55 protein-coding genes, 2 pseudogenes and 1 riboswitch (1 of these 58 running past the window's edge) are annotated in these 56,814 nt (G+C 69.8%); of the genes and pseudogenes, 26 read left to right on the top strand and 31 right to left on the bottom strand.

Translation table 11 applies throughout. The annotated features are described in order from the left end of the window. Positions 1-396 carry the 3' portion of a trypsin-like serine protease gene (locus KF837_34105; protein MBX3232409.1) on the top strand. The gene continues 654 nt to the left of window position 1, outside the view, so only the last 396 of its 1,050 coding nucleotides appear in the window; its start codon lies off the left edge, out of view; the stop codon is at positions 394-396. Positions 397-470: 74 nt separating this feature from the next. On the opposite strand, the gene KF837_34100 is transcribed toward KF837_34105, so the two are convergent. Both KF837_34100 and KF837_34095 read right to left on the bottom strand, forming a co-directional pair. Further along, a complete protein-coding gene (locus KF837_34100; GenBank protein ID MBX3232408.1) occupies positions 471-1,427 on the bottom strand; it encodes a universal stress protein in 957 nt (318 codons plus the stop codon). Between the two features lie 95 nt (positions 1,428-1,522). Further along, the gene (locus KF837_34095; protein MBX3232407.1) at positions 1,523-2,977 is read right to left on the bottom strand and encodes a hypothetical protein; all 1,455 of its coding nucleotides are present in this window, start codon (positions 2,975-2,977) and stop codon (positions 1,523-1,525) included. A gap of 87 nt (positions 2,978-3,064) precedes the next feature. On the opposite strand from KF837_34095, the gene KF837_34090 reads away from it, so the two are divergent. The 3 genes from KF837_34090 to KF837_34080 are packed head-to-tail and all read left to right on the top strand — an operon-like array spanning position 3,065 to position 6,415. After that, entirely contained in the window at positions 3,065-4,585 is a 1,521-nt protein-coding gene (locus KF837_34090) for a BamA/TamA family outer membrane protein (protein ID MBX3232406.1), read from the top strand. Positions 4,586-4,640: 55 nt separating this feature from the next. Further along, entirely contained in the window at positions 4,641-5,066 is a 426-nt protein-coding gene (locus KF837_34085; protein ID MBX3232405.1) for a hypothetical protein, read from the top strand. Continuing rightward, the gene (locus KF837_34080; GenBank protein ID MBX3232404.1) at positions 5,063-6,415 is read left to right on the top strand and encodes a hypothetical protein; all 1,353 of its coding nucleotides are present in this window, start codon (positions 5,063-5,065) and stop codon (positions 6,413-6,415) included. The genes KF837_34085 and KF837_34080 overlap by 4 nt, the downstream gene beginning before the upstream one ends. Here KF837_34080 and KF837_34075 read toward each other — a convergent pair whose 3' ends face one another. Continuing rightward, positions 6,416-6,910: a FixH family protein gene (locus tag KF837_34075; protein MBX3232403.1), complete on the bottom strand. Its 495-nt coding sequence runs from the start codon at positions 6,908-6,910 to the stop codon at positions 6,416-6,418. It lies immediately after the preceding gene. A 71-nt stretch (positions 6,911-6,981) separates the two neighbouring features. Further along, entirely contained in the window at positions 6,982-7,266 is a 285-nt protein-coding gene (locus KF837_34070) for a hypothetical protein (GenBank protein ID MBX3232402.1), read from the bottom strand. A gap of 51 nt (positions 7,267-7,317) precedes the next feature. Between KF837_34070 and KF837_34065 the strand changes: the two genes are divergently transcribed. Continuing rightward, complete coding sequence (locus KF837_34065; GenBank protein MBX3232401.1) at positions 7,318-7,944, top strand: sulfite exporter TauE/SafE family protein; 627 nt, start codon at positions 7,318-7,320, stop codon at positions 7,942-7,944. Between the two features lie 19 nt (positions 7,945-7,963). Here KF837_34065 and KF837_34060 read toward each other — a convergent pair whose 3' ends face one another. The 4 genes from KF837_34060 to KF837_34045 all read right to left on the bottom strand — a co-directional run bounded on the left by KF837_34060 (position 7,964) and on the right by KF837_34045 (position 10,055). Further along, positions 7,964-8,515 (bottom strand): hypothetical protein, encoded by a 552-nt coding sequence (locus KF837_34060; GenBank protein ID MBX3232400.1) that lies wholly within the window; start codon positions 8,513-8,515, stop codon positions 7,964-7,966. Continuing rightward, complete coding sequence (locus KF837_34055) at positions 8,512-8,796, bottom strand: hypothetical protein (protein MBX3232399.1); 285 nt, start codon at positions 8,794-8,796, stop codon at positions 8,512-8,514. Before KF837_34055 ends, KF837_34060 begins: the two co-directional genes overlap by 4 nt. A 10-nt stretch (positions 8,797-8,806) precedes the next feature. Beyond that, positions 8,807-9,517: a DUF1775 domain-containing protein gene (locus KF837_34050; protein ID MBX3232398.1), complete on the bottom strand. Its 711-nt coding sequence runs from the start codon at positions 9,515-9,517 to the stop codon at positions 8,807-8,809. Between the two features lie 121 nt (positions 9,518-9,638). Beyond that, positions 9,639-10,055, bottom strand: a complete 417-nt coding sequence (locus KF837_34045) for a hypothetical protein (GenBank protein MBX3232397.1) — start codon at positions 10,053-10,055, stop codon at positions 9,639-9,641. Positions 10,056-10,129: 74 nt separating this feature from the next. On the opposite strand from KF837_34045, the gene KF837_34040 reads away from it, so the two are divergent. The 11 genes from KF837_34040 (at position 10,130) to KF837_33990 (ending at position 25,612) form a co-directional block, all read left to right on the top strand. Then, positions 10,130-12,481, top strand: coding sequence for a TonB-dependent receptor (locus tag KF837_34040; GenBank protein MBX3232396.1), 2,352 nt, complete (start codon positions 10,130-10,132; stop codon positions 12,479-12,481). Between the two features lie 8 nt (positions 12,482-12,489). Next, entirely contained in the window at positions 12,490-13,278 is a 789-nt protein-coding gene (locus KF837_34035; protein MBX3232395.1) for a hypothetical protein, read from the top strand. 60 nt (positions 13,279-13,338) lie between these two features. Then, a complete protein-coding gene (locus KF837_34030) occupies positions 13,339-14,268 on the top strand; it encodes a hypothetical protein (GenBank protein ID MBX3232394.1) in 930 nt (309 codons plus the stop codon). A gap of 26 nt (positions 14,269-14,294) precedes the next feature. After that, positions 14,295-14,891 (top strand): nickel-responsive transcriptional regulator NikR, encoded by a 597-nt coding sequence (gene nikR / locus KF837_34025; protein ID MBX3232393.1) that lies wholly within the window; start codon positions 14,295-14,297, stop codon positions 14,889-14,891. A gap of 102 nt (positions 14,892-14,993) precedes the next feature. Next, a complete protein-coding gene (locus KF837_34020; GenBank protein MBX3232392.1) occupies positions 14,994-16,196 on the top strand; it encodes a DUF839 domain-containing protein in 1,203 nt (400 codons plus the stop codon). A 31-nt stretch (positions 16,197-16,227) separates the two neighbouring features. Beyond that, entirely contained in the window at positions 16,228-17,085 is an 858-nt protein-coding gene (locus KF837_34015) for a hypothetical protein (GenBank protein ID MBX3232391.1), read from the top strand. Positions 17,086-17,161: 76 nt separating this feature from the next. After that, entirely contained in the window at positions 17,162-17,701 is a 540-nt protein-coding gene (locus tag KF837_34010; GenBank protein MBX3232390.1) for a hypothetical protein, read from the top strand. Positions 17,702-17,791: 90 nt separating this feature from the next. Continuing rightward, positions 17,792-18,005, top strand: a riboswitch (cobalamin riboswitch). A 169-nt stretch (positions 18,006-18,174) separates the two neighbouring features. Continuing rightward, on the top strand, positions 18,175-20,646 hold the full coding sequence (locus tag KF837_34005) for a ribonucleoside-diphosphate reductase subunit alpha (protein MBX3232389.1): 2,472 nt from the start codon (positions 18,175-18,177) through the stop codon (positions 20,644-20,646). A 38-nt stretch (positions 20,647-20,684) separates the two neighbouring features. After that, a complete protein-coding gene (locus KF837_34000) occupies positions 20,685-21,665 on the top strand; it encodes a ribonucleotide-diphosphate reductase subunit beta (protein MBX3232388.1) in 981 nt (326 codons plus the stop codon). 57 nt (positions 21,666-21,722) lie between these two features. Beyond that, positions 21,723-24,677: a PAS domain-containing protein gene (locus KF837_33995; protein ID MBX3232387.1), complete on the top strand. Its 2,955-nt coding sequence runs from the start codon at positions 21,723-21,725 to the stop codon at positions 24,675-24,677. Between the two features lie 185 nt (positions 24,678-24,862). After that, positions 24,863-25,612: a cytochrome c gene (locus tag KF837_33990; protein MBX3232386.1), complete on the top strand. Its 750-nt coding sequence runs from the start codon at positions 24,863-24,865 to the stop codon at positions 25,610-25,612. Here KF837_33990 and KF837_33985 read toward each other — a convergent pair. The 4 genes and pseudogenes from KF837_33985 to KF837_33970 form a co-directional block, all read right to left on the bottom strand. After that, complete coding sequence (locus KF837_33985; protein MBX3232385.1) at positions 25,593-25,949, bottom strand: glutathione S-transferase family protein; 357 nt, start codon at positions 25,947-25,949, stop codon at positions 25,593-25,595. The two genes, KF837_33990 and KF837_33985, sit on opposite strands and share 20 nt — an antisense overlap. Before the next feature lie 48 nt (positions 25,950-25,997). After that, positions 25,998-26,420: pseudogene (locus KF837_33980) on the bottom strand (glutathione S-transferase). A gap of 246 nt (positions 26,421-26,666) precedes the next feature. Then, positions 26,667-27,563, bottom strand: coding sequence for a hypothetical protein (locus KF837_33975; protein ID MBX3232384.1), 897 nt, complete (start codon positions 27,561-27,563; stop codon positions 26,667-26,669). Between the two features lie 446 nt (positions 27,564-28,009). Continuing rightward, a complete protein-coding gene (locus tag KF837_33970; GenBank protein ID MBX3232383.1) occupies positions 28,010-29,017 on the bottom strand; it encodes a hypothetical protein in 1,008 nt (335 codons plus the stop codon). A gap of 400 nt (positions 29,018-29,417) precedes the next feature. On the opposite strand from KF837_33970, the gene KF837_33965 reads away from it, so the two are divergent. Next, complete coding sequence (locus KF837_33965) at positions 29,418-30,014, top strand: hypothetical protein (GenBank protein ID MBX3232382.1); 597 nt, start codon at positions 29,418-29,420, stop codon at positions 30,012-30,014. 454 nt (positions 30,015-30,468) lie between these two features. Here KF837_33965 and KF837_33960 read toward each other — a convergent pair whose 3' ends face one another. From KF837_33960 to KF837_33945, 4 genes are all read right to left on the bottom strand, one after another. Further along, positions 30,469-31,476: a hypothetical protein gene (locus tag KF837_33960; protein ID MBX3232381.1), complete on the bottom strand. Its 1,008-nt coding sequence runs from the start codon at positions 31,474-31,476 to the stop codon at positions 30,469-30,471. 128 nt (positions 31,477-31,604) lie between these two features. Next, entirely contained in the window at positions 31,605-33,383 is a 1,779-nt protein-coding gene (locus KF837_33955; protein ID MBX3232380.1) for a serine/threonine protein kinase, read from the bottom strand. After that, entirely contained in the window at positions 33,380-34,516 is a 1,137-nt protein-coding gene (locus KF837_33950) for a hypothetical protein (GenBank protein ID MBX3232379.1), read from the bottom strand. Before KF837_33950 ends, KF837_33955 begins: the two co-directional genes overlap by 4 nt. Before the next feature lies 1 nt (position 34,517). Next, complete coding sequence (locus KF837_33945) at positions 34,518-35,234, bottom strand: hypothetical protein (protein MBX3232378.1); 717 nt, start codon at positions 35,232-35,234, stop codon at positions 34,518-34,520. Between the two features lie 70 nt (positions 35,235-35,304). Between KF837_33945 and KF837_33940 the strand changes: the two genes are divergently transcribed. From KF837_33940 to KF837_33930, 3 genes are all read left to right on the top strand, one after another. Beyond that, the gene (locus tag KF837_33940; GenBank protein MBX3232377.1) at positions 35,305-35,523 is read left to right on the top strand and encodes a hypothetical protein; all 219 of its coding nucleotides are present in this window, start codon (positions 35,305-35,307) and stop codon (positions 35,521-35,523) included. Then, positions 35,508-35,735, top strand: a complete 228-nt coding sequence (locus KF837_33935) for a hypothetical protein (protein ID MBX3232376.1) — start codon at positions 35,508-35,510, stop codon at positions 35,733-35,735. Before KF837_33940 ends, KF837_33935 begins: the two co-directional genes overlap by 16 nt. A gap of 227 nt (positions 35,736-35,962) precedes the next feature. Next, on the top strand, positions 35,963-37,144 hold the full coding sequence (locus KF837_33930; GenBank protein MBX3232375.1) for a hypothetical protein: 1,182 nt from the start codon (positions 35,963-35,965) through the stop codon (positions 37,142-37,144). Between the two features lie 330 nt (positions 37,145-37,474). Here KF837_33930 and KF837_33925 read toward each other — a convergent pair. Beyond that, a pseudogene (locus KF837_33925) lies at positions 37,475-39,199 on the bottom strand (hypothetical protein). A 41-nt stretch (positions 39,200-39,240) separates the two neighbouring features. On the opposite strand from KF837_33925, the gene KF837_33920 reads away from it, so the two are divergent. Genes KF837_33920 through KF837_33910 form a run of 3 tightly spaced genes read left to right on the top strand, consistent with a single transcriptional unit; the run spans position 39,241 to position 40,926 of the window. Continuing rightward, positions 39,241-39,456: a hypothetical protein gene (locus KF837_33920; protein MBX3232374.1), complete on the top strand. Its 216-nt coding sequence runs from the start codon at positions 39,241-39,243 to the stop codon at positions 39,454-39,456. Positions 39,457-39,490: 34 nt separating this feature from the next. Continuing rightward, on the top strand, positions 39,491-40,378 hold the full coding sequence (locus KF837_33915; GenBank protein MBX3232373.1) for a serine/threonine protein kinase: 888 nt from the start codon (positions 39,491-39,493) through the stop codon (positions 40,376-40,378). Then, a complete protein-coding gene (locus tag KF837_33910) occupies positions 40,375-40,926 on the top strand; it encodes a LuxR family transcriptional regulator (protein MBX3232372.1) in 552 nt (183 codons plus the stop codon). Before KF837_33915 ends, KF837_33910 begins: the two co-directional genes overlap by 4 nt. Here the strand turns inward: KF837_33910 and KF837_33905 are convergent. From KF837_33905 to yihA, 8 genes are all read right to left on the bottom strand, one after another. Continuing rightward, positions 40,816-41,580, bottom strand: a complete 765-nt coding sequence (locus tag KF837_33905; protein ID MBX3232371.1) for a hypothetical protein — start codon at positions 41,578-41,580, stop codon at positions 40,816-40,818. The two genes, KF837_33910 and KF837_33905, sit on opposite strands and share 111 nt — an antisense overlap. A gap of 523 nt (positions 41,581-42,103) precedes the next feature. Then, positions 42,104-43,084 (bottom strand): hypothetical protein, encoded by a 981-nt coding sequence (locus KF837_33900; GenBank protein MBX3232370.1) that lies wholly within the window; start codon positions 43,082-43,084, stop codon positions 42,104-42,106. After that, positions 43,072-44,064 carry a DUF2341 domain-containing protein gene (locus KF837_33895; protein ID MBX3232369.1) on the bottom strand — a complete coding sequence of 331 codons (993 nt, stop codon included), beginning with the start codon at positions 44,062-44,064 and terminating at the stop codon, positions 43,072-43,074. The genes KF837_33900 and KF837_33895 overlap by 13 nt, the downstream gene beginning before the upstream one ends. After that, the gene (locus KF837_33890; GenBank protein ID MBX3232368.1) at positions 44,058-44,852 is read right to left on the bottom strand and encodes a hypothetical protein; all 795 of its coding nucleotides are present in this window, start codon (positions 44,850-44,852) and stop codon (positions 44,058-44,060) included. Before KF837_33890 ends, KF837_33895 begins: the two co-directional genes overlap by 7 nt. Before the next feature lie 173 nt (positions 44,853-45,025). Continuing rightward, positions 45,026-45,592 (bottom strand): Uma2 family endonuclease, encoded by a 567-nt coding sequence (locus KF837_33885; GenBank protein ID MBX3232367.1) that lies wholly within the window; start codon positions 45,590-45,592, stop codon positions 45,026-45,028. Positions 45,593-45,649: 57 nt separating this feature from the next. Then, positions 45,650-47,005 carry a protein kinase gene (locus KF837_33880; GenBank protein MBX3232366.1) on the bottom strand — a complete coding sequence of 452 codons (1,356 nt, stop codon included), beginning with the start codon at positions 47,003-47,005 and terminating at the stop codon, positions 45,650-45,652. Between the two features lie 9 nt (positions 47,006-47,014). Next, the gene (locus KF837_33875; protein ID MBX3232365.1) at positions 47,015-47,929 is read right to left on the bottom strand and encodes a hypothetical protein; all 915 of its coding nucleotides are present in this window, start codon (positions 47,927-47,929) and stop codon (positions 47,015-47,017) included. Further along, on the bottom strand, positions 47,926-48,591 hold the full coding sequence (gene yihA, locus KF837_33870) for a ribosome biogenesis GTP-binding protein YihA/YsxC (protein MBX3232364.1): 666 nt from the start codon (positions 48,589-48,591) through the stop codon (positions 47,926-47,928). Before yihA ends, KF837_33875 begins: the two co-directional genes overlap by 4 nt. Before the next feature lie 34 nt (positions 48,592-48,625). On the opposite strand from yihA, the gene KF837_33865 reads away from it, so the two are divergent. The 3 genes from KF837_33865 (at position 48,626) to KF837_33855 (ending at position 51,738) form a co-directional block, all read left to right on the top strand. Further along, positions 48,626-50,419 (top strand): serine/threonine protein kinase, encoded by a 1,794-nt coding sequence (locus tag KF837_33865; protein ID MBX3232363.1) that lies wholly within the window; start codon positions 48,626-48,628, stop codon positions 50,417-50,419. 5 nt (positions 50,420-50,424) lie between these two features. Continuing rightward, positions 50,425-51,315 (top strand): hypothetical protein, encoded by an 891-nt coding sequence (locus tag KF837_33860; protein MBX3232362.1) that lies wholly within the window; start codon positions 50,425-50,427, stop codon positions 51,313-51,315. A gap of 183 nt (positions 51,316-51,498) precedes the next feature. Further along, a complete protein-coding gene (locus KF837_33855) occupies positions 51,499-51,738 on the top strand; it encodes a hypothetical protein (protein ID MBX3232361.1) in 240 nt (79 codons plus the stop codon). 11 nt (positions 51,739-51,749) lie between these two features. Here the strand turns inward: KF837_33855 and murJ are convergent, their stop codons facing one another. Genes murJ through KF837_33825 form a run of 6 tightly spaced genes read right to left on the bottom strand, consistent with a single transcriptional unit; the run spans position 51,750 to position 56,736 of the window. After that, positions 51,750-53,327, bottom strand: a complete 1,578-nt coding sequence (gene murJ / locus KF837_33850) for a murein biosynthesis integral membrane protein MurJ (GenBank protein MBX3232360.1) — start codon at positions 53,325-53,327, stop codon at positions 51,750-51,752. Between the two features lie 3 nt (positions 53,328-53,330). Then, complete coding sequence (locus KF837_33845; protein MBX3232359.1) at positions 53,331-53,690, bottom strand: DUF971 domain-containing protein; 360 nt, start codon at positions 53,688-53,690, stop codon at positions 53,331-53,333. A 3-nt stretch (positions 53,691-53,693) separates the two neighbouring features. Next, a complete protein-coding gene (locus KF837_33840) occupies positions 53,694-54,707 on the bottom strand; it encodes a hypothetical protein (protein MBX3232358.1) in 1,014 nt (337 codons plus the stop codon). 9 nt (positions 54,708-54,716) lie between these two features. Next, positions 54,717-55,418: a DNA repair protein RecO gene (gene recO, locus KF837_33835; GenBank protein ID MBX3232357.1), complete on the bottom strand. Its 702-nt coding sequence runs from the start codon at positions 55,416-55,418 to the stop codon at positions 54,717-54,719. Then, complete coding sequence (locus KF837_33830; GenBank protein MBX3232356.1) at positions 55,415-55,807, bottom strand: helix-turn-helix domain-containing protein; 393 nt, start codon at positions 55,805-55,807, stop codon at positions 55,415-55,417. The genes recO and KF837_33830 overlap by 4 nt, the downstream gene beginning before the upstream one ends. 53 nt (positions 55,808-55,860) lie before the next feature. Next, positions 55,861-56,736 carry a tetratricopeptide repeat protein gene (locus KF837_33825; GenBank protein MBX3232355.1) on the bottom strand — a complete coding sequence of 292 codons (876 nt, stop codon included), beginning with the start codon at positions 56,734-56,736 and terminating at the stop codon, positions 55,861-55,863. Positions 56,737-56,814 lie beyond the last annotated feature (78 nt).

Below are 56,814 nucleotides of genomic sequence, written 5' to 3'. Positions count from 1 at the left end.
CTCTTCGACGCCGAGGGCCGCGTCGTCGGCGTCGCCTCACGCGGCCTCGACGACCGCTGTCGCGATCGCCCGACGGTGTGGACGACCTTCGGCGGCCACGCGCAGCTGATCAAGGACGCCGCCGTCGCGGCAGGGCATCCCATCCAGGAGGAGAGCGCCTCGACCTCGACCTCCGGCTCGACCTCGGTCGCCGGCGGCCGCACGCCGACCGAGACCGAGGAGGCAAAGCGAAAGAAGTCCGAGCAAGAGACGACCGCGAAGAAAGGCACCAACGACCTCCTCGGCAGCGACGGCTGCAACGCGAGCAGCTCGTCCCCAACGACCGCCGCCCCACTCCTCGCCGCCCTCGCCTTCACCCTCCACCGCCGCCGCACCCGACGTCGCGCCAACCGCTGAGCACGCCACCGGTCAAGACGTCGCGCCGCCGATCGAAATGGCATCCGAACAGCGCCCCATCGGAGCGCCCCCGATCAGAACGGCGGCAGTGGGACCACGAGCACGGAGGAGCGCAGCGTCGAGAGGAGCGACGCGCACGTGGTGCCGCCGCGCTGGCGGGCCCCCACCACGACGATGTCGGCGTCGTGCTTTTCGCCGATCTCCGCGATGATGCCGGGGGTCGACGGCTGCACGAAGCAGTGGGCGCGCTGCACGACGTCGAGCTCGCCGAGCCGCGCGAGCGCGCGGAGCGGCCGTCGCATGTGGGCGTCGAGCGACCGCGCGTCGGTGCTCGCGTTCTCGAGGTTGTGCACGACCGTTACGCGAGCGGAACACGCATCGGCGAGCGCGGCGGCCGCGCCGACGACGGGGTAGCGCGCGTCGCGGAGGTCCGTCGCGACGAGCATCACGTCGCGACGCCGCGGCGGCCGCGCGACCAGGAGCGGACACGGCAGCACCCGCGCGAGGGTCACCGCCGTCCCCGCATCGACGATCGCGAGCGCAGGACGCGACCTCTTCGCATGACGCGCGATCGCGACCGCCGGCGGATGCACCGTCACGACGACCCGCGCACGCTCGACACACGCTCGCGCCCCCAACGCCGCAACGACCCGCGCGCGCTCGCCCCCCACCGCCACACCCGACGCAGGCTCGCCACCCGCTCCCGCGCCCGCACCCTCGCCACCCGCGCCCGCCCCCACCAATGCAACCGCCGCACCCTCACCACCCACGCGCGCCCCCACCGACGCGACCGGTGCGCTCGCCACCACCGCCCCCTCCGCTCCCGCCGCGCGCTCGACGTGCGACCCCACCGTGTCAGCGACCGACTTGGCCCAGTGGAGGACCCGCGCTCGGACGTCCGCTTCGGACTCGACGCGCGGTCCCGAGTCCCAGGGCAGCGGGTGGAGCAGCGTGAGGCGCGCGTCGAAGACGGCCGCGAGATCGAGCGCACGCCGCAGCGCGGTCGCGCCGGACTCATCGAGTCGGACCACGACCACGATCGAGGCCCCTCGTTCGACGAAGCGCGCGGCCCGCATACGGGTCCAGATATAGTTGGAGCCCCAACGAACCACAAGCCGCCGCGGCCCTACGTCGCGGCGCTTGCGCGCTCCTTCTTCTCCTCCGCGAGCCGCGCGAGACGTGCGTTCTCGCGGAGGATGCCGATCGACAGGAGCAGCCACACCGCGACGAGCACGACGTTCACGATCGAGAAGTTTCGCACCGGCCACGCCAGGCGGCTCCCGAAGAAGAACACGATGCCCGCCGACGCCACGTCGCCCATCCGGACGAAGAACGTGTCGACCGCCTGCTTCGCCTTGTACTTCATCTCCGTCGTCGTCGGCAGCCAGAGCATGTTCCGCACGGTGTTGTTGAGCGAGTAGTCGGTCGCGTTCTCCGCCGTCTTGCCGGGGCGGAAGACGGAGAGACGATCGGCGCCGAAGAGGCCCGGGATCAGGATCAGGTTCAGCGACGACGTGAGCGCGATCAGCGGATAGACGATGAACGCCAGCTTGAGCCCGCCGAGCTTGACGATGCGCGAGACGAGGAACGTCTGGATGAAGAGGCCGATCAGGTTCACCCAGAGGTAGAAGCTCCCGTAATAGCCGGCGATGTAGCCCTTCGCGAAGGCGGCCTTCGCGTCGGCGTCCTCCAGCCCCTGCTCGGCGGCGCGCTCCGCCGCGCGCTCCTCCACCAGGACGGAGAGGATGTACTCGCCGTTCGTGTCCACGATCGTGAACACGAACATGAAGGCCGCGAGGTACATCAGGTAGCGATGGTGGAGCACGAGGGTGAAGCCGCCCTCCGGGCTCTGCTTCGCCCGCGCGATCTCCGCCGCCTCCGCCGCCTTCCCCTCCTTCTCCGCCGCCTTCGCCTCCTCCTTCGCCGCCCGGTTCCCCTCCTCGCGCCGATGGACGACGTGCGTGATGAACGCCGACAGGGCGAGGAGCCCGCCCGCGACGAGGAGGAGCTGGTAGACGCCGAGCCCGAGCGTGTCCTTCAAGAACTTCGTGACGTACGCGCCGACCGCGCTCCCGAACGACGCGCCGATGCCCACCATCGCGAAGAGCCGCTTGCCCTGCTCCTGCGTGTAGAGGTCGTTCGCGAAGCCCCAGAACTGCGCGACCACCATCATGTTGAAGACGCCGACCCACGTGAAGAACACGAGGCCGAGCTCCTTCTCCACCGGCGGGATGTGGGAGAGGACCCAGAACACGAGCAGGTGCGCCGCGAAGAAGAGCGTCACGCCGACGACGAGCTTGTGCTTCGCGACCTTGTTCGCGACGTTGCTGTACGCCGGGACCGCGAAGAGCAACGTCACCGCGATCGCAGCCGAGATGTAGCTCTTCTTCTCGGCGCCGCCCTCCATCGCGAGGATGAGGCCCTCCCGCACCGGCTTGATCACGTAATACGCTGTAAGCAACAAAAATACGTTTAGCGTGAGGAGGACCGCGGTGAGCCCCTCGCCCGCCTTGACCTCGGTCACGATCGCGAGCGAGCGCTCGAGCGGTGAGCGGGCGTCGCTGGCTTCGGCCGTCGCCATGAGCTCGCGGGAGCATACTTGCTCCCGCCTCCACCGAATGACTTTCTTGATGCGCGAGGCCGAGCGATCGAGGAACATCCGCGCAACGTGAGGCCGCTCCGAGAGCTCGCGATCGCGACCGCGCTCGTGCTGGCCGCCACGACCGCACGCGCGCAGCACCTCCCCACCTCCGGCCCGTCGCCGCCGAAGGCGCCCGTCAACGCGCCCACGCCGGACGACGACGACGAGCGTCGCGGCCGCACCCTCCCGAACCCGCCCTCGGGAGCGCGCTCCGACACCGCACCCGGCGCGATCGGCACGTCCGAGCACGCGGCGGAGACGACGTCGAAGCCGACCGCCGGCAGCGGGAGGACGAGCCCGAAGCGGGCGCTCCCCGACTACGACGGCCGCGGCGAGCCGCCCACCACCGCCGGCGACGTCGCGCTCTGGGTCCCGCGCGTCCTCTTCTATCCGCTCTACTTCGTCACCGAGTGCGTGATCCGCCGGCCGCTCGGCTGGCTCATCACCACCGCGGAGCGGAAGCAGTGGCCGCAGGCGATCCGCGATTTCTTCGTCTTCGGCCCCGACAAGAAGGCCGGCGTCGTGCCGACCGCCTTCCTCGACTTCGGCTTCCGCGCGAGCATCGGCGTCTACGCCTTCTGGGACGACCTCCTCGGCAAGGACAACCACCTCCGCCTCCACGCGACGACGCTCGGCGTCGACTGGCTCTCGCTCGCGATCGCGGATCGGATCCCGATCGGCGACACGTCCGTCATCGACCTCCGCGTCGAGGGCGTGCACCGCCCCGATCAGCTCTTCGCCGGGTTCGGCCCGCGCGCGCGAGAAGAGGACCGCGTTCGCTACGGCATCGATCGGCTGATGGCGCGCCCCGTCTTCGAGACGACGTGGTGGCGCGGGAGCCGCGTCTCGACCGAGGCCGGCGTCCGCTACATGCGCTTCCGCGACGACGCGTGCTGCGACGATCCCTCCCTCGTCCGGGAGGTGCGCGCGGGGCGCGGCGCGCTGCCGACCGGCTTTCAGGGCTACACCGCGGTCTACCAGCGCGGCGAGCTCACGATCGACACGCGCGAGACGCGGCCCGCCGATCAGAGCGGCTTTCGGATGGAGCTCGAAGCGGAGCACGGCTCCGACGTCCGTCGCTCGCGCTCGAACTGGGTCCGCTACGGCGGGAGCATCGGCGGCTACGTCGACATCAAGAACAACCGCACGCTGAGCCTCTCGCTGACGACGCTGTTCGTCGATCCGATCTCGGGCGGCGAGGTCCCCTTCACCGAGCAGATCATCCTCGGCGGCAACGGCCCGATGCGCGGCTACCTCTACGGCCGGCTCACCGATCGGAGCGCGGCGATCGCGACGGTGAAGTACCGCTGGCCGATCTGGGCATTTCTCGACGGTACGCTGCAGATCGCGACCGGCAACGTCTTCGGCGCGCGGCTCGACGGCTTCAAGCCGAGCCTGCTTCGCCTGTCGGGCGCGATGGGGATCGAGAGCATCGGCGCGGCGGATCACACCTTCGAGCTCCTCGTCGGCGCCGCGAGCGAGACCTTCGCGTCGGGGACCGAGATCAACTCGTTCCGCCTCCTCTTCGGGACGAACCGCGGGTTCTGACGTACGGCCCCGCTTGGCGCACGCGCGCGGGCGTGACACATAAGGAGAGGCTTCGATGCGCCTCGCGCTCGTCCTCTTCCTTCTCGCCATCATGCTCGCCGCCACCGGATGCCCCAACACCCCGGCCGAGAGGCCGGTCGTTTGCCTCGAGGCGGGCTCGCTCGCGCCGTGCACCCCGGCGTACGACCCGACCTACGACAACGTCTACGCGAACGCCTTCCAGCCGAGCTGCGCGAAGACCGGCTTCAGCTGCCACTCGCCGGAGGGGCGTCAAGGCGGCCTCGACTTCTTCGACAAGGAGGGCGTCTTCGCCGCGATGCATGAGCAGCGCGTGGTGCGCGCGGGATCGCCCGAGTGCAGCGACGTCGTGCAGCGCATCATCTCGACGGACGGCTTCTTCCGCATGCCGCCGGGCGCGAACATCTCCGCCGAGCAACAGTGCGCGATCATCACGTGGATCGCGAACGGAGCGAACCGATGAAGGCGCGCCTCCTCCTCTCCTCCTTGCTCGCCGCCGGCGTGGTCGCCCCCGCGGCGTGCAGCGACGGCGACGAGCCGAAGATCACGCTCACCGGCCAGGCGCTGCAGGACCCGAACAACTGCCTGCCGTGCCACGCGGAGGCGTTCCGCGAGTGGTCGAGCAGCATGCACGCCTACGCGGCGGAGGACCCCGTCTTCCTCGCGATGAACAAGCGCATGCTGCGCGAGACGAACGGCGCGTCCGCCGACTTCTGCGTCGGCTGCCACGCGCCGATGGCGCTCCGCCTCGGCCTCACCAAGGACGGCACCAACCTCGCCGAGCTCCCCACCTCCGTGCGCGGCGTCACGTGCTTCTTCTGCCACACCGCGAGCGCGATCGAGGGCACGCACAACAACCCGCTCGTGCTCGCGAACGACGACGTGATGCGCGGATCGATCAAGGACCCCGCCAAGTCGACGCCGCACAAGTCGATGTACTCGCCGCTCCACGATCGCGAGGCGCAGGAGTCCTCCTCCCTCTGCGGCGCGTGCCACGACGTCGTCACCCCGCACGGCGCGCACATCGAGCGCACCTTCAAGGAGTGGAAGGAGTCGCTCTACGCGCAGCCGGGGCAGCTCTCGTGCGGCAAGTGCCACATGGAAGGACGCGAGGGCAAGGCCGCGTCCGGCCCCGACACGCCGACGCGTCGCGTCCACTCGCACGCGATGCCCGGCGTCGACGTCGCGCTCACGCCGTTCTTCGGGGTGGAGGAGCAGCGGCAGGCGGTGCAGACCTTCCTCGACAACACGCTCCTCACCGAGCTCTGCGTGCGCGTCACGCCGACGGACGGCCCCGTCGCCGAGGTCACGCTCGACAACGCGTTCGCGGGGCACGGCTTCCCGAGCGGCGCGAACCAGGACCGCCGCGCGTGGGTCGAGCTCATCGCGACGAAGGACGGCGCGCCGGTCCTCACGAGCGGCGTGGTCGAGGACCGGAAGGCGGCGTCGAAGCACGAGGACCCGGACTACTGGCTCCTCCGCGACAAGGTCTTCCGCCCCGACGGGACCGAGACGCACATGTTCTGGGAGGCGGCGCGCTTCGAGGCGGCGCAGCTCCCGCCCGCCGTCACCGCCGACACGCTCGACCCGCGCTTCATCCACTCGGTGAAGAAGAGCTACCGCCTCCCGGTCATCCCCGACAGCGTGAAGATGCGCGTCCGCATGCGCCCGCTCGACTTCGATCTGCTCGACGACCTCGTCGCGTCCGGCGACCTCGACCCGGCCATCCTCGCCCAGGTCCCGACCTGGGACCTCGCGAGCGGCACGAGGGAGTGGACGATCGCGGCGGGCGTCGGCGCGTGCCTCAAGTGATCACCCGTCGATGCAGAAGTTGAAGTCCGCTTCCTTCGGCGGCGCGCCGTTCGCGGTCACGCCGATGCGGAAGCGCCAGAGGCCGGCCATCGGGAGCCAGACCTCGCTGATCTCGTACTTGCCGCCGCCCATCGGCGTCACCTTCGGCGTGCGCGCGCTGCCGTGCGCGTGGTCGGGCATCCAGAGGCTGAGCGAGACGTTCGCGCCGTCGAGCGGCGCCTTGTTCGCGTCGAGCACCTCCACCGTGATCGCGTTCATGCCCTTCTGGACCTGACCCGGCTGCACCGGCTTGTCGCTCGGGGTGAACGCGGAGTCGACGAGTTGGAGCTGGAGGTCCGACGCCAGCTTCGCCATGCCCGGCGTGTACACGTCCTTCCGCGTGTCGGCGGCGCAGGCGGTGCCGGCGCCCGACGTCGAGCCGGTCGCGCCTCCGTCGTCGTCCCCGGAGCATGCGACGAGAGCCAACAGGGCGGGGAGGACGAAGAGAACACGCATCGAAGACCTCGGGAGAGCTACGCCGCGAGCCGGCGGGCGGTTTCGCCGCGAACGAAGAAAACCTAGCACGCTCACTGCGGGCTTCCGCCGTCCGCGACGCAGGCCGCGAGACACATGTCCTTCACCGGCGTGCAGTCGGCCTCCGACTTCGCGAGGTGGCCCTGGTCGTGGCAGTCGTGGATCGTGCCCTCGCCCGTGTCGAGCGGGTGGCACGCCTTGATGATGGCGTCGCAGGCCGGGTACGGGCTCGAGTGATCGGTGTACCCGCTCGAGCCCTTGGGGTCGTCCGTCTTCTTGTCGTCGTCGCCGCACGCGACGAGCGCGAGCGCGAGCACAGGGACCAATGCGATCTTCATGACTACTCCGTGAGTGTTACTGATTTCATCGTTCGTGCTACCGTTCCGGCCGTGAGCCCCGCGCTGCTCTCGGGTGTTGCCGGCATCGTTCAAGGCGCGCGGCACGCGCTGGAGCCGGACCACATCACCGCGGTCGCCACGGTCATGGTCCGCGCGCCGTCGCCGGGGCGCGGGGTCTTCTACGCCGGCTGCTGGGGCCTCGGCCACGCGGCCATGCTCGTGCTCGTCGGCGGTCCGCTCGTCGTCCTCGGCGTGGAGCTGCCCGATCGCGTCACGACCGTGCTCGAGCTCCTCGTCGGAGCCATGCTCGTGTACCTCGGTCTGCGTACGTTGCGTGAATCGAAGCATGATCATCCTGCGGTCGATCCGAAGGCGTCGGCGCTCGAGCGAGGCAAGCGTCCGTTCGCGATCGGGGTGATGCATGGGCTCGCGGGGAGCGGAGCGCTCGCCGCCCTCATCGCGCTCGCGGCGCCGACGGTGACGGCGGGGCTCATGAGCCTCGCCCTCTACGCCGCCGGCACCGTGCTCGGGATGGTCGCGCTCGCGCTCCTCGCGGGTCCGGTGCTGGCGCGAGCGGGGAAGCTTCCCCGTCTCGCGCCGCTCCTGTGTCGTGTCGCCGGTGTGATGTCGATCGTCGTCGGCGTCGTGTGGGCGGTCCGCACGCTCGCCGGGGTGTGAGCCGAGTGGGCCTCGCGGCTCAGTGGCACTCGATCACGCCCGACGCGTGATCGCACTCGTGCTTCCGGTTCTCCTCCGCGAGGTCCTTCGCCTTCGTGCATGCCTCGAAGAAGCACGCGCGGTCGTCCTGGCTGAAGCTCGATCGGCACGTCGCGGCGCACGAGGCGCTCGCGTAGAGCTCGGTGTACTTCGCGGAGCAGAACTGCTCCAGGCAGGTGCAGTAGGTCTCGCACTCGTCGGGCCCCGCGTCCGGCCCCGCGTCCGTCTCCGACCCCGCGTCCTTGTCGACGACGGCGCCGTCGACGATCTCGAACGGCAGACCGCCGCCCTCGATCTCCGGGCACTCCGCCTGGCACTCGGCCAGGCGCGGTCCGCACTTCGCGTCGTCGCCGTCGTGCCCCAGCTCGTGACACTCGGTCCCGAGCTGAGACTTGCCGTCGTAGGGATGGCACTGGCTCGCGAGGATCGCGCACGAGCCCGCGTGGTTGGGCGGAGCGTCCGAGCCGGACGAAGAGCACGCCACGACCAGCGCGAGCGCGAGCCCGATGCCGACGATCGCGGCGCGTTTCATAGCGTCAGCCCCGGCGGGATGAGCTCGCAAGGGAGCCTGTCCGGACGCTCGACGTTCGTCGGCCGATCGAGGCAGCCCGTGCGCCGCGCGGGCGCGTCGGGTCCGGCGTCGACGGGCGGGGTCGTCGCCGTGCTGGTCGGTGTCGTGTTCGTCGCGGTGGAGGTCGGACCGCTGTCGGGCGTGCCCGGCGCGGGACCGCCGCCGTCGGAGGAGTCACCGCACGCGAGCGCGATGACCGGAAGGGCCGCGGTGAACGCGGCGAGCAAGACGAAGCGCTTCATCGTTCGCGCCTCACCACTTCACGAAGATCTCTTCGTCCACCGCGATGGAGGTCAGCGCCGTGACGCCGGCCTCGGTCTTGATCTGCTCCGCCGTGACCGCGTTCGCGCTGAACGCGGCGCTGCCCTTCCAGACGATCTGCGCGTCCTTGAAGAAGCCCGACGCGGCGACGTCGTCGATCGCGACGGGGACCTTGTACTTGTTCCAGCCGGGCGCCTTGGCGGGGAGGAGCGTCACCTCCGCCGCGGGCTCCGCGCCCGGGTTCTCGGTCGGCGTGCGGATCCACTCCGCGTCCTTCCCGGGCGCTTTGCACTTCTGGTGCGACTTGAAATAGACCTTCGTGAACGGCGCCGCCGGCATCCGCGCGCGGAACGACACCTTGTAGTACTGGCTGTCAGCGTCGAGGCCGTCGGCCTTCGACCACGTGATCGCGGTCACGTTGCCGTCCCCGTCCTTGTCGAGCGTGACGGTCGGGAAGTCCGCGTTCGAGATCGCGCGGACGCCCGTGACGCCGGCCGGGACGTCGACCTTGAGGCTGATCGTGTCCGTCGTCTGCGGCGGGTTCGCCCCCTCGACGTCGCAGCCGTGACCGATCGTGAGGACCACCTCCTGGTTCGCGTTCGCGTTGAGGACGGGAGTGCCCGCGCCCACGTGGGCGCTCGCGCCAGCCGCGACGAGGAGCGAAGTCGATGCAACAACAGCAGCAGAAAGCTTGATTTTCATGGTCGTCTCCAAAAAAGTCCGATGGGTCCCCAGAAGCGGCCGCGCATGCGGGTGCGCAGCTCCCCGAGCGCGCAGCGCGAGGGCCGTGGGGTGTCGGGGCGAGCCCCGACGTTGAGTGACTTCAAAGGGAGACGGATCGAGGCGGTGGCGGATCGGGTGGATCGCAAGAGCGCGTGACGAGCTCGCGCGGCGGAGCGAACGGAGTCTCTTCGTCGGTGAGCGCGACGAGCGCGACGAACGGCGCGGGCATCACGCCGGGCTCGCCGAAGGTCCGCCAGCCGGTGTCGTCGTCGCCGCACTTCCCGGAGATCGAGAGGATGCGGACCTCGAGCGACGTGTCGAGCTCGGGGAAGCAGATCGGGCAGGCGCAGTGCGCGTGATCGCCGCCGGTGTCGCAGTGGCACACGTGCGCCTGCGCTCCCGCCGCCATCCGCGCGTACGCAGGGAGCGCGCCGCCGAGCGCGACGACCATCGACAACAGCGCGAGCGCGAGGCGGAGCCACGCGATCGCTCGTCGACGGAGACGCGCCTTACGCACGGGGGCAAGCATACACCATCCCGCACGGCCTGCGATGACACGATTTCATTGCGTCGTGCTACGGTCCGCCGCCCGTGCGCCGCCTCCTCTTTTGCTGCGCTTGCGTCGCGGCCGCCGCCGTCACGCAAGCGGCCCCCGCGCTCGCGCACGATCCGGTCGCGCCCGCGCCGAGGTCGGAGCCGGCGGGGGAGTGGCCGCACGGTCGCCCGGGCGCGCGCGACGTCGAGGTGCCGGTCGTCTTCACCGTGTCGGCGACGGGCGCGGTCGAGGACGTGGAGCTCGAACGGTCGACCGGCGACGCGGAGCTCGACGCGCGCGCGCTCGAAGCCGCGCGGAGGTGGACCTTCGATCCCGCGCTCCGCGACGACAAACCCGTCGCCGCGAAGACGCGCGGCGTGATCCGGTTCGCCGCCGCGGAGGAGCCGGCGACGGTGCACGTCGGCGGCGGCCGCAACCCGCCGCCGCCGCGGAGCGCGTCCGAGGTCGTGCAAGAGCGCCACGTCCTCGCCGCCGCGCCGCATCGCACCGCGAGCGATCTGCTCCTCACCGTGCCCGGCATCACGATGACGCAGCACTCCGGCGAAGGCGCGGCGCAGCAGATCTTCTTCCGCGGCTTCGACGCAGTCCACGGTCAGGACGTCGAGATCTGGGCCGGCGGCGCGCCGGTCAACGACGTCTCGAACATCCATAGCCAGGGCTACGCCGACCTGAACTTCCTGATGCCCGAGGTCGTGCGCCGGATCCGCTCGTCGCCCGGCGCCTACGATCCGCGGCAGGGCGACTTCGCGGTGGCGGGGAGCCTCTGGCTCGACCTCGGCTACGACGAGCCCGGCGTCACCGCGAAGGCGACCGCGGGGCAGTTCGGCGCGCGCCGCTTCTTCCTCGCCTACCACCCGGAGGGCACCTCCGAGAGCACCTTCGTCGCGGCGGAGCACTACGCCACCGACGGGTTCGGCCCCGCGCGCGCGACGACGCGCACCTCCGCGATCGGTCAGGCGGAGTACAAGCTCGCCGACACGACGACGGCGCGCGTGCTCGCGTCGACGTTCGCGACGAGCTTCGACTCCGCCGGCGTCGTGCGCCTCTCCGACGTCCGGAGCGGCCGCGTCGATCGCTTCGGCACCTACGATCCCAAACAAGGCGGCGACGCGGCGCGCTCGCAGGTCGTCCTCGATCTCACGCGCGCGGACGCGTCGTCGCGCCTCTCGATCGCGCCCTACGTCGTCGCGCGCTCGATGCGCCTCCGCCAGAACTTCACCGGCTTCCTCCTCCTCCCGGTGAGCGGCAGCGCGGAGGCGGTCGCGCGAGCGAACGCGGCGTCGGCGCGCGGGAACTCGGAGCAGCAGCTGAACGACGCGACGACGTTCGGCCTCACGAGCTCGTACCACCGCCACGTGAAGCTCTTCGCGGCGAACGACTCGTTCGAGGCCGGCGTCACCGCGCGCCACGACGCGATCGAGCAGTCGCAGGACAAGCTCGCGGTCGACACCGGCGAGGTCACCCTCGCCACCCTCGCGACGAAGGTCCGCGCGACCGACATCGCGAGCTACCTCGACGTCGCGGTGCACCCGATCTCACGCCTCACCGTCCGCGGCGGCGCGCGCCTCGACGGCCTCGCGTATTCGATCGAGGAGGCGACCGGCGAGCGCCGCTCGGCGCAGGGCATGCACCTCGGGAAGAAGGCGACCGCGGACGTGCGCCTCGTCTCCGGCCTCCGCGCGGTCGCGAGCTTCGGCGACGGCTTCCGCTCGCCGCAAGCGCGGAGCCTGCAACAGGGCCAGCGCTCGCCCTTCACGACGGTGGAGAGCTGGGAGGCGGGGCTCCGCTACCAGGAGGCGCGCCTCCGCGCGACGGCGGCGCTCTTCCGGACGGACCTCTCCGACGACCTCGCGTTCAACCAGCAGACGGCGCGGAACGAGCGCACGCCGCCGACGCGCCGCACCGGCTTCACCGCCGAGATGTCCGCGCGCCCCACCGACTGGTTCAGCGCGAGCGCGAGCGCGACCTTCACCCGCGCCGAGTTCACGAACACCGACGCGGGCTACGCGGCCGGCGATCTCCTCCCGTACGCGCCGCAGCTCGTGACGCGCACCGACGTCGCGTGGACGCCGACGCTCGGCCGCGTCTTCGATCGCCCGCTCACCGGCCACCTCGGCGTGGGCGGCACGTACATCGGCAAGCGCCCCCTCCCCTACTCCGAGCTCGGCAAGGACGCGTTCCTCCTCGACGTGCTCGCGAGCGTGCGCCTGAAGGAGATCTCGCTCGGCGTCTCGGCGTTCAACCTGCTCGACCTGTTCTGGCACGACAGCGAGTACACGTTCGCCTCCAACTTCCAACGCGGCGCGGCGCCGTCGCTCGTCCCGCAACGTCACATCACCGCCGGCGCGCCGCGGACCGTCCTCGGCACGCTCGCGCTCTACCTGTGAGGCATCTCATGTCGTCTCGTTGGCTCGTCCTCGCCCTGGTCCTCGTCGCGTGCAGCTCGGAAGAGAGCGGCACGACCGGCAAACGCATCGTGATGAAGACGACCGCGGCCGGCGATCCGTCGGCGAGGACCACCTTCACGACCGGCTTCGGCTGGGACGTCACGCTGACGAAGGCGGCCGTCGCGACGAGCGGCTTCTACTATTTCGACGGCCCGCCGCCGACCGCGCACCACCGCGCGCCGGCGAAGAAGCGCGGCCTCGGCGACCTCTTCGTCGGCACCGCGCACGCGCATCCGGGGCACTACCAGGCGGGCACCGCGCTCGGGCAGGTGCTGCTCGCCGCGCCCGTCGCGATCGACCTGTTCGCGGCGGCGCCGCTCGTCCTCCCCGACGCCGAAGCCGTGACCGGGACGTATCGCTCTGCGCGCTTCGTCATCCCAGAGACGCCGCCGGCCGACACGATCCTCGCCGGCCACGTCGCGCTCGCGGAAGGAAGGGCGCTCAAGAAGGACGACGCGAACGCCACGCCGATCTTCTTCCGGCTCGTCGCCGACTACGCCGACGTGTCCGAGAGCATCAAGAACGGCGCCGTCGACGGCTGCATCCTCGACGAGGCGGTCGTCACGGAGGCGGGGACCGTCTCGCTCGCGGTGCGCCCCGCGATCTGGCTGAACCTCGTCGACTTCTCGAAGATCGCACCCGGCACCGAGGCCGCACCGACGGAGGCGAAGGACGCGGGCTTCTCGCAGGGCGTCACGCAGCTCAGCGCCTATCGCTTCGCGTACTCGCTCCCCTGAGCGGCGGCGGCCCACGACCGTGGTGACACGTTCCAAAACAATCGTGCTACGGTGCGCGCCATGCGTTCCCTGACCAAGAGCCTTCCGCTTCTCCCTCTCCTCGTTTGTGTCGTCGGCGCGTGCGGCGACGACGATCCGGTCGCCACCGGCAAGGGCACGGTGAAGTTCACGACGTGGGGCGAGGAGTACATCGAGGACGAGATCCCCGTCGCGCCCGGGCCCGACGACGAGAGCGGGTTCACCGACGGCTGGCAGTTGAAGTACACGAAGTTCCTCGTCAACGTGTCGGCGATCACGGTCGCGGACGCGAGCGGCAACGTCGTCGCGAAGCTCGACAAGCCGCGCTTCTTCGACAACGTGAAGCCGGGCAAGAAGGACCTCATCGAGTTCCCGAACATCGACGCGAAGGCTTACCCGCAGGTCAGCTACGAGATCACGCCGGCGGTGGCGGACGCGCAGATCGTCGGCGGCGCCGACCCCGCCGACCTCACGATGATGGTCACGAACGGCTGGTCGGTCTACGCCGCGGGCACCGCCACGAAGGGCGACGTCACGAAGACGTTCAAGTGGGGGCTCAAGGCGCAGACCCGCTACGAGAACTGCAACGTCGAGGAGGACGGCATCGACAAGATCGGGATCGTGGTGACGAACGGCCAGACCGACGTGAGCGAGCTCACGACCCACGGCGACCACTTCTTCTACGACCAGCTCCAGTCCGGCGACAACGCGAAGAAGACGCTCCTCCGCTTCCAGGAGAAGGCCGACGCCGACGCGAACGACGACGGCGAGATCACGATTCAGGAGCTCTGCGCCAAGAACATCGACCCGGCCGTCTACAACACGTCGGGCCTCCCCGGCGCGACGATCGGGGACTTCGTCATCTCGCTCGTGCGCACGGTCGGCCACTTCCGCGGCGAGGGCGAGTGCACGGTGAAGCGCATCGATCCGGTCCCCGCCGGCGTCGTGAACCCCTGCGACGAGTACAAGTAGCCGCCGCCCTCGCGTAGGATGGCGCGATGGCAAAGGAGACGTTGGTCCGCTTCGGCGTGGCGATGGAAGGCTCCCTCCTCGCGGAGCTCGATCGCCTCGTCGACGAGCGCGGCGGCACGCGCTCCGAGCTCTTGCGCGACCTCGTCCGCGCCGAGGTGACCAAATCCCAGGTCCACGCCGGCGCGCCCGCCGTCGCGGCGCTCACGATCGTCTACGACCATCACGTCCGCGACCTCACCGAGAGGCTCACCGAGTTCCAGCACGAGCTCGGCGACAAGGTGAACTCCGCGCTCCACGTGCACCTCGATCACGACCACTGCCTCGAGGTCGTCGTCATGCGCGGCCCCGCCGACGAGCTGAAGCGCGCGGGCGACAAGATCCTCGCGACGCGCGGCGTGAAGCACGGCGGCATGGAGCTCATCGCGATCGGGCCTCCCGAGAAGCGCCCCGGCGAGCACACCCACGTCCACTACCACGACGGCATCCCCCACGTGCACAGCCACACGCACGATCACGATCACGACCACGACCACGATCACCACGCGCACCACGCGCACCACGCGCATCACGCGCCGGCGAAGAAGCGCGCCGCTCGCCCGGCGGCGAAGCCGAAGAAGCGCTGACGCGGGGACCGCCCGCTTGTGCGCGGCGGCGCGGCGTGGCATTCAAGAGGAGTGCGGCGTCGCGAGGTCCTTCACGCCGGGCTTGCGCAGCTCGCTCTCCTGGTGAGCGGCCCGCGGTGGCTCGCCGGATGTTCGCGGGAGCCCGCGATCGGCGGACCGACGCACCGTGGCCCCGCCGCGACGGGATCGACGGCGACACCGGCATCATCCGCCGTCGCCCCGCGCGAGGCGGCGCGACCGGCGCGGCTCGTCTCGCGCATCGCCGAGATCGGTCCGCTCGGCGGCCCCGACGCGAACGGCGTCCGGCTGCCCCCCGGCTTCACGTCGCGCGTCGTCGCGCAGACGCACGACGTCGTCGTCGCGGGGAAGCCGTACGTCTGGCACGCGTCGCCCGACGGCGGCGCGACGTTCGCGACGGAGGACGGCGGCTGGATCTACGTCTCCAACTCCGAGGAGACGAAGGGCAAGGGCGGCGCCGGCGCGCTGCGCTTCGACGCGTCGGGCGAGGTCGTCGACGCGTATGCCATCCTGCGCGGCACCAGCAACAACTGCGCGGGCGGACCGACGCCGTGGGGGACCTGGCTCTCGTGCGAGGAGCACGCGCGCGGTCGCGTGCACGAGTGCGATCCGAAGAACGCGGTCCCCGCGGCGGCGCGCCCGGCGCTGGGCGCGTTCAAGCACGAGGCGGTCACGGTCGACCCGATCCTCCACCATCTCTACCTGACGGAGGACGAGCCCGACGGTTGTCTCTACCGCTTCGTCCCGAGCGGCTTCCCCGATCTCTCCGCCGGCACGCTGGAGGTCGCCGTCGCGGCGGGCGACGCGGTGGCGTGGCGCCCGGTGCCGGACCCGCTCTTCACGGGCAAGAGGCCGACGCGGTACCAGGTCGCCGGCGCTCTTCGCTTCAACGGCGGCGAAGGGATCTGGTGGCACGACGGCGTCGTGTACTTCTCGTCGAAGGGCGACAACCGCATCCGGGCCTACGACACGAAGACCTCGACGCTGCGGCTGCTCTACGACGCGGCGGCGTTCGAGGCGCCGGTCCTGACGGGCGTCGACAACGTCACCGTCTCGGCCTCCGGCGACGTGCTCGTCGCGGAGGACGGCGGCCGGATGAAGGTCGTCGCGATCACGCCGTCCGGCGAGCCGAAGCCGCTCCTCCAGCTCGTCGGCTACGCGGACAGCGAGATCACGGGCCCCGCGTTCGATCCGTCGGGCCGCCGCCTCTACTTCAGCTCCCAGCGCGGCCGCCGCGGCGGCACGACCTTCGAGGTCACCGGCCCCTTCCACGCGACGGTCGGCTGAATCGCTCGCGCTCGCGCTCCGTCTGAGGAAGATGACCGCTTCGTCGCCGGCGACGTCGGCGCTCGGGCTCCTCTTCGTTCTGACTGTGTCCACGTCCGCGGCGGCGCAGCAGCCACCCGCGCCGCCACCGCCGCCGAAGAGCGCGAAGCTCGACGAAGGGTTCGCGCTCGCGCTCGGCGCGTCGGCGGCGCGACAGAGCGTCCAGCTCGACGATGCGGCGTACCGCTCGTGGTCCGGCGGGCTCTTCTTGTATGGCGCCACCTTCGGGACGGTCTTCGGAGCGTCGATGCGATCGCGTCTCGGCGTCAACTTGCACGGCGGCGGCGCAGGCCTCGAGGGCCGCATCGGCTCGCAGCTCTACATCGGCCCCGGGCTCCGGCTCTCCGACAACGTCGCGCTGCTCTTCCACGCCGGAATCGAGGGCTACGGGCTCCAGAACGACGAGGTCAAAGCGAGCCTCGTCCAGCTCTCTGCCGCGGAGGTGGCGGTGGCGATCAACGTCGAGGACGTCGTCGTATCGCTGGGCCCGACCTTGGGGCTCGCGCTCCGCACCGAGCTCATCGCCGGCGACGAAGACCAAGGCCGCCGCCACCGGCGCATGCGCACGATGGACCTCGGCACGGGAGGGTTCCTCGACGTCTCGTGGAAGCACTTCGCGTTCGGCGGCAGCTTCACGCGTCTGGCGGCGAAGGACCCGTTGTGGGTCGTCGACGGCGAAGCTTGCGCCTTCGTCTCGATCGTCGCCGTCTGCGCCTTCGCGCAGCTCTGGCAATCGCCCGCCAGGTTCGAACAACCCGGCGCGCCGCCGCCCACACAGAACGCCGACGTCACGACGGTCTATGCAGGCGTGGCGATCGGCGTCGGCGCCGCCGCGAACACGAAACGTTGAACCACCTCGGTTCGACCGCGAGAGCGCACGCCGCGCTCGAATTGCGTGCGCGGCGGAGCTGGCCTACGAGGGGCCCATGTTGCCGGTGCTCCTCGTGGCCCTCTGCGTCGTCCTTCGTATCGTCCCGCATCCGCCGAACTTCGCGCCGGTGGGGGCGACGGCGGTCTTCGCGGGCCGGACGATGAAACCGTGGGCGGCGACCGCGCTCGTCGTGGTCGCGATGTTCGTGGGTGACGCCGCGCTCGCGGCGCTCCGCGGCTACCCGGTCGTGAGCGCGCTGACGCCGTTCGTCTACGGCGGCTTCGTCGTCCAGGCCGCGCTCGGGCGCGCCCTCCGCGCGCGAAAGGGCGGCGCGATCGGCGCGGCGGTCCTCGGCGCATGCGGGTTCTTCCTCCTCTCGAACTTCGGCGTCTGGCTCGGCTCGCGCATGTACACGCACGACGCGAGCGGCCTCGCGGCCTGCTACGTCGCCGCGATCCCCTTCTTCGGCGCGACGCTCCTCGGCGACGTCGTGTGGACGGTGCTCCTCTCGCTCGCGTACCGCCCGCTCGCCGCGCGCCTCGCGAGACGCCCGGGCTGGGTCCCCGTGCCCGCCTCCGAGCTCGCCACGGTCTGACGCCAGGCGGGGAACATGCGGAAAGTGCTGCTCACCAGTTCAGAGCAGATCCCCACAACATCTTGTTGACCTGAACACGCGGTCCACTGTATGTAGTGGGTCGTGACTGGTTCTGCCTGCGCATATGCTCAGGCGAAGGGAACCCGGTGTGAGTCCGGGGCTGCCCCGCAGCGGTGACGAGAACGAGAGCCGTCCGTGCACTGGTCTCCACGTGGAGGCTGGGAAGCGACGGTGAGTAGGAAAACCGGCGGAAACGCCGGTAGCGCTCGAAGTCCGAAAACCTGCCAGCCATCCGCGACGAGGAGACATCTCGTCGCGGTCCGACCCAGCGCCTCGCGGGAGGCGGCGTGGTCCGTGACTCGCTCGGTGCTTCGGCGTCCGCGCGCGTGACGGTGCTCGTTCGAGGGGACGAGGTCGGTGGACCATCAGGTGCGCGCGCGGGCAGGTCCCGCTCGCGACGGGAGGCTCACGCCATGAACATCGATCGCATTCCGTCCGCGAACGGCACGTCGCCGTTCCGTCCTCAGCTCGTCCCCTCGCAGCCGCCGCCCGACAGCGAGCCCGAGAGCGTCGCCCCCGGCACGTCGATGCGCGTGACGAAGCGGAGCGGTCGCACGGAGGCGGTCGACTTGAACAAGATCGTCCGCGCGGTCGGGCGCTGCGCGTCCGGGCTCACCGACGTCGATCCGATGCGCATCGCGCTGAAGACGATCAGCGGCCTCTACGACGGCGCGACGACGAGCGAGCTCGATCGCCTCTCGATCCAGACCGCCGCCGCGTACATCGTCGAGGAGCCGCAATACGCGAAGCTCGCGGCGCGCCTCCTCGCCGCGTATGTCGAAAAGGAAGTCCGCAATCAGGATATCCAGTCTTTCTCGCAGTCCGTCCTCGCGGGCCAGCGCCTCGGCATCGTCAACGATCGCCTCGCCGGCTTCGTCGTCCAGAACGCGCGGAAGCTCAACGACGCGATCGACCCGAAGCGTGATCGAGAGTTCGAGTATTTCGGACTTCGCACGGTCTATGACCGTTATCTCCTCAAACACCCCACCTCGCGCCTCGTCATCGAGACGCCGCAGCAGTTCTTTCTCCGTATTGCGTGCGCGCTCTCGGAGACGGTCGCCGAGGCGCTCGACCTCTACGAGCAGTTCTCGACGCTGCGCTATCTGCCTAGCTCCCCCACCCTCTTCAACGCCGGCACGCGCCACGAGCAGCTCTCGAGCTGCTTCCTCCTCGACTCGCCCGACGACCACCTCGAGACGATTTACAAGAAGTACACCGACGTCGCGCTCCTCTCGAAGTTCTCCGGCGGCATCGGCCTCGCCTACCACCGCGTCCGCTCCCGCGGCTCGCTCATCGAGAGCACGAACGGCCACTCGAACGGCATCGTCCCGTGGCTGAAGACGCTCGACGCGTCGGTCGCGGCGGTGAACCAGGGCGGCAAGCGCAAGGGCGCCTGCTGCGTGTACCTCGAGACGTGGCACGCCGACGTCGAGGAGTTCCTCGAGCTCCGCGACAACACCGGCGACGAGGCCGCGCGCACGCACAACCTGAACCTCGCGAACTGGGTCTCCGACCTCTTCATGCGCCGCGTCGAGCTCGACGGCGAGTGGAGCCTCTTCGATCCGAAGGACGTCCCGCACCTCCCCGATCTCTTCGGCGAGGCCTTCGAGCAAGCGTACGTCGACGCGGAGGACCGCGGGCTCGCGAAGAAGAAGGTGAAGGCGCGCGACCTCTACGCGCGGATGATGCGGACGCTCGCCCAGACCGGCAACGGCTGGATGACGTTCAAGGACAAGTCGAACAAGGCCTGCAACCAGACCGCTCTCCCCGGCCGCGTCGTCCACCTCTCGAACCTCTGCACCGAGATCCTCGAGGTCACCTCGAACGAAGAGACCGCGGTGTGCAACCTCGGCTCGATCAACCTCGGTCGCCACGTCGTCGACGGCGCCTTCGACTGGGAGCGCCTCGCGCGCACGGTGCGCACCGCCGTGCGGCAGCTCGACGCCGTCATCGACCTGAACTACTACGCGCTCGACACCGCGCGCTCCTCGAACGCGCGCTGGCGCCCCGTCGGCCTCGGCCTCATGGGGCTCCAGGACGTCTTCTTCCAGCTCCGCCTCCCCTTCGACGCGCCCGAAGCCCGCGCGCTGTCGCGGCGCATCTCCGAGGAGGTCTACTTCCACGCGCTCACTGCTTCGTCCGAGCTCGCCGACGAGCGCGGCGCGCACCCCGCCTTCGCGGAGACGCGCGCGGCGCGCGGGGAGCTGCAGTTCGACGCGTGGGGCGTGACGCCCTCCGACCCCGCGCGCTGGGACGCGCTCCGCACGCGCGTCCAGGCGCGCGGCCTCCGCAACTCGCTCATCGTCGCGATCGCGCCGACCGCCACGATCGCGAGCATCGCCGGCTGCTACGAGTGCATCGAGCCGCAGGTCTCGAACCTGTTCAAGCGCGAGACGCTCTCGGGCGACTTCCTCCAGGTGAACCGCTACCTCGTCGTCGAGCTCAAGAAGCTCGGGCTCTGGACCGACGCGATGCGCGCGCGCCTCAAGCTCGCGGAGGGCTCGGTGCAGTCGCTCGAGGAGCTCCCGGCGGAGCTGCGCGCGGTGTACCGCACGGCGTGGGAGATCCCGATGCGCTCGCTCGTCGACATGGCGGCCGATCGCGGCGCGTTCATCGATCAGAGCCAGTCGCTGAACCTCTTCATCGAGAGCCCGAACATCGGGCAGCTCTCGAGCATGTACTTCTACGCGTGGAAGAAGGGCCTCAAGACGACGTATTACCTCCGCTCGCGCCCCGCGACGCGCATCGCGAAGGCGACCGTCGAAGCCCCGCCGGCACCGGCGGAGAAGGGTTGGTCCCCGACGCCTGCGCCCACGACCACGACCGACCAGGCCGCCGTCGCGTGCTCGCTCGAGAACCCCGAGAGCTGCGAGGCGTGCCAGTGAGCGCCGTCACGCGTCCCGCCCATATCCTCGATCCGGGGATGTGCCTCACCCTCCGCCCGATGGCGTACCCGAAGTTCTTCGAGATGTACCGCGCGGCGATCAAGAACACGTGGACGGTGGAGGAGGTCGACTTCGCGACCGACACCGGCGACCTCCGCACCAAGATGAACGCCTCGGAGCGTCACCTCATCCAGCGCCTCGTCGCGTTCTTCGCGACCGGCGACTCGATCGTCGCGAACAACCTGGTGCTCAACCTCTACAAGCACGTCAACGCGCCCGAGGCGCGGATGTACCTCTCGCGCCAGCTCTACGAGGAAGCCCTCCACGTCCAGTTCTACCTGACCCTCCTCGACACCTACGTCCCCGATCCGGAGGAGCGCGCCCGCGCGTTCGCCGCGATCGAGAACATCCCGTCGATCGAGAAGAAGGCCCAGTTCTGCTTCCGTTGGATCGACTCGATCGCCTCCCTCGATCGCCTCGAGACGCGCGAAGACCGGCGCCGCTTCCTCCTGAACCTCGTCTGCTTCGCGGCGTGCATCGAGGGTCTCTTCTTCTTCGCCGCGTTCGCCTACGTGTACTTCCTCCGCTCGCGCGGCCTCCTCCACGGGCTCGCCGCGGGCACGAACTGGGTCTTCCGCGACGAGAGCGCGCACATGGCGTTCGCGTTCGAGGTCGTCGAGACGGTGCGGCGCGAGGAGCCGGAGCTCTTCGACGCGTCGTTCGAGCGCGACGTGCGCAAGATGCTCGCGGAGGCGATCGACTGCGAGACCGCGTTCGCGGAGGACCTCCTCGGCGGCGGCATCGCGGGGATGTCGGTGCACGAGGTCCGCCAGTACCTCCAGTTCATCGCCGATCAGCGCCTCGCGACGCTCGGCCTCGAGAAGCAATACGGCGTAAAGAACCCCTTCCCGTTCATGGACCTCCAGGACGTGCAGGAGCTCGCGAACTTCTTCGAGCGCCGCGTCTCCGCCTACCAGGTCGGCGTCACCGGCGAGTTCAGCCTCGACGCCGCGTTCTGACGCGACTTCTCGTCGCTGATGGCGCGCAGCGGCGCCGGGTCATAGAGTGGGCGCCACATGACCTCCGAGATGGAGCGCGCGCGGCTCCGCGTCCTCGCCGACTACGCGATCATGGACACTGCGCCGGACGAGGCGCTCGACGAGATCGTCCAGGTCGCAGCGGCGATCTGCGACGTACCGGTGGCGCTCGTGAGCTTCGTCGACGAGACGCGCCAGTGGTTCAAGGCGAAGACCGGCCTGAACGCGAACGAGACGCCGCGCGACGTCGCGTTCTGCGCTCAGGCGATCCAAAGCGACGACGACGTCTTCACCGTGCGCGACGCGCGCGACGACGAGCGCTTCAAGACGAACCCGCTCGTCGTGGGCGAGCCCCACGTCGTGTTCTACGCCGGCGCGCCGCTGACGGTCGCCGACGGCGTGAAGCTCGGCACGCTCTGCGTCATCGATCGCCGCCCCCGCGAGCTGACGCCGTCGCAGCGCGACGCGCTGAAGAAGCTGTCGAAGGCGGTCGTGCGCTACCTCGAGACGCGCAAGCAGGCGCTCTTGCGCGAGGCCTCCGACGAGTTCAACCGAACCGTCCTCGCGAGCATCGGCGACGCCGTCATCGCCGCGGACACGAACGCGCTCGTGACGTACATGAACCCGGTCGCCGAGGCCTTGACCGGGTGGTCCTTCGACGAGGCCAACGGGCGACCGATGGCCTCGGTCTTCCGGCTCGTGAACGAGCACACCCGCGCCGTGGTCGAGAGCCCCGTCGACCGTGTGCTGCGCGAGGGCGTGGTCGTCGGCCTCGCGAACCACACCTTGCTCCTTCGAAGGGACGGCCGCGAGATCCCGATCGTGGACAGCGCCGCGCCGATCCGGGCGCAGGGACGAGCGATGAGCGGCGTCGTGCTCGTCTTCCGCGACGCGACCGAGACACGGGCGCTCGAGGACGAGCGCACGCGGCTCCTCGCCCACGCCGAGACCGAGCGCCGAAAGCTCTTCGAGACCTTCATGCAAGCGCCGGTCGCGATCGCGATCCTGGAGGGACCGGAGCACACGTTCGCGCTCGCGAACGAACCGTACCGCGCGCTCGTGAACGGACGCGACGTCATCGGCAAGCCGCTCTTCGAGGCCCTCCCCGACGTGCGCGACAACAGCTTCGTCGGCCTCCTCGATCAGGTGAAGGTCACCGGCGCTCCGGTCCACGTCACGGAGGCGGAGGTGAAGTTCGAGCATCACCACGGCGACGAGCGGCTCTTCCTCGACTTCACCTGCGCGCCGCTCAAGGACCCGAGCGGCGCGATCAACGCCGTCATCGCGGTGGTCGTGGACATCACCGCGCTCGTGAAGGCTCGGCGCGTCGCCGAGGAGGAGCTCGCGAAGAGCGAGTTCTTGCTCGCCGTCGCCTCCGCGCTCGGGACCGGCCTCGAGCGACGAGCGCTCCTCTCGCAGTTCCTCTCCGTCCTCGTCCCGGCGCGCGCCGACTTCACGAGCATCTGGACCGTCGACGCCGCCCAGCGCATGCGACGAGAGGCGTTCGTCCCGCACGGCGACGAGGACGTGGTGAACGAGCAGCCGGAGGCGCGGCACTTCCCGGCGAGCTTTCCCATCGCGCGCGTCATCCAGAGCCGGCAGCCGCTCGCCTTCGACGACCTCGACGCCTCGACGGAGTCGATCGGTGAGGAGTACGCCGCGATCGTACGACGGCGCCGCCTCGCGCATGCGCTCTTCGTCCCCATCCTTCGCGAAGGCGACGTCGTCGGCGTGCTCGCGATCGCGCGCCGAAGGAGCACGCCGTTCACGGCGGAGGAGCGGCTCCTCTTCGCCTCGGCCGCGACGCAGCTCGGGTCCACGCTCGAGAACGTGCGCCTCCACACCGAGCTCGGCGTCATGCGCGACGCCGCCGAGGCGGCGACGCTGGCGAAGGACGACTTCCTCGCCCGCGTGTCGCACGACCTTCGCAATCCGCTCGGCGCGATCGTCGGATGGGCGAGCCTGCTCAAGAGCGGGACCTCGAGCTCGGCGCAGCTCGCGCGCGGGCTCGACGTCATCGAGCGCAGCGCCAACGCACAAGTCCAGCTGATCGAGGACCTGCTCGACGTCACGCGCATCGCCTCCGGCAAGATGCGCCTCAACCTCGCGCTCGAGCGCGTCGCCCCGGCGATGGAAGCGGCGCTCGAGCCCGCGCGCATCGCCGCCGAGCGAAAGGGCGTCTCCGTCGACGTCGCGATCGACGCCGACGTCGGCTCGATGGTGGTCGATCCCGATCGGTTCCGGCAGGTCATCTGGAACCTCGCCTCGAACTCGGTGAAGTTCACGCCGGCGGGGCGGCAGGTCCGGGTCCGCGCGCGCCGTGAGAGCTCCGCGCTCGAGATCGTCGTCGCCGACGACGGAAAGGGGATCGCGCCGGCGTTCCTGCCGCGCGTGTTCGGCGCGTTCGAGCAGGCCGGCGACGCGAGCAACCGCACCGCCGGGCTCGGCCTCGGGCTCTCGATCGTGCACCACATCGTCGAGCTGCACGGCGGCGCGATCACGGCGACGAGCGACGGCGAAGACAAGGGCGCGACGTTCACGGTACGCCTGCCGATCCGCACGTCGGCGTGGTCGCCGGCCCAGTCGTCCTCCGCGGTCGATCCGCCGATGAAGAAGCTCGGCGGCGTGACGGTGGTGACGGTCGACGACGAGGAGGAGGCGCGCGAGATCATCACCGCCATCCTCGAGGCGGCCGGCGCGACGGTCGTGTCGGCGAGCTCGGCGGACGAGGCGCTCGCGTGCATCCGAGCGCGACGGCCGGACGTGCTCGTCAGCGACATCAACATGCCCGAGAAGGACGGCCGCGCGCTGATCCGCGAGCTCCGCGGCTACGCGGCGACCGACGGCGGGCAGATCCCGGCCGTCGCGCTGACCGCCCTCGCGCGCTCGCGCGATCGCGTCGAGGCGATCGCCGCGGGCTTCAACACGCACGTGCCGAAGCCGGTGGACGCGAACGAGCTCGTGATGGTGATCGTCGGCCTCCTCGACCGCTGATCGCGCGGGGCGCGTGTACCCCGTGCTCGCACTGGTATTTGCGCGGCCACGCGTGTCACGGGCTGGAGACAGGGCGCGCCGCGCATGAGCGGTCCGTCGCGCGTTTGCGCGCATTTTCCCGGGTCCTCGAGGCGATCGCCGCTGGCATGTTCGCTGCTGTCGTTCGGAGGCGACAGGAGAATCCGATGCGCGACTTCGACAAGGCGATCAAGGCAAGCTTCGTGGTGGGAATCTGCGCGGCCGCGCTGGCGGCGGGCTGCAGCGCCGGCGACGCCGGGGGTCAGACGGACGACGGCGTCACCAAGGAGACGTCCATCTCGCTCGAGGGCTTCGAGAGCTTCCACCCGCAGGGGGACGCGAAGACCTACTACACGGGCTACGACGGCACGAACGACTACGTCGCGCCGGTCGCGTTCTTCGCCGACACGCCGCCGAAGGTCAGCTTCGGCGATCCGTCCGTCGCCGAGCTGCAGGGCAAGCCGCTGACCATCACGAAGGCGATGGTGGAGAACCTGCCCGACGCGCTCGACGGCAAGCTGCAGCTCATCCTCGTGAAGAGCAAGAAGGCGGGAGAGACGACGATCACGGCGACGTCGGGGAAGGTCACGCAGAAGGCCACGCTCAAGGTGACCCAGTACAGCGACGCCGACGTCGCGCTCGGCCAGCAGCGCTACGAGGAGGGCTCTCCGTCGTGCGGCAGCTGCCACGCGAAGATGGCGGTGCACAACCCCACCGTGCTCGTCGATCTCTCGGACGAGACCATCCTCGGCATCGCCGTCGACGGCAAGTCGATCGAGAAGATCAGCACGGAGACCGGCGCCATCGAGACGCTGAAGCCCAACAGCGGCGCCCACAAGTGGAAGGTCACGAAGGAGGAGCGCACCGGCCTCATGGCCTACCTCCGAAGCCGGAGCCTCATGTTCCAGTTGCCGTAGCTCCTTCGCGGGCGGTCACGCGCTGGTAGGCCGGGCGCGCGACGATCCGACCGAGCCACGCCGTCATGTGCGCGTAGGTCGAGACGTCGTACTTCATCGCCTTGAGCCAATCGAGGAACCCGCTCACGTGCGCGTCGGCGAGCGTGAAGTCACCGAGCAGGAAGGTCGCGCCGTCGAGCGCGCGGTCGAGGATCGCGAGGCACTCGTTCAGGTCCTTCTTCGCCGTCTCGCCGGCCTTCGCGTTGCGCTCGTCCGCGGGGAACCAATCGGACGTGTGGCGGGTCCACCGTCCGATCGCCTCGCCGAGCGTGACGTTGCTCCAGGTGACCCACTTCATGGCCTCACCGCGCTTCGGGCCAGCGGCGGGCCAGAGCTTCTTGTCGACGCCGAACGTCTCGCCCAGGTACATCGTGATCGCGCTCGACTCCCAGAGGATGGTGCCGTCGTGAACGATGGTCGGGACCTTCCCGTTGGGGTTCAGCTTCTTGAACTCGGGCTTCCGAGTCTCGCCCTTCGGGATGTCGAGGGTGACGACCTCGTGCGGCGTCCCGAGCTCTTCGAAGACGAGCTCGGTGATGGACGCGGCCCCAGCGGCGGAGCGCGTCGTCGCGTGTGGAGGCTGCGCCGTCGACGTCGCGATCGATGAACCCGAGCTGAAGGACGTGGATCGCGAGCTGCTCCGAGAAGCGCTTGTTGGTCCGGCGCTCTCGAAGCTCGAAGACGGAGTGGTACTGCTCGAGGTCAGGGAAGAGCGGTGCGACCATCCATACGACGAGGATGGCCTCCGCGCACGAGCTGGCCGGAGTATTCACGCGCGGCGTAGAAGAGGAGGCGCTCGACGAGCGCGTTCTCGGCGCGGAGCTGCATCTCGACGTCGACGTGCCATCGGTGAGCCGAACACGAATGTCGAGCTGGATGCTCTTGGCGCCGCCCTGCTCTCCGTGGATGTGCGGATTGAGCACTTCGAGCTCGGCGATCTTTCGGTTCAGCACCGCCTCGAGCATGCTCCGGAGCAGCGTCTGAATGGGATCGTGCGCGACCGGGAATCAGCGAGCTATTCGACGAAGAGCTCTTCGGCCGAGGTGACGGCGACGGCCTTACGGAGCCAGCGGCCGAGGAGCGCGATGTCGGTGCACGCAAGGACGCGCCCCTTCTGCTCGTCCGACACGGCGACTTTGCGAGCATCGAGGATCTCGAGGATGCCTTCAGCCTTGCCCGCAGCCTTACCCTCGGCCTTGGCCGCAGCCTTGCCCTCGGCGAGGTGCTTCTTGAAGAAGTCGCTCTGGAATACGTAGTTCCCCTGGCCCATGAGGTCCTCGAACGCGGTGCGTGCAGCCTTCCCGAGCGAGGCGGCGACGAGATCAAGGTACAACATGGCACGCTCGTCGTCGAGGTGGCGGCAGGCTGCCAGCGCGGTGGTGGCGACCGAGATCGCGACGTCGGGCTCGTCCTTGCCATGCGCCATCGCGGACAGGACGGCGAGCTCCGGATCGCGCGCGGCGGCCGCGGCGTCGCGGACGATGGGCACAGCCTTCGGCCCCACAACAAACGGCGTGACGGTGGAGCCGGGACCGAGCTCGATCGGCGCTCGAGCCCGCTCCGCAACGGCCTCGCTCGGCGTCACGACGAGCACGCAGACGGGACACTCGAGCCGTGCGCGGAGGTTCGCGACATAGACGGGCCACGTATAGAGCTTGCGGTCGCCCTTCTTGAGCTCGAGCTGCACCTCGAGCACGATCCCGAGGACGGGCTTGCCGTCGACGAGCAGGATGACCAGGTCCGCGCGGTACTCCGTCGGCTGCGCGTCGGTCAGGTCCGCCGAGTCGAGCCGCGCCTCGACGTACGCCGGAAGGGCAACGCCGAGCGCGTCGCGCAGGAGCTCCGCTGCAAGCTCGGGGCGGTTCTTGAAGAGGAGCAGCAACCCCTCGTGCGTCAGCGACGGCGACCCCATCGACCCGCAGCGTATCATCGCGCGCCGCCGCGACGTCACGGACGGCGTGCGTACATCACGCCGTCAAAATCCCAGCGAGACGTCGCTGACTGGATGGGGCGCGGGATAGGTGTAGCCACCCGCGACGACCATACCGCCTTGGACCGGGCTGAAAGCCATCGCGCGGAAGAAGACACCGGGTGCCGCCTGAGCTGAGCCCAGCAGGTGCCGTTCCACTCCCATGTGTCCGTCGGAACCCGCAGCCGTCGGCGAGAGACCTCCGTGGAGAATGACCGACTTTCGAATTGGATGATAGGCGAGCCCCACATCCGGCCAGACGGACGGGTTGCCCCCGCGGGGAAGACGAGCGGCTCTACCTTCGTCCAACTCGTACCGAATACGTACGCATCGAGCAACTGTCGTGGGTCCGCCAATTCCCGTCGCGAGACGTCGAGGAACGACGGTGCTCACTGACCGTACGAGACGTCCGGCACCGGTGTTGTGTTGTCCGAGAGCGTCCCGCCGATCGCCACCACGCCGCCGTGGCCCGGACTGTAGGCAAAGCCGGTGCGGTAGTTGTACGCGGGCGGCGGGGTGCCGGGGAGCTGAGTCCAGCACGTGCCGTTCCACTCCCAGGTGTCGCTTCGCGGGTTGCTCCCGTCGCTGCTTCCCCCGTGCGCGATGACGGTCTGACGGCCAGGATGATACGCGAGCCCGACGCGGCTGCGTCCGGCGGGGCTCTTGGTCACGTCGACCGGCGTACGGTTGGTCCATGTCGGCGTCGTGGCGAGATCGAGCTCCCACGTCTCTCCCGACAGGCCGAGCGACTGGGTGCCGACGCCAAACTGACCGCCGAACATGACGATGACGGCGCGAAGCGCATCGTAGGTGAGGCCGAGGTAGGCGCGGCCGCTGAACGGACAGCCGCCGGCTGGCGGCGAGCCGCAGATCGGCGACCACGCGCCGTTGCGGAGCTCCCACGCTTCTGCGGCGAAGGTCGAGCTTCCATAGGTGCCCGCAAAGCCGCCGACCATGATCACGGACTCGCGGCCCGGATGATACGTCATCGCGTGTGCGTAACGTTGCGTCGGGTTGCCGCCGCCGGCAGGTAGAATCTGGGTCCACGCTGCGCTCGCCGTCGTGGCCGACGTCAACGCCCAGGTCGAGCCGGGGAGCGTGCCGCTCTCGCCCAGCCCGCTGAACACGATGAAGCGCGCGTTCTTCGCGTCATATGCGATCGCGGTGTCGGTCCGGCCTAGCTGATCCGGCACGGTCGGAGACTGCACCTTCTGCCACCCCGTCGCGCTCGTAAAATAGTACGAGTCGCCTGCTCGGCCGAGCGAGCCACCGCTCGGAGGCGAGATCGTGTGACCACCGATGAAGAGGATCCCCTGCGGGAAGGTCGTCGCCGCGACGCTGCTGCGCATATGCGCCCCCGGTGGCTGCAGTACGTTCGTCTGGTTGACCCAGTTCATCGCGACCGGGTTCGCCCCGCACGTGTAGCAAGCCCCGGTCGCGAGGTTGCAGTCGCTCCCGCTTGGCTTTCCAGTGCACTCGGACGCGTTCGTGCATCCTTGGCATGTCGCGATCGATACATTGCAGATCGGCTTCGTCCCTGTGCAGCGCGTCGTGTTCGACGCCGAGCATTCACCGCAGATGGTGCCTTGGAGGCAGACCGGATTCGCCCCGGTACAGTCGGCCGGCACGCAGCCGCGACAGGCGCCGAGAGCCGAGTCACAGAAGGGTGTGGAACCGCCGCATGCCGTCGTGTTGCTCGCGGAGCACTGAACGCAGGAGTTGGTGCTGGCGAGGCACGCGGGAGTGGAACCCGTGCATGCGGCGGTGTTCGTGCTCGTGCATTGGCGGCATTGACCGGTGGCGGTATTGCAGGCCGGGCCGCCGGGCTTTCCTGCGCACTGGTTGTCGCTCGTGCATGGGACGCACGTGCCGCTCGTGCCGCAAATCGGCGTGGAGCCGGCGCACGCGTTGGTGTTCGATGCGGTGCACACGCGGCACTGGCCGGAGGCGACGTCGCACGCGGAGCCGGACGGGTTCCCGGCGCACTGCGTGTCGCTCGTGCAGGGCACGCACGAACCGCTCGCGTTGCAGACGGGCTTGCCTGCTCCGCAGCGCGCCGTCTTCCCCGGCGCGCACTCGACGCAGTCGCCCGTCGCGCCGCAGACCGGCAGCGTCGAGTTGGTGTTGGTGCAGTACGAGTCGCCGCCGGCCTCTTGGCATCCGCGGCAGACGCCGTCGGCCGAACAGCTCGGTGTCGCGCCGGCGCACGCGCTCGCGTTGCTCGGAGAACACGGCTTGCACGCGCCGTTCAAGCAGACGCCTCCGGCGGGATTCGTCGCGCAGTCGGCGTCGTTCGCGCAGGGGCGGCATGTGCCCTTGCTCTCGTCGCAAACCGGCATAGCCGCGGTGCACGCGGCCGGGTTCGTCGCCGAACAGACGCTGCACCGGCCTTGAGCGCACACCTTCCCCGTCTTGGAAGACGCGCACTCCGGATCGCCTTGGCAGCCACGGCAGACGCGCGCGTCGGGATCACAGACCGGCTCTGCCTCTGGGCAGGAGCTCTCGTTCTTGTCGGGATCGCAACTGCACTTGCCGCCGCCGTCGCACTTGCCGCCGCCTTCGCAGGTCGTGTTCGCGGGCGCGGCGGTGCCGTCCTCGCAAGCGGTTCGCTCCGCGTTGCACGCTCGAGGCCGACAGACTGTACCGGACTTCGCGCACTCGTCCGGCTCGCACGGCGATCCACCCGAGCTCGATGAGCTGCTGGAGCTCGTGCTCGTTCTCGTCGAGCCGGACGACGTGCTGCCGCCGTCGGTCTCCGACGACGTGATCTCGGGATCGTCGATCCCCAGCACCGCTGCGCAACCGATGAACGCGGCGGCGAAGCATGAGAGCGCGACAGCGCGACTCATCAGAAGGCTCCTTCGAGAACGGCGCCAGCGACCTCGCCGGAGGCTACGGAGCGCAGTCGCACCGTGGCGGCAGACGACGGCGACGGCGAGAGGAGCAAGATCGCGAGCCCGCCGATGCCGAGGATGCCGCCCGCGACAAAGAGGGCGGTCGAGACGTTCGCGGCGGACTTGGCGTCCCGCAGCACGGACGGATCGCCGTCGGCACCACACTTGTTCTCGGGGCACTTCGCGTCGTTCTGCAGCGACATGGCCTTTGCTCCGAAGTACACGCCGAGCCCGAGCCCGACCGCACCGACCGCGGCCGTACCGAGACCGATGGCCCCCCACGATGTTCCGGACCTCTTCGGCTCCGGTGCAGGTTCGACCACCGTCGCCGACGGCGCGACCTCGGGCTTGCGCGTGGCCTCGAATCGCGCCGAGATCACGATCGGAGAGCTCGGAGACGCCGCGATCTCCTGCTCGACCGAGACCGGCGCGCTCCCCGCGCGCATGAACACGAAGGTGTGCTTTCCGGGCGCGACTTCGTACGGCGCTATTCCCGCCATCGCCTCGCGATGTCTCACCGGAGCTCCATCGATCAAGATCGCTTCCGGGACGACCGGGATCATGTCACCCCGGGACTGTCGCTCTTTGACGTCGAAGCGGATCGACACGGGGAGTGGCCGGAACAACACCGGGACGGCGATACGCTTCGAGTCTCGCGAAGCGCGGATGTCTCGCTTCAGCGTCACGTCTTGTGCGCCGGCACGCCGGAAGACGAACGTATGCTCCCCCGGATCCAACTCGTGCTCCTTGTGACCCGCGAGGACCTCGGCGTCGGTGACACGCTCGCCATCGATCGCGACGCTGTCCGGCACGACCGCCACCTCACCGGCAGTCGCATGCTGCTCCTTCGCATCCAGGATGACGGTCGGAATCTCCGCGAGAAGCTGCTCGAGCCAGGCCTTGCAGTGCGAGCGTGTGTCCGAATTGCACTCGGGCTGCGAGACACACGATTCGAGGAGCACCTTCCGGTACTTCATATCGTTCGGCTTGGCGTGCTTCTGCTGCGCGGCTCGGTCGTGCAGGTCGTCGCATGTGTCCGCCTTCGCGGCGCTTGGAACGACGAGGACTGCGCCGACGACGATCGTGAGTGCTACTTGCCAGAGTCGTTCTTGCATTCGGGCCTCGTGACGCGCTCCTCGGGTTTCGGATGCGCGGGATCCAAGTAGGTAAAGCGGTCGTCCCCCACGCACGAGCGCTTGGCTGGAGCTGACGGCGGAGATGGCGCCGGCTGAGGCTGAGGCGACTTCGGGCACGGAGAAGGCGTAATGTTTGCCTTTGGAATGCGCCCCCGTTCGATGGTGATCCTCTGCTCGACTGGGTCACAGTTCGCACGTTCGACGATGACGTAGAGCTCCGGCTCGTCGCCGAGCCGGATGGGCGTTCCCGCTTCGAGCTTCCGCACCGACCCACCCAGGCGGACGACGACTCGCGCATCGCGATCCGCGGTCACCGTGATGTGCGCGAACTCCGGCCGGAGCGTAATGCTTCGTACCGGCCCGCCGGATCTCTCGCGAATCGCGAGCGACTGGTAGCCCTCGCACTCGAAGCGGACCTCGTGGTCGCCCGGAGTCACCGCGAAGGGCGTCGTGCTCTCATGAAGCTCTCCTCGCGGCTCGCCGTCGATCGTGACCCTCACGCGATCCGTGCTCAGGTGCCCCGACGTGAATCGAAGGAGCTCCTCGCGGGGGCTCTCCTTCGCGACCACCGAGGACACGGACGACGCGGGCGATGTCGTGGCTCCGGCGCCCGCCCGCTGCCAAACGAGTATGCCTGTCCCCACGACAGCGAGCACACCGAGCGCGGTCGCGTAGGGCCAGAGGCGCTTGCGCTCGCGCTCCGGCGTGACGACGCTACTCGTCCCCATCGTCGTCGTCGTTCCCCTCACTCCGAACGTCGCGACCACGTTCTCGAGCGAGGTGTGTCCTGCCTTTGTAGGCCTTGCCGGCGTCGCCGGCGTCCCCTTCGGCGCCATCGACGACGCAGGCGTGGGTTGTCCGATGGCGCGGCTGGGGCGACGAGGGGGCGCCTCCGGCACCGAGCAGAGCTCATCGAGCATCGTGAGCGCGTCCGCCCAGCGCGCGCGCGGCGAAGGCGCGAGCGCCGTATCGATCACGGCCGCGAGCTGGCGAGAGAGCTTCGGGCACAGAGTCCGAATGGGTGGCGGCGGCTGCGTCGCCGCCGCCGCTTGCACGAGCTGCGGAGTCGCGGCGGCGTACACGTATCGACCCGTCAGCAAGCGAAACAACGTGGCGCCGGCGGCCCACAGGTCCGTCTGGGGTCCCACGAGCTCGAGGCGACCCTGCGCTTGCTCCGGCGCCATGTACGCGGGCGTACCGAGCGCCGCACCCGACTGCGTGATGCTCGCCTCGAGCGCAGCGACACGCGCGATGCCGAAGTCGAGGACTTTCACGAGGTCGTGCTCGAGGAACAGGTTCTCCGGCTTGATGTCGCGGTGAACGGTCCCGTTCGCGTGCGCCGAGGCGAGGACGTCGAGGAGCTGAGCGACGATGTCGATCGCCACCGCCACTGGCAGCGTTCCGCCATTCGCGACGGCGCGTTGCTCGACGGTCTCTCCCTCGAGCAGATCCATCACCAGGAACGCGTGCCCCTTGTCCCAACCGCTATCGAGCACGCGCACCGTGCCGCGGTTCTTCACCTTGTTCGCGGCGGGCCCTTCGCGAAAGAAGCGCTGCCGTGCCTCCATCTCGGCGGTGATGGATCGGCGCAAGACCTTGATCGCGACGACATCGTCGTTTCCGAGGTGACGGGCGCGATAGACGGCGCCCATCCCTCCCGCACCGAGCAGCTCCTCGAGGCGATACCGGCCCAAGGTCGTCCCTGTGGGGAGCTCGTCGCTCGATCCGCTCACGACGCCAGCTCCCCGCGAAGCTCCACGATCCGCGCGGAGATCGCTTCACGCCATTCCCCACGCAAGCGCTTCACGTCTAGCGGTGAAAGACGAATCGACGGACTTGCCTTCACCGGCTCCGGCGACGTCGTCGACGGGGACGGACGCGACAGGCGGTGCCCTTCCGAGGTCAGTTGCTTCCTAATCGCGTTCCGCTGCGCTTCTGCGGTGCGCGACAGCGTGTCGGCGATGGCCTTCAGCGTCTTGGCCTCCAGCGCCTCGCGCGCCTGAGCCTCGAGCCGCGCGCGGGCCTGTCGTCGTCGCTTCGGAAGCGTGTACACGCCCACGATGATCGCGATGACGAAGGTGGCCCCGAGGGCCCAAGACAGCACATGCGCGCCCGTGCTCTTCCGTGCCGGATCGCTGTCGAGGACTCGAGAAACAACGAAGCCGATGCTCGTCGCGGCGGAGACGCCTGACATGACGAATCGCTGCATCGAGCTCAGCGAGTCGAGGAGGCCAGGGTCCGTGACCCGATGTTCGAAGCGTTGCCAGCGCTTCACTGCGCCTGTCGTCAGCGACGGGGGCGCGATCTCGGCGTCGCTAATCCCTATTTGCTTTAGAGCATCGTTGGCGCGTGTCGCGACGAGCGTCTCGTTGTTCTCCAACCAGAGCTGCAGGGCTTGTTCGAACCAAGCGAGGAATGCGCCATGCCGCTTCTCCGTAAAACGGAAGACACGCTCGCCTCGCGTCGCGTCGAGCTCCGAATCGACGGGGAGCTCCTCGACGCCGCGCTTGCACTTGTCGAGGAGCTGCGCCTGCTGTTCGCTCAGGCGCGCTTGCCAGTCCGAGGTCTGGCGCTGAAGCACGTTCGTGATCTGGAGATCGCTCGCTCGGTTCGACGACGCCGACAAGCTCACGATTCTGTCGGTGCCTGCGAAGCCGGTGTCGCCATGCACCTCCAACACGCGACCGGCAAAGACGTCGAGGTCGACGTAGAGCGCGAGCCACGCGTTGCGATCCTTCAGCGCCGTCGTCCGCAAGCGCGTGTCGAGCGCGGTCAGGTCGGAGCCCAAGGGTCCTTCGGCGACCTTCGCCATGCGGAGCGCCATCATGAGCGCGCTCACGGGCGGGATAGGCTCGAGGACGAACACCTCAGTCCTTCTTGTTCAGCTCGTGAACGATGCCCTCGACCGCCTCCGACACCACGCCGACGACGGGGACCTTTCCCAGCACCGAGTTCGCGCTGTGAAGGACGCGCTCGATCCACGATCCCCCGTGCTCGTCGAGATTGCGGTGAATCTCTCGACTGGCGTTCTCGAGCCCATGCGCGATCTGGTCGCGCGCTTCGCTCAAGGCCGCGACGGCATGCTCCGTTGCGTGCTGCGCAGCCGTCTGGAAGGTGTGCGCGAGCTGCTCGCCGCGGTCCTGCAATTGATGAACGATGCTCCCAGCCGTCTCCTCCAGCGTCCCGAGCGCATGCGCGCGGACCTGCCCAATCGCTTCCTCCGCGGCGGCGCGACGCTCGTCGAGCACGCGCCCGCCGGCTTCGATGCTCTCGGCGGCGCGCGTCTCGACGCGATGAACGGCATCACGCGAGGTGTGACGGAGTGTCTCGATGCTCTGGCGCTCCGCTGCTTCGAGCTTCGTGCGCGCTTCAGCGACCGACTGGATCGCCTGCTCGCGTGTGCGCTCGAGCTCCCCTCGCGCCTCCTCGAGCCGCTGTCGCTCGGCGTGCAGCGCATCGATGGCTTCTCGTTTCGCGGTCTCGAGAGCGGACTCGGCATGCCGCAGGTTCTCGGTGGCGCTGCGTAGCTCGTCGATCAACTCCCTCGCCCGAGCCGCATCATCGTCAGAGCTGAACAAGGCCATTACGCCGCAGCGTAGACACGTCGCTCGCGCTGACTATCGTGGAGATCCACGTACTGTTCGAGCGTTCATCGTGGAAAACCACGAGGTGCTCCGCGACGAGGACGACGGCGTCGATAAGATCATTCGCGCCCTCAAGCACCTTGCGACCAAGCATCCGAGGAAGGAGATCGTGGCGCGCGAGGTGAAGTACTTCCGCAAGAACCGAACGCGAATGAACTACGCAGCACTGAAGTCGCAGGGATTCATGATTGGCTCTGGCGTCGTCGAGGCCGCATGCAAACGGTCGTGACGCAGCGTCTTAAGCAAAGCGGACTGCGCTGGAGCGCCACCGGCGCACAGGCCATCCTGACTCCCGGTGGCTGGGACCCGAGCGATCGTTTCGACGAGGCTAGGGCTCTCCTCGCAGCCGAATTTCACGCCGGAATCACCGTGCTCGCCAACGTCATTGCCCTCAAACCGAAGAGCCCGCCCCGTACTGCACGCAAAACCCGGTCACGATGAGGTCTACACCCCGTCAAGTCACCACTTGTCGAGTCACCACCTGTCAAATTGCGGCCCGCCATTTGCCCGCAGTGCCTCTCACGCGCGCGTGGCGCGGGCGGCGCCGCTTCGGTGTGTCCATCTACACGCCACCGTGGGAAACCACGAGACGCGACACATTATCTACATCGCTACACCGTGGATCTCCACGATACCGCGGGGCGCCGACGTGAGGAACGATGGCCGTCATGAGGACCGCGCATCTACTGGCCATCGTCGTCGCGCTCGGAGCTTGCACCATCAACACCGTGCAGAACACCGGCGATGCTGGTCCCGGACCGAGCAGTGGTCTCGTCGACGCAGGCGTCGGCGCCGATGCAGACGCAGACGCCGGCGATGGAGCGGCACCGCTCGTCTGCAAGGCTTCGTTCACCGCGCGGGGCGCGCCGGCGGTCCCGACCGGCGGTCCGTACCTCGGCGTGGTGCTCTCCGATCGCGTTCTCGCCGTTGGCGGTAGCGCGGTGCACGCCTTCGATGTCGAGAGCGAGACCTGGGCAGACGCGGGGAGCCTCGCTGCGAATCGCGGCGGCGACCATACCGTGACGCTGCTGCCGAACGGCAAGGTCCTCGTCGCCGGCGGCAACGTCTCGCCGCTGGACGCGACGACATCCGCCGAGCTGTACGATCCCGCCACCAAGACGAGCACGCTCACGCAGCCGATGAGCGCGCCGCATCGGATGCACACGGCCACGCTCCTCGCCGACGGCCGCGTGCTGATCGCGGGCGGGCTCCACCAGAGCGTCGCGACGAACGCGGCGGAGCTCTTCGATCCGGCGACAGGGCAGTTCACCGCAGTGGGGCCGATGAAGGTCGCGCGGATGGGAGCCACCGCGGTCCGTCTCGCGGACGGACGCGTCCTCATCGCGGGCGGCTACGCCGGAAGCGCGTGGTGGCAGTTGACGTCGGCCGGTGCGCTCGCAGACGTCGAGCTCTTCGATCCGAAGACGCAGCAGTTCACGGCGGCGTCGCCGCTCATGAGCCCACGCTGGAACGCGGCGCTCGCCGCGCTCGATGACGGACGCGCGATCATCGTCGGCGGCAGCACCTCCGGCGCCTACGTCGATGCCGTGGACGTGTTCGAGCCGAGCGGCGACACCTGGACGCGCACGGCAGAGCTCCCCGCGGCGCGCGCCAGCGCGGGACTCGTGCCGCTCCGCTGCGGTCGCGTCGCGATCGTCGGCGGCTACGACGGCACCGCGACGAACGACGTCATCGTCTACGACCCCACGACCCAAGCGCTCTCGCGCGTCGGAGAAGTGCAGACCGCACGCTTCCCGGGCTTCGCCGCCGAGCTCCCGTCCGGCAGCCTCTTCGTCGGCTGGGGCAGTCCCGGCAACGGCGATCTGACCTCCGTCGAGCTGCTCGACTGATGAGCCTCCCCGCGCTACTCGGCGGCGCCTTTGAGCTTGTCGAGCTGGGCGACCTCCCGAAAGGGAAGCGACGCATGAGTGGTCGCCGTCGCCCGCGAGCTTCTTCGCGCCGCGCGCGTTCGCGCGGCGCGGCGTGCCGCCCGCGGACACGATGAACGCCGGTCCGTCGAGCGCGGCGTCGAGCGCTTCGAGCGCCAGCTTTCCGTTGCCGAGGAGACGCGCGAGCGTCAGCGCCGATGGCGTCGTCGTCTCGTCGTCGAGGATCCGGACAACGCCGGCGTGGTCGATCCGATTGGCGATGTACCCTTCGCGGAGGAAGGGAGATCGCGCGTCGCTCGCTGTGGCGATCTCGGGGTGCAGCACCTTCACCGCGACGCGCATCCCGTTCCGGTGCGTCGCTTCGTAGACGGCGCCGCACGATCCGACGCTGAGCACACGGTCGAGGCGATATTTCTGGCGCAGGCTCGTCCCGACCCGTGCGTCGACGCGTTCCTGCACGGAGCGATCGACACTGACCTCCGACCTCACCCCTGCCATCAACGGTCGAGGCCAAAGGACCGGTCGACGCTCCTCTAGCGAAGGCGCTCTCGCGAGGCCGTGTCGTGAATTGGATCTTGATCTCGTTTGTCCGCGCGCGATAGATGGTCGCCCATGGGGCGAGGGCGGGTAGGCGCGGCGCTGGGCGTGGCATCTCTCATGGCGAGCGGATGGCTCGCGGCGTGCTCGGATGATGACGCGTCGCCGCCCGACGTTCCGGCGGCGGAGGCTGGAGCCGCGGATCAGCAGACGCCATCGACGTCGGACGGCGCGACGAGCGTCGATGCGCCGTCCGACGTTCTTGTCGAGGATGAGGACGCCGGCGACGCCGGGCCGAGCGACGCGGGAGCGGACGCCGACGCCGACGCCGACTTGCCGGTCCTCGTGCGCGTCTCCGGCGCGGTCGACTTCCACGGTCGCCTCGAGGGCGCCGAGGTGAGCGTCCTCTCGCCGTCTCCACAGACGACGGTGTCCGACGCGGAGGGGAACTTCTTCTTCTTCGTGCCGCTCGGCTCGACGGTGGTGACGAAGGTGACGCCGCCGCCCGACGCGGGGGCGCTCCCGATGATCCGCGGCATCGTCGCCCGGTCGCCGAGCCGTCCTCGCGTCTACTACCTGCTCGGCTTGGACGAGGTCGAGGCAGCGAGCGTGCTCGGCCTGACCGTCGACCCGACGAAGGCGATCGTGGAGGTCGACTTCCGCAACGCGCCGGTGGGCGGCTACAGCGCGACGATGAAGGACGGCGAGACCGTCCTCGAGCCAGACTTCGGCGTCGCCTTCGACGAGAACGACACCCCGCACGTCACGCTCTCGACCGTCGCCGGCGGCGGCGGCAGCACGCAGCTCTACGGCAACGTGCCTCCGGGAAACGCGAGCTTCACGCCTCACCTCCCCGCCGACGCCGGCCCCTGCACCCCGTGCGACGCGCCCGCCGTCCCGCTCCAGCCCAACGTCGTGACCTGGTACGACTTCGAGTGCGGAACGGCGACGGACTGCTTCTGACCTGATCCCACTGCGCGCTCGAGCGGCGCCACGAGTCGCTTCCCGTCGTACCTTCGTCGGTGGGAGCGCCAAGGCGCTCGCGCCTCGTGGGTCCGGGGGCCGCTCCGCCTCCGTGAATTCCCACGATGAACGCCAGAGCAGCACGTGGATCTCCACGATGGTCGGCGCTAGCACGACATCTAAGCTGCGCCGTAGTGACACTGTTTGGCTCGGACGACGGTGCCGCCCGGCCCACGCGCGAGTCCCTGGAACGCGAACGGCCGGATGAAGACCTCGCCGGTCGAGCCATTGTGGCTTTCCACAATGGTGCGGCGTCCATCGCAGCGGTGGGAGCCTTCGACCCCGCACTGAGGCGCGCACCGGAAGTCGCAACCGTCCTTGCTCTCGCAGTTCGCGCCAGCTCGGCACTCGATCTGCTGATCGTAGACGACGATGGGCGTGGTTCCGGAAAGGCAGGTGGCCGACCGCACGATCTCCGCGCACGGAGCTCCCCGTCGTCGGGCCGAGGGACATCATCGTCACCGCATGCGGTCGCGACGACGTAGCTGGTGAGACTCATGTCGAAGCTCCTCGATTCAGAAGGTCACGCCCGCACGGGGTGCAAGACGCGAGGACGGCTCGGCGACCGGGCGACGATGCCGCGGATCATCGGGAGCGCCCCCGCGTCGGGCGGCGGCGTCGCCTTCGTCACCACCGTCGAGCCGAGCGGCACGAAGAAGAAGAACTTCCCTTCCGCGTCGGACACAGTCGTCTGTGGAGACGCCTTCGCTTGAGGAGCGTCGACCGGTCCTTTAGCCTCGACCGTTCATGGCAGGGGTGAGGTCGGAGGTCAGCGTCGATCGCTCCGTGCAGGAACGCGTCGACGCACGAGTCGGAACGAGCCTGCGCCAGAAATATCGCCTCGATCGTGTGCTCGGCGTCGGATCGTGCGGCGCCGTCTACGAAGCGACGCACCGGAACGGGATGCGCGTCGCGGTGAAGGTGCTGCACCCCGAGATCGCCACCGCGAGCGATGCGCGATCTCGCTTCCTCCGCGAAGGGTACATCGCGAATCGGATCGAGCACGCCGGTGTCGTCCGGATCCTCGACGACGACGAGGACGAGGAGACGACGTTCCTCGTGATGGAGCTCCTCGAAGGGAGCACGCTCGCGGACGAATGGCGCGCGGCAGGCCATCGGCTCGGGCGGGCGCGCGCGGTCGCGATCGGCGCGGAGCTCCTCGACGTGCTCGTGGCGGCGGCGCGCGCGAACGTCGTGCACCGCGATCTCAAGCCGGACAACGTCTTCGTCGTCGGTCCGGACCGCCGGCTGAAGGTCCTCGACTTCGGGATCGCGCGCCTCCTCGATCAGCCGCGCGCGACGCCGACCGGCGATGCCCTCGGCGCTGCCGAGTTCGTCGCGCCGGAGCTCGCGCGCGGGCGGGCGCGCGACGCCGACGCCCGCGCGGACGTGTACGCCGTCGGCGCGATGCTCTTTGCGTTCCTCACTGGACGGTTCGTCCACGACGGGAAGAACCCGCTCGAGCGCATGATCGTCACCGCCACCACGCCGGCTCCCGCGGTCCGCCGCTTCGCGCCCGACCTCGACGAGGACCTCGCGCACGTCGTCGACGTCGCGCTCTCGTTCGATCGCGAGTTGCGCTGGCCGAGCGCCGCCGCGATGCGCGCTGCGCTCATGGAGATGCGTCCCGGATGACGGTCGAGACGACGACGCCGTCGGCGCTGACGCTCGCGCGTCTCCTCGGCAAGGGAAAGCTGGCCCGCGTCGCGCTCGCCGCCGCCCTCGACGCGCTCGACGGTCCGGCGTTCATCGTGTCCGCGCGCGGCACGCCGCTCCACGCGAACGCGAGCGGCGCGCGAAAGCTCGCGAGCAACGGCGACGACGATGGCGATGGCGACCGCCTTCGCCGATCGCTCGCGGCCGCCGCGAAGGACGGATCCGATCCGGCGCGCACGGCGCTCGTCACGCCCCTTCGCGGCGAGACGGGGCCGACCTATTTTCTCGTCGTCTTCCCCCGCCGCTCCTCTGCTGCCGCCACAGCGGCGTACGCGACGTCGCTCTGGGAGCTCACGCCGCGACAGAGCGACGTGCTCACGATGCTGCTCGAAGGGTTCACGAACAAGACGATCGCCCTACGGCTCGGCTGCGCCGAACGCACGGTCGAGACGCACCTCACCGCGATCTTCCAGAAGTCGGGCTTCGACAGTCGGAGCGCCCTCCTCGCCGCGCTCGCACGGCTTTGAGCGTGCGAACGCGATGATCAGTCGGCGAGCACGTCGCGAACGGAGGGTTGCGGAGACGGCTCGCTCGAGCCAGCGGTCGAGCTGAGCGAGATCCGTGCAGGCGAGGATGCGCGCCCGCTCGGTGTTGGTGATCTGGAGCTCGCGCGCATCGAAGACGCGGAGGATCGCCTCGGCCTTCCCTTCCGCCTTCCCCTCGTCGCGCATCGCCTTCTTGAACTGCTGAAACTCCTGCTCGAGCATGGCGGCTTCTTTCCGATCCTCGCTGTCTTCCGATTCTGGCATCACCATCCGGCGCCGCACGAGCAGCTCCAGAATCATGCGGCGCAGCTCTCCGGACTCGAGAGTGCGCGCATCGGCGATCGCGTCTTGGAGCACCGCGTCTCGTCCGAGCAGACGAAGGAGCAGCGTCTCTGGTACGCGCGCGAGCTCCGACAGGACCACGACGCCTATCGCGTGTCCAGGCGCGTCGAAGCGAAAACCCTTCGGCCATCCCTCCCGCGATGGCTCGAGCTCGTAGCTCTCCGTTACCGTCTTCGGATCGCCGGTGCTCAGGAGCCAGAGGTACGGAAACTCGGGGAGCGCTTCGTTCTCCCGCTCGGCTTTGCGCCTCCGTTGGTTGTCCCACGCGAGCTGTTTTCGGACGCAGCCACGCACGTCCGGCAGGCCTGGCGTGCGCGAGTATGGCTCCAGCAAGCAGGGACGTCTGTTCACGTGTCTTCGGCGGAACGTCGAGCACCATGCTGAGCGTGGCGTCCGTGCTGCGGGATGCCAAGTCCGCCGCGAACGTCTCGGCAAGCTGCAAGTCCTCCGAAGGGCGCGAGAGCAACTTCGACGTCGCCGAGCTCGGTCCTCGTGACGAGCCCACGGCGAAGCGCTTGCTGTGCTGCTTGTCGAAGAAGCTCCGGGGAGAGCCCGTCCTTCGCGCAGTCGCTCAGCGAGCGCCGCGGGTTGGTCGTCGGCACGGCGCCGAACCACGAGCGACTTCACGCGGCACGTCGGAGTGGTGGAGGACGATGTCGGGCGGCACGCGAAACCGGCGCCGGCGCCAGTCTGCAGCCATCTCGGACCACAGCCAGGCGGCGACGAGCTCCTCGTCGGGGCGGACTGTGTGACCTGCGAATACACACAAAACGTAAGCAAAATTTTAGTTTTGTGTATGTTCGACGATCGGTCTCGGTCAAGGACACGGGGACTCCTCGAGGCTCGGCTCGGAGAGCTGCGGTGGACTGTACGCGAAGGGGTTCGCGCGGACGTTGGAGAAGGCCGCCCCGACTCGCACCGGAACGTCCGGGCTCGGCAGCCATACGCCGAGGCACACAACCCTCGCGCCCGGCTGGATGGTGCGCGATGTCGCGTCGTCGATGGGCTGGATACTCGAGGTCTCCCAGAGACGCGGGCCGTCCTGCAGCCACGCCTCGACCGTCGCTGTCCCGACCACGATCGGCCGCACGTCGAAGACGATCGACCAGGCGCGACCGAACGGGAAGACGAAGCTCTGACACCACCCGGCGCGCGGCAAGAACTCGGGCTCGGACCCGGCGCGCTCGTACACGACGATCGCCTCGCCGTCGCGGAGGGCCAGCTCACCGGCGCCATAGCGATCGCTCCACCCGCCCGCGTCCGGATCGAAGCGCGGGTTCGCGACGATGCCGTCGAAGAACACGTCGTCGCGCGAGGGCCCTGCATCAGGGTCGCCGTAATAGAGGAAGATCCGGTTCACGCCCTCCGCGAGATCCGTCTTCACCCAGATCTTCGTCGCGTCGCCGATCGGCGAGCCGAGGCGGAGCGGCAGCACCGTCGTCCCGTCCGCAGCGGTCGCGCGGAGGTCGCGACCGTCCTCGCGGAGCCTCCCCGCCGCGACGAGGGACCTCGTGTCGAGCCGCAAAGCGAAGGTGTACTCCGTGATCGCTGCGTGCATGGCGACGTCGACGAAGACGCGGTGCGCGAAGCCGTCGAGCCACGGGCGAGCGTCGCAAGCGCCGGCGTCGCTCGCGTCGCTCCCGGCCTCCGGCGCCACCGGTGAGGCGTCCACACCGATGCGCTCGGAGGGGCGTGGACGACCTTCCTCGAGACCACCGAGGAGATCGGCGCACGCCGTGACGCTCGCGACGGCCACCACGACGAACGTCGCGCGCCGCAGCACGATCATCGCTCGCACGAGGCCTCCGCTGGTCCCACGATCGTCGCGATACGGTCCCCGTCGAGCCAGCGCCGAACGCGGAGGTTCGAGAGCTCCGCGCCGATGGCCGTCCCGTGCGCGCCGCCAACGGTGCTCGCGACGAGACAGACGGTCCTCACTCCTTCGTCGAAGGGACCGGACTGGAGATGCGCGACCCGCGCCGGCGCATGGAGGTTCGTGCCGGGCAACCACCACACGACGCTGGATGGCTCGAGCTCGCCCGAGAAGATGGTGACTCCCGCGTGCTCGGTGACCGTCAGCGTCAAATCAAAGAGGAACCGATACCGCGATCCGCTTGCGAAGCTCGCACGCTGGCACGCGCCGATCGTGGCGCCGTTCGGATCGGGCTGACGCGCCATCCAGAACGACGCCTTCCCGTCCGCGATCGTGACGGAGCGCTGATCGGTGCTCGTCGTGGACTCGTGCGAATCGAACGTCGTCCAGCCGCGCGGGCCGTCGAAGGTCGGGTTCTCGATCGCGCCACGGACGAACGTAGCGTCGCGCGATGCCTCGCTCTCCGCGGAGGGCGCGCCGTAGTAGAGCCACAGATCGATCGGCCGCTCCTCGAGGTCGACGCGCATCCAGAGCTTCTTCGCCGCGCCGGCGCCGTCCGGCTCGATCCAGTACGGGACGCGCGTGACGCCGTCGGCGAGGGTCGGTCGCAGGTCCGCGCCGTCGGGCTTCGCCGCGAGCGACGCCGGGAGCGCCAGCGCGACCTGATAGCCCGCGACCCGCGGACCCGTGTGCTCGACGCGCAGCGGGACACGATGCGCGAAGCCGCCGAGCCACGCGCATGTGGGCGCAGGCGCCGGTGCGGGTGTGGCATCCGTCCCGGCTTCGACCTCGATCTCGGCGCCTGCGTCGCGGGGCGCGCCGTCGTCGAGACCGCCGAGCACGGTCGCGCATCCGAGCGACGCGAGCGTGAATGCAGCGGCGAGGGCGAGCGCGCGGATCACCATCGCCCCGCGAACGTCGCGCCCGACACAGTGGCGCCCACGGCGAACCGCGGCGAGAGGAAGACGAGGAGTCCGCCCGCGATCGCGAGGCCCGCGCCGGCGGCGAGCGCGATCGTCGACACGCGCGCGGCGGCGCGCGCGTCGCGGCGGTAGCTCGGATCGTCGCAGACGTTGCTCGCGTCGCAGCCCGCGCTCCGCTCCTTCACGATCGCGTCGATGCCGAAGGCCGTCCCGATGCCGAGGCCGACCGCCCCGGCGCCGAGCACGAGGAAGCCCGCCGTCCGCCACGCGCTCGACGGCGGGCGCGTGTCCACGGCGCGTGCGACTGGACGCGGCGCGCCGATGACCACCGTCTCGCGGCGCCCCTTCTCGCGCTCGAGGAGCACGAGCGTGCGCTCTTCACGCGCGCCGCCGGCGTCGATCGTGAAGTGATGTGGGCCAGGATCGAGGACGATCTCGGCGCCGATCGCGACGTCGAGCGGCGTGCCGTCGACGCTCAACGTCGCCGTGGAGATGTCGGCTCCCGACGGCTCCTTCAAATGGAACACGACGCTCGGAAGGCGCTCGTTCACCTCGCGCAGACGATCGTCGCAGAGCGCGCGGATCGCCTCGTCGCACTCCGGCGCCGCGCACGCTCGGAGCTCGCTGCGCGCCGCGAGGAGCCGGCGCTCCGCGAGCGCGACGCGAGCGCGCTCGCCGGCATCGAGACACGTGTCGGCGCGCGCCGTCGACGGGGCGAGCCAACACGCCAGCGCCGCGAGGGCGGCGCGCCACGTCAGCGAGGAACGCACCGCTTCGGCCACTTGCGACCTTCCTCGTCGATCTCGAAGCACGGCGCGTCGAACAGCGGAATGAGCTCACACAACACGCGCCAAGGGTAGCAGTACCCGAGATCGCCACCGCGAGCGATGCGGCGAGTCCGCGTAGAGCTGGGGCAGGCTCACGGCGCGCAGCGATCGTGGAGTCAGCGATAGACGTCGTCGATCGCGATGAGCTGGCCGTGGACGCGGATGCTCCCGGCGCCAGCACCTTCGCCCTTCCATCCGTCTTCTCGGCGGAAGACCTCGATCCGTCGCTCGTCCTGAGAAATGAGGACATACTCTCGGAGCGACGCCAACTGCTTGTAGGCCTGGAACTTCCCGTCGCGGTCGTAGCGCTCCGTCGCGCTCGAGAGCACCTCGACGACGACGACGGGGTTCGTGATCGCCTGCCCGAGGGACTTCCCGTTCTTGTAGACGGTGATCGTCTCGAGCGGACCGCACACGATGCTCAGATCGGCGTAGGTCGAGAGCCGGGCCGCCTCGATGTGGAGCATCGTGTCGGACGCGTATCCCGTGCACTCGGCTGGCAGCGCGGCGCCCAGGACGAGCGACGCGCGATAGACGAGCCGCCCGTGCTCCGGCGTTCCGCGCGACATCCCATACACGACTCCGTCGCACCACTCGTGCTTGAGCGCGTCCGCGCCGGCCGTCGCTTCGGCTTCGAAGTAGTCGTCGAAATTGACGTACGGAGAAGCGGCCGCGTGTGCCATGTCGAGATCTTACCACCGCTGGAGGACCCGTACGCGCCGCGAGGGCGGCGCGCCACGTCAGCGAGGAACGCACCGCTTCGGCCACTTGCGACCTTCCTCGTCGATCTCGAAGCACACGACGTTCTCGTTCTCGTTCGCGGCCACGACCGACGCATCCGCCTCCACGCTCGTAGCTTCCGCTGGCGGCACGACCGCGATGGCGTCGGCACGACGCGATGATCGGAGCGCCGACGCCGCGCTCGGCGCGATAGCGGCGCCCTCGTCGACCGCCGACGACGCGCTCGGCGTGACCGCCGGTACCTCATGGATCGCCGCCGCCACCGGCGCACCGCCCTCGTCGATCTCCGCCGCGACCCGTGAGGCCGTCACGCTCGGCGCCGACGGCTCGATCGTGGACGAAGATGTATCCGGCGCATCGCGACCGCGCGCGGCGGACGCGACGCCAGCGGCGCCGAGCGCCAGCACGATCGCCGCGACGACCGGAAGACGACGCCGCGACCGCCGCACCGCCGTCACGCCGGAGCGTCCCTCGACGACGCGCCCGATCGGCGTCCCGTACGTGCGCGTGTACGCGTCCTCGAGCGCGCCGCGCATCGCGGCGGCCGAGGGCCAGCGCGCGTCACGGTCGATCGCGAGCGCGCGGTCGAGCACTGCCGCGATCGCCGGCGGGACGTCGGGGACGACCGTGGCGATCGGCGGCGCCGCCTCCGTCGCTGCCTTGATCAACGTCTCCTCCGCCGTGCTCGCCTGATGCACCACGCGGCCGGCGAGCACGGCGAACAGCGTCGCGGCGGCGGACCAGAGATCGCTGCGCTCGTCGATCTGACTGCGCCGGCCGTACGCCTGCTCGGGCGGCATGAACGCCGGCGTGCCGAGCATGCGCCCCGTCGCCGTCGCCGTCGGGCTCCGCGGATCGCGGATCTGCGCGACGCCGAAGTCGAGCACCTTCACCGTCCCGTCGCGCAGGACGAAGACGTTCTCCGGCTTGACGTCGCGATGGATCACCCCCGCCTCGTGCGCGGCGGCGAGGACGTCGAGGAGCTGGCAGCCGACCTCCACGACCGCGTGGACCGAGAGCCGCCCGCCCGGCGCCGCGCGCGCGAACGACGCGAGCGTCTCACCCTCGAGCAGCTCCATCACGAGGTAGACGACGCCGTCATCGGTCACGTCGTCGTCGAAAACGCGCACGACACCTTCGTGCGGGACGCGGTTCGCGGCGTAGCCCTCGCGCACGAACCGCGCGCGGACGTCCGCCGAGACGGAGAGCGCCGGACGCAGCATCTTCACCGCCGCGCGATGGCCGTTTCGATGGCGCGCCGCGTAGACGACGGCCATCCCGCCGATGCCCGCGATCCGATCGAGCGTGTACTTCCCGAGGGAGCGGCCCAGCCACTGCGTTGCGTCCACCCCCACGCTCATTCGTTACTTCTTCGTCGGCGGAGTCGGAGGTCCTTCGCACGAGTACGTCGTGCCGGTTGGCTTCAGGGCGCCGTCGGCGTCGCGTTTGAAGAACTTCAGCGCGGAGTCGACGTCGTCGGGGGTGAGCGCGGGGCCGCCGGGATGGGGGCAGTACGCGTGTGGCCAGGAGGACTTCGTCAGCGCCTCGTGGAGCTCCTTCACCTTCGGGGCTTGCTCCGCGTCGTCTTGCGCCGCGACGAGGATGATCGGGCTCGACGACGAGGCCGGCGGCGGCGCGGCCGCCTTCGACTTCGACGCAGCGGCCGGGGCCGGCGCGGGCGGCGCGACCGGAGGCGGCGGCGCGATCTGGCCCGCGTTCACGATCGCCCACGCCTGCGCGGGGAAGAGGCCGTGCGTCGCGACGTAGCTGCCGAAGAAGCCGCCGTTCGAATACGCGACGACGTAGCGCTTGTGCGTGCCCGGCTCGAGGAGCGCGTCGACCTGGAACAGCCCCTTGTCCCACTCCGCGATCAGCGCCTTCATCGCGTCGACCTCGTCGGGATCCTGCGGCCAGCAGTAGTAGTCCTTGAACTCCGCCTTCCACGGACAGAGGCCCCGCTTCCCGCGCGGGACGAAGACCGCGTAGCCCTTCTGCGTCGCGGCGCGGATCGCGGCCCACTCCTCCGGCGCGCCTTGCCCCTGGAACATGCCGTGGAGGTAGACGACGACGGCGGTGTCCTTCGTCGTCTGTTCGGGGATCGCGAAGCACGTGTCGTTCGGGCCCGAGTCGAAGCCCTCCGGACACCACGACTGACCTGCGTTCGAGAGCGTGTGATGCGGCTGCACCGGCCCCTGCTCCTGCGCCGCTTGCGAGCCTTTGCACGCGAGGGCGAGAGGAGGAACGGACAGGAGCAGGAGCGCGACGAGCGCCGGCCTCATCCTCTCGAGGGTACACCACACGCCGAGAGGATGCTCTTCCACAACGCCTCGCGTCCGTCGCGCGTCTCCGCGCTCGTCCCGATCACCTGCACGGATTTGCCGGCGCCGAGCTTCGCCAGGGCCGGCTTCTGGGCCGAGCGCGCGAGCTTGTCGAGCTTCGTCACGACGAGCGCGACGCGCGGGGCCCCCGAGAGCGAGGCAGCGTACTCGAGGAGGTCCTCGTCGTCCTCCTCCACGCCGCGGCGGACGTCGACGAGGACGTAGACCGCCTTCAGCGTGGGGCGCTGCTCGAGGTAGCCCTCGATGAGGTCCTTCCAGCCATGGGACTCGGACTTGGAGACCTTCGCGTAGCCGTAGCCGGGCAGGTCGACGAAGACGATGCGCGGCACGGGGGGCTGGGCGAGCTTCACGTCGAAGAAGTTCACCTGCCGCGTGCGGCCGGGCGTGTTGCTCGTGCGGGCGAGGCTCTTTCGCGCGAGCACCATGTTGAGGAGGCTCGACTTGCCGACGTTGGACTTGCCCGCGAACGCGACCTCCGGCGCGTCCTCGAAGGTGGCGCTCGCCGGAATCTGATTTCGCGCGTGCGCGCCGGCCACGAACTCCGCGGCGGCGATGCGCACATCGGCGGAAGCTTTGGGTTTGTCTGCCTTCGGATCCGCCATCGCAGAACGGCCTTAGCACATGTACATTCCATCCGTGGCCTTCGGCTCACCGATGCCCGAGCGAATCGGGCGTTACGAGATCCTCCTCCAGATCGCGCGCGGCGGTATGGCGACGGTGTTCCTCGCGCGCGCCGAGGGCCACGGCGGCTTCGACCGCTACGTCGCGCTGAAGCTCACCGCCGATCACCTGCGCGACGATCCGGAGTTCGCGCAGCACCTCGTCGACGAGGCCAAGCTCGTCGCGCACCTCCGTCACCAGAACGTCGTGCCGGTGCTCGACGTCGGCGAGCACGACGGCGGCGCCGTGTTCCTCGTCATGGAGTACGTGCCGGGCGACTCGCTCGGCGGTCTCTTCAAGCTCGCGAAGAAATATGGCCGAGAGCTCCATCCGCGGATCGGGCTTCGCATCCTCGTGGACGCGCTCGCCGGGCTCCACGCCGCGCACGAGCACTGTGACGAGGACGGCAAGCACCTCCGCCTCGTCCATCGCGACTTCTCCCCTCAGAACATCCTCGTCGGCACCGACGGCATCGCGCGGTTGACGGACTTCGGCATCGCGAAGGCCGCCTCGCGCGCCTCCGTGACCGTGGCCGGCACGATGAAGGGGAAGGTCAGCTACGCCTCGCCGGAGCAGGCGCGCGGCAAGGACCTCGATCGCCGGTGCGACGTGTGGGCCGGCGGCGTCATGGCGTGGGAGATCTTCGCGCAGCGGAAGCTGTTCCCGTCGAACGAGCGCACGCTGCTCGACGTCGTGAAGGGACCGCCGCCGCGCATTCGCTCGCTCGTGCCGAACGTGCCGCCCGAGATCGACGACGCGATCGCGCGCGCGCTCGGCTTCGAGGTGGACGCGCGCACCCCGACCGCGCAGGCGTTCGCGCGCGAGCTCGGGACCGCCGCCGCCGCGTACGACCTCCTCGCCTCGAACGAAGAGGTCGCCGAGTTCGTCCGCCACATGGTCGCCCCGATCCTCGAGGAGCGGAAGGCGGCGATCGCCGAGGCGCGCTCGCGGAGGTCGGGCGCGCGCACGCCGAGCCAACCGGAGGTCGCGACCGCGCCGCTCCCCTCGCTCCCCGAGATGCCGATGACGGACGACGGCGGGACGGCGGTGATGCTCGGCGCGCCGGTGCGCCCGCCGCCGCTCGTCGACGATCGCCGGCCTCCGCCGAGCTTCGATGCATGGAGCCCCGCGTCGACGACGCCCGCCGGGGTGGAGCAGGCCCCGCCGCCCGCGCCGCCCATGATCGAGACGCCGAAGGAGCGCGTGCAGCGGCTCTTCCGCGAGAAGCCCGCGATCGTGATCGGGGGCGCGGCCGGCTTCGCGGGGTTGATGCTCGTGCTCGCGCTCGTCATCGCCTTCGCGGGCTCGGGCTCGAGCTCGAGCTCGAGCTCGAGCGAGAAAAAGCAGGCGAAGACGACGGCGTCGGCCTCGGCCTCCGCGCTCGCCGCGTTCGTGCCGCCGGTCGACAGCGTTCGTGCGCCGGCGACTCCGAGCGGCACGACGACCAACACACCGCCGGCGACGCCGCAGCTCGGCGAAGGCGAGCCGCTCCCTCCGCAGCTCGAGGTCGTCGCGAACGCGCCCGTCGCGCGCCTCGCGCTCACGTCACGCACGGTGGAGATGGAGGTGCCGGCGAAGAACGTCGCGATCGAGCTGACGCCCGAGGAGAGCGGCGCGGCGGTCGCGGTGACGGCGACGAGCATCGACGGCCGCTCCGGGCAGGCGGTGTGGAACCCCGGCGACGCCGAGGTCACGATCGCGTTCGGCGACGCGCCGCCGCCGCGTCATGACAAGCCGCGCCCCCGGCCGGGACCTCGCCCGCGACGCTGACGACGATGAAGCTCGCACCGAGCCTCGCGCTCGCCGCCGCTCTCGCCTTCCCTCGCTCCGCCGCCGCGTCCGACTGCCAGGTGACGTACGGCTTTCGTCCGTCCCAGCTCGAGCCATGCGACGTCGTGAGCGCGCTGCCGCCGAACGGGATCCTTCGCCTGCGCCCCGCCGGGAGCCTCCACGGTGTGGAGCAGCTCACCTTCGCGTCGGAGATCAACGATCGCTTCGCGTGCTCGGCGAGCGAGAGCGCGATCGACTGCCTGCCCGTGCTCCGCGTCCGCGAGGGCGCCCTCGGCGCGCGCTTCGTCTCGGCGGAGCTGACCGGCTGCCTCACGAACCTCATCGTCGAGGGTGATCCCGATCTCGAGCCTCCGCCCGCGCCCGTCATCGCAGGCGTCGCGATCGACCTCGTCGAAGCCCCGGGCCGCTGCGACGTCGACGGCCTCGCGCTCCGCGTCGACAACGTCCGCGACGAGGCGACCCCCGCACGGCTCTTGCAGCTCGCGCTCTACGTCGGCGCGACGGAAGAGGAGGCGCGGACGACCGCGCGCATCGAGCACCTGCTCGAGGTCTACGACGCGCCCGCCGACTCGGTGACGCTCTCGGTGAACCTCGGCCGCGCCGACGGCCGCGAACGTCCCCTCGCCCGCGGCCTCTTCACCGCCGGCCGGCGTTGCGTGGCGGTCGAGACCGTGGACGCGGGCGGCAACTTCTCACCGCGCTCCGCGCCGGTCTGCTTCGACCACACCAACGAGTCCGATCCGCACGTCCGCCGCGTCGCGGGCACGGCCACGAACGACGGCTGCTCGACGACGAACGGGACGGCGGGCGCGGGCTCCGCCGCCCTCGTCCTGATGCTCCTCACGCTCCTCCGCCGCCGATCTCCCACCCGATGAAGCGGCTCTTCTCCAAGCAGCTCGCGATCCACGTGCTTCAGCTCGCGTTCATCGACACACTCGAGGATGGCTCGCACGGCGAAGCGTCTCCCGACGACGACGCGCTCCGCCGCTGGGGCCGCTTTCTCTCTCCTTGCGAAGTCCGACAGCGAGTTGGATGCTTTGGCAGAGGAGGATCCGACCATGAGCGCTGCACACGCTGCCCTCGACGAGCTCTCTCGAGATCCGGAAGCCGCACGCCTCGCGCGCGAGCGCGAAGACGCCTTGAAGCTCCACAACATCGACCTCGCTCATGCCCTCAACAAGGGCAAGCTCGAGGGCCGCGACCGCATCGCCCACGAGAAGGATCCGGTCGTGCTCGAGCGCTGGTTGACGCGCGCGCTCACCGCTACGGACGTCGCCGAGATCTTTCCGACGCCGTGACGTGAGCGCGCTCAGCGCCGGCGGCGCGCGAGCCGACGCCGGATCGGCGCGGCGACGGCGGTGAGCTCCTTCGCGCCGAGGGCCCACGCCGCGAGGGCGAAGACGGCGACGAAGGCGAGCGAGGACGCGAGGCCGGGCAGGCCGCGCCAGAGCGTGCCCTTCAGGAGATGAGCGAGCGCGCCCGCGGCGGCGGCGGCGAGGATCGAGGCGCCGAGCACGCGCGCGGCGGAGGCGAAGATCTCGCCGCCGCGGAGGGTCCCCAGCCGCAGGCGCAGGCCCCACGCGAGGAGCACCATCTGCACCGCGCTCGAGCCCGCGATCGCGATGCTGATGCCGACGTGGCCCTGCGAGCCCTTCAGCCAGTACGCGAGCGCGACGAACGCGACGAGGTCGAGCGCGCTCACGATGACCGGCGTCCGCGTGTCGCCGAGGGCGTGGAACGCGGGGACGAGCTGGCGCGTCGCGGCGACGGTGAAGATCGCGCCGCCCTGCCAGGCGAGGGCGCGCGCGGTCTCGGCCGACGAACGCGCGTCGAAGACGCCGCGCTCGTAGAGCAGGATCACGATCGGCTCGCCGAGGACGACGAGCGCGACGCTGCACGGGATCGCGACGAAGAGCGTGAGGCGCATCCCTTGCGCCCACGTCTTCACGAGCTCCTCGTGCTCGCCCTTCGCCGCGAACGTCGCGAGCGACGGCAGGCTCGCGCTCGAGATCGCCATGACGAAGATGCCTTGCGGCAGGTCGCAGAGGCGCGACGCCCACGAGAAGTAGCTCTGCGCCCCGTCGCCGAGCTCGGAGAGGAAGCGGCGCGAGAGCACGAGGTCGACGTAGTAGACGCCGAGCCCGAACGTCATCGGGAGGATCCGCTTCAGCATCGCGCGGACGTGCGGATCGGCGAAGTCGAGGCGCGGCCGCTGCACGAAGCCGATCCGCCGGAGGGCCGGGAGCTGCGCGACGACCTGCAGCACGCCGCCGGCCATCACGCCGATCGCGAGCGCCATCGCCGGCTCCGCGAGGCGGCCGCGAAGGAGGAAGACCGCGCCCACGATCCCGACGCTGAAGAGCGCCGGCGCGAACGCCGCGACCGCGAAGCGCTTCTTCGCGTTCAGCGCCGCCATCCCGAGCGCGGCGCTCCCCATGAAGAAGATGTACGGGAACATCACGCGCGTGAGGTTCACCGTGAGCTCCAGCTTCGCGGGGTCCGCCGCGAAGCCGCCGGCGAACAGCCACGCGAGCTGGCGCGCGAACACGACGCCGAGCACCGACACGACGACGAGCACGAGGAGCGACACGCCGCGCGCCCGCGCGAAGAAGGCGCGCCCCGCGTCGTCGCCCTCCTCCGCGAGGCGCTTCGAGAGCACCGGCACGACCGCGCTCGAGACCGCGCCCTCGGCGAGGAGCTGCCGGAGCGCGTTCGGGATCGTCAGCGCGGCCCAGAACGTGTCCGTTTCCCGCGTGTTGAAGAGCGCCGCGATGACGGCGTCGCGCCCGTACCCGAGCACGCGCGACAACAGCGTCCCCGCACCCACCACCCCCGCACGCTCCACGATCTTCGCGCGCTCGCGCTCGCCGTCGGCGGAGGTCGGCATCGCTTACAAACGAGGCATCTCGTCTCGCTCTTCCTTGAGCGAGCCTGGACGGCACTCGTCGCATTGGCAGAGCGCACGCAAATACTTGTAGGAGTAGAGGCCGCTGCCGTGGCCGTCGAACCAGACGAGGCGGAGGGCGTAGTTGCCGACCGGGTCGATCTGATCGAGCTCCGTCTGGAGATCGCCGCTCGGCTGCACGAACGCGATCGTCCCGGTGTGGCCCTGACACCCCGCGCACGGACAATAGCCGCGCAGCACCTCGTGCGGGTAGACGCCCTTGTGGCCGTCGCCCCAGTCGATCTCGGTCACCTTCGCCCCGCGCGGCGAGCGCACCGCCTTGCACTCTGTCGCGCGCGGGTCCATCGCTCAGCCCTTCTTCGAAGCGGCCTTCTTCTTCGGCGCCCCGCTCTCCGCCGCCGCCGCCGCGTCGAGGCGCGCCTTCACGTCGTCGAGCGCGGTCAGGCCCGTCGTCGCGCCGATCTTCGCGACCGACTTCGCGCCGAGGACGTGGCCGATCTCCATCGCCTTCGTCCAGAGCTTGCCGTCCTTCCAGACCGCGGAGTCGGGCGTCGCGTCCGACTTCGCGAGGACGGCGAGGACGCCGCCGACGAACGCGTCGCCGGCGCCGGAGCGATCGAGGCAGCGCACGCGCTTCGTCGGCGCGTTCACCTGGCCGTGCGCGCCGACGCACGCGGCGCCGTTCTCGCCGCGGGTCAGGATCCACGTCGCGTGCTTCGCGTTCTCGTCGAGCCACGTGAGCCCGCGCTTGCCGGCGAGCTGGTTCAGGTCGCGCTCCGACGCCTTGATCAACGCGCCGCGCGCGACGAGCTCCTTCACGCCCTTCTGCATCTCGTCGGGATCGCCCCAGAGGTGCGCGCGCACGTTGAGGTCGACGACGATGACCGCCTTCGCCTTCTCGGCCGCCGCGAGGAACGCCTCCGTCGCCGCGCGGAGGCTCGGCATCATGCTCGTCGTCGACACCACCGCGTAGCGGGCCTTGCCCATCGCCGGCGTGATGTCCGCCGGCGCGACCTTCAGCTCCGCGCTCCCGTTGCGGTACGGGATGTAGCTCGCGTCGCCGGTCGCGTTGTGGGTGATGAACGCGATGCCGGTCGGCGCCTTCACCGTGATCAGGCTCGAGACGTCGACGCCCTCCTCCGCGAGCTGCGCCGCGAGCGACTGCCCGAGCTTCTCGTCGCCGATGCCGCCGACGACGCCCGCCTTGAGGCCGAGCCGCGCGAGCGTGACGGCGACGTTCGCGGTCGCGCCCCCGATCTCACGCTTGAAGGTCCGGCTGATCGCCTCCTTGTCCTTCGGCACCGCCTCGTAGAAGTCCCACAGAATCTCGCCGTAGCACGCGACGTCCAAACCGCTCTCCACGGCGACACTCTACACGGCATCCACGCCCGCGTGCGCGGCCATCGCCTCACGGGCGATCTCGATCAGCTCGTCCGCCTCGTCTCGGCGGAGGTCGACGGCCTCCCCGCGCTGCGCCCGCGCCGCGAGCGCGCGGAGATCCGGCTTGACCGTACGCCTTGCGCCGCCGCAGCCCGTGCAGACGAGGCCGCCGCGCGCGCCGTCGAGGAAGGCGGAGCGCCCCGGCGGACACGGCCGCCCGCAGCGCACGCACTGATCGAGCTCGAGCGCATAGCCCATGTCGGTGAGGAGCCGGAGGCCGAACACGGCGAGCGGGCTCCGCGGATCGGCGCCCGCGTCGAGGACGTCGAAGAGCACCTCGAGCGATCGCCACGCGGCGGGCTCGGGCGTGCGCGGAGGACAGAGGTGGCGCGTCCAGCGGAGCGCCTCGCCCGCGGCGTCCATCGCGTCGAGCGAGGCGGTGATCCCCGTGCGCGCGCGCTGGATCCGGGCCTCCTTGAGGAAGCAGAGCTCCTTGCCCTTGTCGTCGAGCCCGATGAAAAGCTCGTGGATCGGCTCGAGCGCGCCGCCGAACCGCTTCTGCGAGCGGCGCGCGCCGCGGACGATGGCGCCGAGGACGCCGGCGTCGCGCGTGAAGAACGTCGCGATCACGTCCGACTCGCCGTAGGGCACGCTGCGGACGAGCAGCGCCGGCGAGTCGATGCGGCGGATCACGCCGTCAGTGTAGTCGCCTCCGCGGCGGCGCCCTGCGAAAGCTCCGGCGGCATGTCGCGACCGCGCGGCTTGAGCACGATGCTGAGCGCGAGCGTGAAGAGGATGAGCAGCAGCACGAGCGCGATCGCGACGCCGAAGCGACGCCCCTGCCCCTCCCGCGCGGCCTGCACCGGTGACGCGACCGGCAGCGGCACGACGATCGAGACGCGGCGGCTCGCGGTGTAGCGCGCGACGACGTCGTCGGACACGAGGCCGACCGCCTGGGCGTAGGACTTCAAGAAGCCCTTCACGAAGACCTCGCCGGGGAGATCGTCGAAGTGGTCCTGCTCGATCGATTCGAGGGTGTTCACGGGGATGCGCGTGACGCGCGATACCTCTGCGATGCTCATGCGCTTCTTCTCGCGCTGGGTCCGCAGGGTCGATCCGACCGTCTCCGAAACGCTCACGTATGCCTCCTGGCGAAGGGAATGAGAACGACGCCCGAGCTCGACGGTGGCGCGGACGCCAGCTTCGCGAGCTCACGGACGCAGGTCTGGCCCGTCGCTGTTTCCTTCGAGATCTTGGCGCAATGTTCGTAGTCCTCGCGGGCTTCGGCGGTCTTGCCGAGCTTCACGCGGACACGGGCGCGCGACTCCCAAGCGTCTTGCAGCTCCGCGCACTGCGGGTCGGCCGTGATCGCCGAGCTGAAGCTCTGCTCCGCCATCGCGGCGTCGCCCTTCTTCTCGAGGCCGATGCCGAGGCGGTAGTGGCCGACGCAGAAGCGCGGCTCGGTGACGGAGTTGCGGAGCGACGAGATGCCCGCGTCGAGCTGACCGTCCAGCACCTGCGCCCAGCCGAGGTTGCCCCAGGCGTAGTGCGGGAAGACGTACGCCGGGTCTTTCGTCAGCGGCTCGAGGACCGCGATCGCGTCCTTGTACTTCTTCGCGTTGATGAGGACCTGCCCGAGCAGGTTCTTCGCGTCGCGAAAATCCGGGTTCGCCTTGAGCGCGGCGCGCGCCGCCTTCTCGATGTCGGCGAGGCGGCAGTCGGGGCCGTCGAAGCCGCGCGGTCCCGAGCAGAACGCGAGGAGGATGACGGCGTGGAGGTAATGCGCGCGATCGTTCTCCTCGTTGTACGCGACCGCCTTCTGCACGTGATCGAGCGCCTGCCGCGTCTCGCCCTTCTGGAAGGTGTCGCGCGCGAGGTCGTACTCGGCGTCGCTCTGCCGCTCCGGGTTCTTCACCTCCGGCCCGCTGCTCTTGCCGCTGCAGGCAACGAGCATCACCGCCAGGCCGGCGAGGGGTGCAACACGGTGGGTCGAGAGGTCGCGCAGGCGCATGTAGGTCCGACGGGAGCGCCCGAGTTAACAGAGCTATTTTCCGTCGTCAACCCTGAACGGTCCGCGTCCAACCGCACA

Origin of the sequence: Labilithrix sp., assembly GCA_019637155.1 — a bacterium.
Lineage (GTDB): Bacteria > Myxococcota_A > Polyangia > Polyangiales > Polyangiaceae > Labilithrix.
Note: the sequence above shows the minus strand (reverse complement) of the source record. Positions and strands in the feature narration are given on the sequence as shown.

Excerpts from the sequence above, each read along its gene's own strand:
- KF837_33935 (MBX3232376.1), top strand. The coding sequence starts at position 35,508 with ATGCAAACGGTCGTGACGCAGCGTCTTAAGCAAAGCGGACTGCGCTGG.
- KF837_34000 (MBX3232388.1), top strand. The coding sequence starts at position 20,685 with ATGTGCCTCACCCTCCGCCCGATGGCGTACCCGAAGTTCTTCGAGATG.
- KF837_33985 (MBX3232385.1), bottom strand. The coding sequence starts at position 25,949 with ATGAAGTGGGTCACCTGGAGCAACGTCACGCTCGGCGAGGCGATCGGA.
- KF837_34010 (MBX3232390.1), top strand. The coding sequence starts at position 17,162 with ATGTTGCCGGTGCTCCTCGTGGCCCTCTGCGTCGTCCTTCGTATCGTC.
- yihA (MBX3232364.1), bottom strand. The coding sequence starts at position 48,591 with ATGGCGGATCCGAAGGCAGACAAACCCAAAGCTTCCGCCGATGTGCGC.
- KF837_33895 (MBX3232369.1), bottom strand. The coding sequence starts at position 44,064 with ATGGTGATCCGCGCGCTCGCCCTCGCCGCTGCATTCACGCTCGCGTCG.
- KF837_33845 (MBX3232359.1), bottom strand. The coding sequence starts at position 53,690 with ATGGACCCGCGCGCGACAGAGTGCAAGGCGGTGCGCTCGCCGCGCGGG.
- KF837_33920 (MBX3232374.1), top strand. The coding sequence starts at position 39,241 with ATGTCGAAGCTCCTCGATTCAGAAGGTCACGCCCGCACGGGGTGCAAG.
- KF837_33975 (MBX3232384.1), bottom strand. The coding sequence starts at position 27,563 with ATGGGGTCGCCGTCGCTGACGCACGAGGGGTTGCTGCTCCTCTTCAAG.
- KF837_34085 (MBX3232405.1), top strand. The coding sequence starts at position 4,641 with ATGCGCCTCGCGCTCGTCCTCTTCCTTCTCGCCATCATGCTCGCCGCC.
- KF837_33930 (MBX3232375.1), top strand. The coding sequence starts at position 35,963 with ATGAGGACCGCGCATCTACTGGCCATCGTCGTCGCGCTCGGAGCTTGC.
- KF837_33855 (MBX3232361.1), top strand. The coding sequence starts at position 51,499 with ATGAGCGCTGCACACGCTGCCCTCGACGAGCTCTCTCGAGATCCGGAA.
- KF837_34050 (MBX3232398.1), bottom strand. The coding sequence starts at position 9,517 with ATGAAAATCAAGCTTTCTGCTGCTGTTGTTGCATCGACTTCGCTCCTC.
- KF837_33830 (MBX3232356.1), bottom strand. The coding sequence starts at position 55,807 with ATGAGCATCGCAGAGGTATCGCGCGTCACGCGCATCCCCGTGAACACC.
- KF837_33990 (MBX3232386.1), top strand. The coding sequence starts at position 24,863 with ATGCGCGACTTCGACAAGGCGATCAAGGCAAGCTTCGTGGTGGGAATC.
- KF837_34035 (MBX3232395.1), top strand. The coding sequence starts at position 12,490 with ATGTCGTCTCGTTGGCTCGTCCTCGCCCTGGTCCTCGTCGCGTGCAGC.
- KF837_33970 (MBX3232383.1), bottom strand. The coding sequence starts at position 29,017 with ATGAACTGGGTCAACCAGACGAACGTACTGCAGCCACCGGGGGCGCAT.
- KF837_34080 (MBX3232404.1), top strand. The coding sequence starts at position 5,063 with ATGAAGGCGCGCCTCCTCCTCTCCTCCTTGCTCGCCGCCGGCGTGGTC.
- KF837_34070 (MBX3232402.1), bottom strand. The coding sequence starts at position 7,266 with ATGAAGATCGCATTGGTCCCTGTGCTCGCGCTCGCGCTCGTCGCGTGC.
- murJ (MBX3232360.1), bottom strand. The coding sequence starts at position 53,327 with ATGCCGACCTCCGCCGACGGCGAGCGCGAGCGCGCGAAGATCGTGGAG.
- KF837_34060 (MBX3232400.1), bottom strand. The coding sequence starts at position 8,515 with ATGAAACGCGCCGCGATCGTCGGCATCGGGCTCGCGCTCGCGCTGGTC.
- KF837_34075 (MBX3232403.1), bottom strand. The coding sequence starts at position 6,910 with ATGCGTGTTCTCTTCGTCCTCCCCGCCCTGTTGGCTCTCGTCGCATGC.
- KF837_33945 (MBX3232378.1), bottom strand. The coding sequence starts at position 35,234 with ATGGCCTTGTTCAGCTCTGACGATGATGCGGCTCGGGCGAGGGAGTTG.
- KF837_33995 (MBX3232387.1), top strand. The coding sequence starts at position 21,723 with ATGACCTCCGAGATGGAGCGCGCGCGGCTCCGCGTCCTCGCCGACTAC.
- KF837_33825 (MBX3232355.1), bottom strand. The coding sequence starts at position 56,736 with ATGCGCCTGCGCGACCTCTCGACCCACCGTGTTGCACCCCTCGCCGGC.
- KF837_34095 (MBX3232407.1), bottom strand. The coding sequence starts at position 2,977 with ATGGCGACGGCCGAAGCCAGCGACGCCCGCTCACCGCTCGAGCGCTCG.
- KF837_34015 (MBX3232391.1), top strand. The coding sequence starts at position 16,228 with ATGACCGCTTCGTCGCCGGCGACGTCGGCGCTCGGGCTCCTCTTCGTT.
- KF837_33910 (MBX3232372.1), top strand. The coding sequence starts at position 40,375 with ATGACGGTCGAGACGACGACGCCGTCGGCGCTGACGCTCGCGCGTCTC.
- KF837_34030 (MBX3232394.1), top strand. The coding sequence starts at position 13,339 with ATGCGTTCCCTGACCAAGAGCCTTCCGCTTCTCCCTCTCCTCGTTTGT.
- KF837_33915 (MBX3232373.1), top strand. The coding sequence starts at position 39,491 with ATGGCAGGGGTGAGGTCGGAGGTCAGCGTCGATCGCTCCGTGCAGGAA.
- KF837_34055 (MBX3232399.1), bottom strand. The coding sequence starts at position 8,796 with ATGAAGCGCTTCGTCTTGCTCGCCGCGTTCACCGCGGCCCTTCCGGTC.
- KF837_34005 (MBX3232389.1), top strand. The coding sequence starts at position 18,175 with ATGAACATCGATCGCATTCCGTCCGCGAACGGCACGTCGCCGTTCCGT.
- nikR (MBX3232393.1), top strand. The coding sequence starts at position 14,295 with ATGGCAAAGGAGACGTTGGTCCGCTTCGGCGTGGCGATGGAAGGCTCC.
- KF837_33885 (MBX3232367.1), bottom strand. The coding sequence starts at position 45,592 with ATGGCACACGCGGCCGCTTCTCCGTACGTCAATTTCGACGACTACTTC.
- KF837_33860 (MBX3232362.1), top strand. The coding sequence starts at position 50,425 with ATGAAGCTCGCACCGAGCCTCGCGCTCGCCGCCGCTCTCGCCTTCCCT.
- KF837_33875 (MBX3232365.1), bottom strand. The coding sequence starts at position 47,929 with ATGAGGCCGGCGCTCGTCGCGCTCCTGCTCCTGTCCGTTCCTCCTCTC.